Annotated in this window: 49 protein-coding genes, 1 other RNA gene and 1 pseudogene (1 of these 51 running past the window's edge); 30 read left to right on the top strand and 21 right to left on the bottom strand. The window is 49.1% G+C overall.

Features of this window, described 5'->3' with window-relative positions; all coding sequences use genetic code 11:
• From HLG76_RS09140 to HLG76_RS09115, 6 genes are all read left to right on the top strand, one after another.
• The coding region annotated (locus HLG76_RS09140) for an Ig-like domain-containing protein (protein ID WP_175993516.1) crosses the window boundary (this coding region is incomplete at its 5' end): on the top strand, positions 1-6 show 6 of its 4,336 nt. 4,330 nt of the annotated region lie to the left of the window's left edge.
• Between the two features lie 63 nt (positions 7-69).
• Positions 70-2,235 (top strand): type I secretion system permease/ATPase, encoded by a 2,166-nt coding sequence (locus HLG76_RS09135; RefSeq protein WP_175993515.1) that lies wholly within the window; start codon positions 70-72, stop codon positions 2,233-2,235.
• Positions 2,232-3,626, top strand: coding sequence for an HlyD family type I secretion periplasmic adaptor subunit (locus tag HLG76_RS09130; protein WP_175993514.1), 1,395 nt, complete (start codon positions 2,232-2,234; stop codon positions 3,624-3,626). The genes HLG76_RS09135 and HLG76_RS09130 overlap by 4 nt, the downstream gene beginning before the upstream one ends.
• Before the next feature lie 24 nt (positions 3,627-3,650).
• Positions 3,651-5,039 carry a TolC family outer membrane protein gene (locus tag HLG76_RS09125; RefSeq protein WP_175993513.1) on the top strand — a complete coding sequence of 463 codons (1,389 nt, stop codon included), beginning with the start codon at positions 3,651-3,653 and terminating at the stop codon, positions 5,037-5,039.
• Positions 5,039-5,641 (top strand): OmpA family protein, encoded by a 603-nt coding sequence (locus HLG76_RS09120; RefSeq protein ID WP_077577126.1) that lies wholly within the window; start codon positions 5,039-5,041, stop codon positions 5,639-5,641. The genes HLG76_RS09125 and HLG76_RS09120 overlap by 1 nt, the downstream gene beginning before the upstream one ends.
• A 58-nt stretch (positions 5,642-5,699) precedes the next feature.
• Positions 5,700-7,628 carry an EAL domain-containing protein gene (locus tag HLG76_RS09115; protein ID WP_175993512.1) on the top strand — a complete coding sequence of 643 codons (1,929 nt, stop codon included), beginning with the start codon at positions 5,700-5,702 and terminating at the stop codon, positions 7,626-7,628.
• 2 nt (positions 7,629-7,630) lie between these two features.
• Here the strand turns inward: HLG76_RS09115 and rimI are convergent, their stop codons facing one another.
• The 3 genes from rimI to HLG76_RS09100 are packed head-to-tail and all read right to left on the bottom strand — an operon-like array spanning position 7,631 to position 8,895.
• Entirely contained in the window at positions 7,631-8,092 is a 462-nt protein-coding gene (gene rimI / locus HLG76_RS09110) for a ribosomal protein S18-alanine N-acetyltransferase (protein ID WP_175993511.1), read from the bottom strand.
• Positions 8,085-8,477 carry a DNA polymerase III subunit psi gene (locus HLG76_RS09105; RefSeq protein ID WP_021023633.1) on the bottom strand — a complete coding sequence of 131 codons (393 nt, stop codon included), beginning with the start codon at positions 8,475-8,477 and terminating at the stop codon, positions 8,085-8,087. Before HLG76_RS09105 ends, rimI begins: the two co-directional genes overlap by 8 nt.
• A 16-nt stretch (positions 8,478-8,493) precedes the next feature.
• Positions 8,494-8,895: a hypothetical protein gene (locus HLG76_RS09100; RefSeq protein WP_021023634.1), complete on the bottom strand. Its 402-nt coding sequence runs from the start codon at positions 8,893-8,895 to the stop codon at positions 8,494-8,496.
• Between the two features lie 333 nt (positions 8,896-9,228).
• Between HLG76_RS09100 and HLG76_RS09095 the strand changes: the two genes are divergently transcribed.
• Positions 9,229-11,325: an EAL domain-containing protein gene (locus HLG76_RS09095; protein ID WP_021023635.1), complete on the top strand. Its 2,097-nt coding sequence runs from the start codon at positions 9,229-9,231 to the stop codon at positions 11,323-11,325.
• Between the two features lie 79 nt (positions 11,326-11,404).
• On the opposite strand, the gene nlpI is transcribed toward HLG76_RS09095, so the two are convergent.
• Entirely contained in the window at positions 11,405-12,283 is an 879-nt protein-coding gene (gene nlpI / locus HLG76_RS09090; protein ID WP_175993510.1) for a lipoprotein NlpI, read from the bottom strand.
• Between the two features lie 68 nt (positions 12,284-12,351).
• On the bottom strand, positions 12,352-14,499 hold the full coding sequence (gene pnp / locus HLG76_RS09085; protein WP_077461819.1) for a polyribonucleotide nucleotidyltransferase: 2,148 nt from the start codon (positions 14,497-14,499) through the stop codon (positions 12,352-12,354).
• 416 nt (positions 14,500-14,915) lie between these two features.
• Between pnp and prfC the strand changes: the two genes are divergently transcribed.
• From prfC to deoB, 7 genes are all read left to right on the top strand, one after another.
• The gene (gene prfC, locus HLG76_RS09080) at positions 14,916-16,505 is read left to right on the top strand and encodes a peptide chain release factor 3 (protein WP_175993509.1); all 1,590 of its coding nucleotides are present in this window, start codon (positions 14,916-14,918) and stop codon (positions 16,503-16,505) included.
• Positions 16,506-16,660: 155 nt separating this feature from the next.
• Positions 16,661-17,431: a TatD family hydrolase gene (locus tag HLG76_RS09075; RefSeq protein ID WP_077661402.1), complete on the top strand. Its 771-nt coding sequence runs from the start codon at positions 16,661-16,663 to the stop codon at positions 17,429-17,431.
• Between the two features lie 210 nt (positions 17,432-17,641).
• Positions 17,642-18,928 (top strand): NupC/NupG family nucleoside CNT transporter, encoded by a 1,287-nt coding sequence (locus HLG76_RS09070; RefSeq protein WP_025744411.1) that lies wholly within the window; start codon positions 17,642-17,644, stop codon positions 18,926-18,928.
• Between the two features lie 167 nt (positions 18,929-19,095).
• Positions 19,096-19,266: a XapX domain-containing protein gene (locus HLG76_RS09065; protein ID WP_021023640.1), complete on the top strand. Its 171-nt coding sequence runs from the start codon at positions 19,096-19,098 to the stop codon at positions 19,264-19,266.
• Positions 19,267-19,635: 369 nt separating this feature from the next.
• Positions 19,636-20,412, top strand: a complete 777-nt coding sequence (gene deoC / locus HLG76_RS09060; protein ID WP_077669978.1) for a deoxyribose-phosphate aldolase — start codon at positions 19,636-19,638, stop codon at positions 20,410-20,412.
• An 83-nt stretch (positions 20,413-20,495) separates the two neighbouring features.
• Positions 20,496-21,827 carry a thymidine phosphorylase gene (gene deoA, locus HLG76_RS09055; RefSeq protein ID WP_175993508.1) on the top strand — a complete coding sequence of 444 codons (1,332 nt, stop codon included), beginning with the start codon at positions 20,496-20,498 and terminating at the stop codon, positions 21,825-21,827.
• Between the two features lie 11 nt (positions 21,828-21,838).
• A complete protein-coding gene (gene deoB, locus HLG76_RS09050) occupies positions 21,839-23,059 on the top strand; it encodes a phosphopentomutase (protein ID WP_021023643.1) in 1,221 nt (406 codons plus the stop codon).
• A gap of 98 nt (positions 23,060-23,157) precedes the next feature.
• Here the strand turns inward: deoB and HLG76_RS09045 are convergent, their stop codons facing one another.
• Positions 23,158-23,751, bottom strand: a complete 594-nt coding sequence (locus HLG76_RS09045) for an AhpA/YtjB family protein (RefSeq protein WP_077461824.1) — start codon at positions 23,749-23,751, stop codon at positions 23,158-23,160.
• A 131-nt stretch (positions 23,752-23,882) separates the two neighbouring features.
• On the opposite strand from HLG76_RS09045, the gene serB reads away from it, so the two are divergent.
• A complete protein-coding gene (gene serB / locus HLG76_RS09040) occupies positions 23,883-24,857 on the top strand; it encodes a phosphoserine phosphatase (protein WP_175993507.1) in 975 nt (324 codons plus the stop codon).
• Here the strand turns inward: serB and HLG76_RS09035 are convergent.
• Positions 24,854-27,211, bottom strand: a complete 2,358-nt coding sequence (locus HLG76_RS09035; RefSeq protein WP_175993506.1) for a PilZ domain-containing protein — start codon at positions 27,209-27,211, stop codon at positions 24,854-24,856. The two genes, serB and HLG76_RS09035, sit on opposite strands and share 4 nt — an antisense overlap.
• Positions 27,212-27,334: 123 nt before the next feature.
• Between HLG76_RS09035 and radA the strand changes: the two genes are divergently transcribed.
• Positions 27,335-28,711 carry a DNA repair protein RadA gene (gene radA / locus HLG76_RS09030; protein ID WP_175993505.1) on the top strand — a complete coding sequence of 459 codons (1,377 nt, stop codon included), beginning with the start codon at positions 27,335-27,337 and terminating at the stop codon, positions 28,709-28,711.
• Between the two features lie 15 nt (positions 28,712-28,726).
• On the opposite strand, the gene HLG76_RS09025 is transcribed toward radA, so the two are convergent.
• From HLG76_RS09025 to ettA, 3 genes are all read right to left on the bottom strand, one after another.
• Positions 28,727-29,731 (bottom strand): peptidoglycan DD-metalloendopeptidase family protein, encoded by a 1,005-nt coding sequence (locus tag HLG76_RS09025; protein WP_175993504.1) that lies wholly within the window; start codon positions 29,729-29,731, stop codon positions 28,727-28,729.
• A 48-nt stretch (positions 29,732-29,779) separates the two neighbouring features.
• Entirely contained in the window at positions 29,780-30,160 is a 381-nt protein-coding gene (locus HLG76_RS09020) for a PilZ domain-containing protein (protein ID WP_175993503.1), read from the bottom strand.
• A 209-nt stretch (positions 30,161-30,369) separates the two neighbouring features.
• Complete coding sequence (gene ettA, locus HLG76_RS09015; protein WP_021023650.1) at positions 30,370-32,037, bottom strand: energy-dependent translational throttle protein EttA; 1,668 nt, start codon at positions 32,035-32,037, stop codon at positions 30,370-30,372.
• Between the two features lie 207 nt (positions 32,038-32,244).
• Between ettA and sltY the strand changes: the two genes are divergently transcribed.
• Both sltY and trpR read left to right on the top strand, forming a co-directional pair.
• Entirely contained in the window at positions 32,245-34,251 is a 2,007-nt protein-coding gene (gene sltY, locus HLG76_RS09010) for a murein transglycosylase (protein ID WP_254877664.1), read from the top strand.
• 41 nt (positions 34,252-34,292) lie between these two features.
• Positions 34,293-34,607, top strand: a complete 315-nt coding sequence (gene trpR / locus HLG76_RS09005) for a trp operon repressor (RefSeq protein WP_175993533.1) — start codon at positions 34,293-34,295, stop codon at positions 34,605-34,607.
• 71 nt (positions 34,608-34,678) lie between these two features.
• Here trpR and yjjX read toward each other — a convergent pair whose 3' ends face one another.
• Both yjjX and HLG76_RS08995 read right to left on the bottom strand, forming a co-directional pair.
• A complete protein-coding gene (yjjX, locus tag HLG76_RS09000) occupies positions 34,679-35,194 on the bottom strand; it encodes an inosine/xanthosine triphosphatase (protein WP_077461829.1) in 516 nt (171 codons plus the stop codon).
• A gap of 5 nt (positions 35,195-35,199) precedes the next feature.
• Entirely contained in the window at positions 35,200-36,039 is an 840-nt protein-coding gene (locus tag HLG76_RS08995; protein WP_217706534.1) for a sterol desaturase family protein, read from the bottom strand.
• 343 nt (positions 36,040-36,382) lie between these two features.
• Here HLG76_RS08995 and HLG76_RS08990 point away from each other — a divergent pair, with 343 nt between their 5' ends.
• The 3 genes and pseudogenes from HLG76_RS08990 to HLG76_RS08980 all read left to right on the top strand — a co-directional run bounded on the left by HLG76_RS08990 (position 36,383) and on the right by HLG76_RS08980 (position 40,150).
• A complete protein-coding gene (locus HLG76_RS08990; RefSeq protein ID WP_217706533.1) occupies positions 36,383-38,290 on the top strand; it encodes a S8 family serine peptidase in 1,908 nt (635 codons plus the stop codon).
• 12 nt (positions 38,291-38,302) lie between these two features.
• Positions 38,303-38,707, top strand: coding sequence for a hypothetical protein (locus tag HLG76_RS08985; RefSeq protein ID WP_077577098.1), 405 nt, complete (start codon positions 38,303-38,305; stop codon positions 38,705-38,707).
• 199 nt (positions 38,708-38,906) lie between these two features.
• A pseudogene (locus tag HLG76_RS08980) lies at positions 38,907-40,150 on the top strand (dicarboxylate/amino acid:cation symporter).
• A gap of 61 nt (positions 40,151-40,211) precedes the next feature.
• Here the strand turns inward: HLG76_RS08980 and HLG76_RS08975 are convergent.
• The 5 genes from HLG76_RS08975 to smpB form a co-directional block, all read right to left on the bottom strand.
• Entirely contained in the window at positions 40,212-41,174 is a 963-nt protein-coding gene (locus HLG76_RS08975; protein WP_175993502.1) for a hypothetical protein, read from the bottom strand.
• 508 nt (positions 41,175-41,682) lie between these two features.
• The gene (locus HLG76_RS08970) at positions 41,683-42,741 is read right to left on the bottom strand and encodes an alanine/ornithine racemase family PLP-dependent enzyme (RefSeq protein WP_077577407.1); all 1,059 of its coding nucleotides are present in this window, start codon (positions 42,739-42,741) and stop codon (positions 41,683-41,685) included.
• A complete protein-coding gene (locus HLG76_RS08965) occupies positions 42,738-43,976 on the bottom strand; it encodes a DUF1611 domain-containing protein (RefSeq protein WP_175993501.1) in 1,239 nt (412 codons plus the stop codon). The genes HLG76_RS08970 and HLG76_RS08965 overlap by 4 nt, the downstream gene beginning before the upstream one ends.
• Before the next feature lie 195 nt (positions 43,977-44,171).
• Positions 44,172-44,538: a transfer-messenger RNA gene (ssrA, locus tag HLG76_RS08960) on the bottom strand.
• Positions 44,539-44,584: 46 nt separating this feature from the next.
• On the bottom strand, positions 44,585-45,070 hold the full coding sequence (gene smpB, locus HLG76_RS08955; protein ID WP_077461835.1) for an SsrA-binding protein SmpB: 486 nt from the start codon (positions 45,068-45,070) through the stop codon (positions 44,585-44,587).
• A 154-nt stretch (positions 45,071-45,224) separates the two neighbouring features.
• On the opposite strand from smpB, the gene HLG76_RS08950 reads away from it, so the two are divergent.
• Together HLG76_RS08950 and HLG76_RS08945 are read left to right on the top strand one after the other, a co-directional pair.
• Positions 45,225-45,656, top strand: a complete 432-nt coding sequence (locus HLG76_RS08950) for an SRPBCC family protein (protein ID WP_021024346.1) — start codon at positions 45,225-45,227, stop codon at positions 45,654-45,656.
• The gene (locus tag HLG76_RS08945) at positions 45,649-45,996 is read left to right on the top strand and encodes an RnfH family protein (RefSeq protein ID WP_021024345.1); all 348 of its coding nucleotides are present in this window, start codon (positions 45,649-45,651) and stop codon (positions 45,994-45,996) included. The genes HLG76_RS08950 and HLG76_RS08945 overlap by 8 nt, the downstream gene beginning before the upstream one ends.
• Before the next feature lie 98 nt (positions 45,997-46,094).
• Here HLG76_RS08945 and bamE read toward each other — a convergent pair whose 3' ends face one another.
• The 3 genes from bamE to nadK all read right to left on the bottom strand — a co-directional run bounded on the left by bamE (position 46,095) and on the right by nadK (position 49,435).
• A complete protein-coding gene (gene bamE / locus HLG76_RS08940; protein WP_021024344.1) occupies positions 46,095-46,451 on the bottom strand; it encodes an outer membrane protein assembly factor BamE in 357 nt (118 codons plus the stop codon).
• A 242-nt stretch (positions 46,452-46,693) separates the two neighbouring features.
• Positions 46,694-48,361: a DNA repair protein RecN gene (gene recN, locus HLG76_RS08935; RefSeq protein ID WP_077661602.1), complete on the bottom strand. Its 1,668-nt coding sequence runs from the start codon at positions 48,359-48,361 to the stop codon at positions 46,694-46,696.
• A 192-nt stretch (positions 48,362-48,553) separates the two neighbouring features.
• Positions 48,554-49,435: an NAD(+) kinase gene (nadK, locus tag HLG76_RS08930; protein WP_077646955.1), complete on the bottom strand. Its 882-nt coding sequence runs from the start codon at positions 49,433-49,435 to the stop codon at positions 48,554-48,556.
• Between the two features lie 171 nt (positions 49,436-49,606).
• Here nadK and grpE point away from each other — a divergent pair, with 171 nt between their 5' ends.
• From grpE to dnaJ, 3 genes are all read left to right on the top strand, one after another.
• Positions 49,607-50,251: a nucleotide exchange factor GrpE gene (grpE, locus tag HLG76_RS08925; protein ID WP_021024341.1), complete on the top strand. Its 645-nt coding sequence runs from the start codon at positions 49,607-49,609 to the stop codon at positions 50,249-50,251.
• Between the two features lie 226 nt (positions 50,252-50,477).
• Entirely contained in the window at positions 50,478-52,400 is a 1,923-nt protein-coding gene (dnaK, locus tag HLG76_RS08920; protein ID WP_021024340.1) for a molecular chaperone DnaK, read from the top strand.
• 119 nt (positions 52,401-52,519) lie between these two features.
• Positions 52,520-53,671: a molecular chaperone DnaJ gene (gene dnaJ, locus HLG76_RS08915; RefSeq protein ID WP_021024339.1), complete on the top strand. Its 1,152-nt coding sequence runs from the start codon at positions 52,520-52,522 to the stop codon at positions 53,669-53,671.
• A 49-nt stretch (positions 53,672-53,720) separates the two neighbouring features.
• Here the strand turns inward: dnaJ and HLG76_RS08910 are convergent, their stop codons facing one another.
• Positions 53,721-54,218: a type IV pilin protein gene (locus tag HLG76_RS08910; RefSeq protein WP_175993500.1), complete on the bottom strand. Its 498-nt coding sequence runs from the start codon at positions 54,216-54,218 to the stop codon at positions 53,721-53,723.
• Between the two features lie 99 nt (positions 54,219-54,317).
• Between HLG76_RS08910 and HLG76_RS08905 the strand changes: the two genes are divergently transcribed.
• From HLG76_RS08905 to HLG76_RS08890, 4 genes are read left to right on the top strand one after another with little or no spacing between them, the layout of a single operon-like run.
• Positions 54,318-54,902 (top strand): Tfp pilus assembly protein FimT/FimU, encoded by a 585-nt coding sequence (locus HLG76_RS08905; RefSeq protein ID WP_175993499.1) that lies wholly within the window; start codon positions 54,318-54,320, stop codon positions 54,900-54,902.
• Positions 54,889-55,539, top strand: a complete 651-nt coding sequence (locus HLG76_RS08900; RefSeq protein ID WP_175993498.1) for a type II secretion system protein J — start codon at positions 54,889-54,891, stop codon at positions 55,537-55,539. Before HLG76_RS08905 ends, HLG76_RS08900 begins: the two co-directional genes overlap by 14 nt.
• Entirely contained in the window at positions 55,536-56,954 is a 1,419-nt protein-coding gene (locus HLG76_RS08895; RefSeq protein WP_175993497.1) for a hypothetical protein, read from the top strand. Before HLG76_RS08900 ends, HLG76_RS08895 begins: the two co-directional genes overlap by 4 nt.
• 1 nt (position 56,955) lies before the next feature.
• Positions 56,956-57,387, top strand: a complete 432-nt coding sequence (locus tag HLG76_RS08890) for a type II secretion system protein (protein ID WP_158011809.1) — start codon at positions 56,956-56,958, stop codon at positions 57,385-57,387.
• The last annotated feature ends 284 nt before the right edge of the window (positions 57,388-57,671 follow it).

Below are 57,671 nucleotides of genomic sequence, written 5' to 3'. Positions count from 1 at the left end.
TGGTAATCACCCTCAGGCAGCGGCTATGATGTCGCTGCCTGCTATTTTTCGGTCAAAAGAGAGACGTAAGTGACTGACCCTTCAAATAATAATCAATCGGTGCAGTGGCGAATCGCAGCGGGCGAACAGCCCACCGACGATCCCTTGCTAGATTGTTTGGTATTGCTGACCGAACACTATGGCACCCCCTGCTCGGGGGATGCGTTAGTTGCGGGCTTGCCGATGACCAATGCGCTACTCACGCCCGATATGTTTCCACAAGCGGCAGGGCGCGCCGGTTTGGCCGCACGCTTGTCACGTCGCAACCTGGATAACTTAGGGCCGTTATTGCTCCCTTGCGTGTTACTGTTAGCAGATCAAAAAGCCTGTGTGCTGCGTGAAATTGATAATGAGGCAGGCACTGCCCTGATTCAGTTGCCCGAAAATGGCGGCGAGCAAACCATGCAGCTTGAAGCCCTTGAGGCGATGTATGTCGGGTATTGCTTTTTTATTAAGCGCCAGTACCGCGGTGATCAGTCGGTCGATTTACACCTGCACGACAATAAAATCCACTGGTTTTGGCAAACGGTCAAAGACGCTGCGCCTATTTATCGCGATGCGTTGCTCGCCTCGGTGTTGGTGAACCTCTTTGCTTTAGTGTCGCCGCTGTTCGTAATGAACGTCTATGACAAGATCGTTCCTAATTTGGCGTTTGAATCCTTGTGGGTGTTAGCTAGCGGCGCCACCTTGGCCTACTGCTTTGACTTTATCATGCGCAAGTTGCGCTCCTACATGATTGATATGGCCGGGAAGAAAGTCGATATTATTGTTTCGTCTCGACTGTTTGCACGGCTGATGGGTACGCCGCTGGCCAATCGTGGCGGCAGTGTGGGGGCCACGGCCAAACAGTTGGGTGAATTCGACTCTGTGCGAGACATGCTCACCTCGGCGACTATCACCACCTTGGTTGATTTGCCGTTTGCGGTTTTCTTTATCACGATTATTTATCTAGTCGCGGGCGATCTGGCCATGGTGCCGGTCGTGGCTGGGTTACTGATCTTGGGCTACACCATCTCGGTCCAGCCCAAATTGCGCTCAGCGATTGAAGAGAGTAATAAATACGCGTCTGAGCGCCATGGCCATCTCATTGAAAGTTTATCGGCGTTGGAAGGCATCAAAGCCAATGGCGCCGAAGGCATCGTGCAGCGCAGTTGGCAGCAAATGACCGCGCACACGGCGAATTGGAACTTTAAAGTCAAACAAATCACCAACAACGTTTCTTACATTGCCACTTTCATCACCCAGATGATGGCGATCGCCGTGGTGATCCTGGGGGTGTATCGGGTGGCGGACGGCGATATCTCCATGGGGGGGATCATCGCCGCAGTGATGCTTTCCAGCCGAGCGGTGTCACCCATGGCGCAAATGGCGAGTTTGCTCAACCGTTGGAATCAAACCAGCACCTCGCTGCGCCAACTGAATGCGATGATGGAGCAAGAGGATGAGTTTGCTGATAAAGGGCACCTTGTCAGTCGTAAACGCCTTAAAGGTGAACTCAGTGCCGATAACTTGGCCTTTAATTATCCAGAGACGGAAAAACCGGCGCTTTATCCATTGAATTTTCGCGTTCAGCCGGGTGAAGTGATCGCTATCTTAGGTAAAAATGGCTCGGGTAAAACCACGTTACTCAAACTATTAGCCGGCCTTTTTCAGCCCAACCAAGGCAGTTTACGGTTTGATGGCGTCGATAGCCGTCAAATCCATCCTTCAGATTTGCGTCGCAACGTGGGCTATTTGGCACAAGATGTGACGCTGTTTCATGGCACTATTCGCGAAAACATTATGTTTGGTACGCGCCAAGTCACTGAGCACCAGCTGATGCGCGCCGTGCAGCTGTCAGGCGTGAGTTTGTTTACCGCGCAAGACCACGAAGGCCTAGATAAACAGGTGGGAGAGCGTGGCGAACGCCTTTCTCGCGGTCAGAGGCAGGCGGTGTCTTTAGCACGGGCGTTGCTTAATGAGCCGCCTGTGCTGGTGATGGATGAACCGACGGCCAGTTTAGACGCACACGCTGAAAACCAATTTATTAAAGCGATGGAAGTCGCAGCCAAATCACGAACACTGGTGATGGTGACCCATAACATGTCACTGCTCAACCTCGCGCAGCGGGTGATTGTGATGGACAAAGGACGCATTGTGATGGATGGCCCGCGCGACAAAGTCCTCAGTAAGCTCAACAAAGGAAATGCGTCATGAGCAAGGTCGTTAAAAAGGCCAGCCAACCCGCTGATCTCGACATGATTGACGATGTTTATGGCGCGATGATGACAGATACCCCGCTCAAGTACCGTGCGGTGGTTTGGGTTGCCTTGCTGCTGATTGCAAGCTTTATTCTATGGGCCGCGGTGGCGGAGCTGGACCGGGTCACTCGGGGCAGTGGTAAAGTCATTCCTCCTTCTCATGTCCAGCTGATCCAAAGCCTAGATGGTGGCATTTTGCAGGCGATGTATGTTGATGAAGGGCAATTGGTTGAAAAAGGAATGCCTCTCGCGCGTATTGATGCCACCCGCTTTCGTTCCGATCTGGCTCAGCAAGAGCAAGAAATTGACAGTTTGCGGGCTTCGGTCACGCGCATGTACAGTGAACTTGATAGTGTCATTCTGCAGCCACCTAGCCAGCCATGGCAGCAACAGATTGAGATTGTGCCGCGTCCCATCAGTTTTCCTGATTCACTCACCAGCCGTAAACCCCAGTTAATTGCACGGCAAAAGTCAGAATATCGGAGCCGACTGGACAGTCTGCGCAATCAACTGGATATTCAGGGACAACAAATCGTTCAGAAACGCCAAGCGTTGGAAGAAGTGGCGTCCAAGATAAAAACGCTAACTAACTCGTTATCGATTATGGATCGTGAGATCAATATCACACGTCCTTTGGTAAAAAAGAAGATTGTCTCAGAAGTGGAGCTTCTCAAACTGGAAAGACAGATCAATGATATGCAGGGTGAGCTGACCAACTTAAGACTGTCGCGGCCTAAAATTAAAGCAGCGTTAGATGAATCTATCTTAAAACGCCGTGAGGCTGCTTTGCAGTTTATTGGTGAGACACGGGCCAAGCTGAGTGAAAAAGAGGCACGGCTGTCTCGACTCACAGAGGCGACCGTCGGGGCACAAGATAAAGTGAACAAAGCCGTCATTACTTCGCCTGTCGATGGCACGGTGAAAACGGTGCACATCAACACATTGGGTGGTGTCGTGGGCCCCGGGGAAGATGTGATAGAAATTGTACCCACTGAAGATCAGCTGCTCGTACAAGTGAAAATTTTGCCCAAAGACATTGCATTTTTACATCCTGGGTTACCGGCCGTTGTAAAAGTCACCGCGTATGACTTTACCCGCTATGGCGGGCTAGACGGTAAAGTGGAGCACATTAGTGCCGATACCACACAGGATGAAGAAGGGAATAGCTTTTACCTCGTGCGAATCAGGACCGAGGCATCGCACTTAACGCGGGATGATGGCACGCCGATGCCGATTATTCCTGGCATGCTGACCTCGGTTGATATTATTACCGGCAAGCGCACGGTGTTGGATTATCTTCTCAATCCTATTTTACGGGCAAAAGAAAACGCACTACGCGAGCGCTAAATAATTACAACAAGGAGAAACAAGATGCCGACCCTTTCGCATCTGTGTCATAAAACGTGCATAACGGCTATCGCGCTAGCCATGAGCTTGATTTCACCCGTTGCAATATCGCAAACATTGGAGCAAGCGGTGGCTCGCTCACTCGAGTCTCATCCACAAATACGTGAAGCCTTTGCGCGCTATAAAGCGCGTGAGCAATCTATAGACCAAGCTAAAGCCGGTTATTATCCCACACTGGATGCGACCGCTGGTGTGGGGCAGGAATGGACGGACTCACCAGGCACTCGCCGTGATACCAGCACGGATGATGAAGTAGACCTAACTCGTCGTGAGCTTGGGTTATCATTACGCCAAATGCTTTTTGATGGCTTTCGTACCCAACATGAAGTGGCGCGGACACAAAACGAGGCCACGGCTGAGCAGTGGGGCTTGATTGCCACCGCAGAAGATAAAGCGTTGGAAGTGTCACGCATTTATCTGGATGTGCTCGTAGCTGAAGAAATTGTGATCCTGGCAGAAAAAAACCTAGATAACCACCAGGAAATCTACGATGCGATTGAAGAAAGCAATCAAGGTGGATTTGCCAAAGCCAGCGACTTGTCTCAGGTGACAGGACGCTTAGCCCGTGCGAACGCAAACTTAATGTCGGCGCGCAATAACCTCGCCGATGCACGTAGTGCTTTTATGAAGGTCGTCGGTATCGCACCTGAGGATTTACACTTACCCAGCCCCGATGCCGCGATGCTGCCTCAGTCGCTGGATACTACCTTGGATATGGCGTTAGACAACCATCCGCGTTTGCAATCTGCACAAGCAGATATTGCGGCGGCAAATGCAGCCCGTGATGGCTCTCGTGCTGCGTATTTACCGACCATCAACGTAGAAGTCGATGCTAATTGGAACGAAAACATTGGTGGCGAAGACGGTGCGGGTCCGCCAGATGTCGGTGGCGAGAATAATAATATCCAAGCCATGGTACGCATGCGCTACAACTTATTTAATGGTGGTGCCGATCGCGCCCGAGAGCGACAAACGGCTTATCAAACCATCGAGGCGCGAGAAGTTAATGAGATGACCCATCGCCAAGTGATTGAAGGGGCCACTTTAGCCTGGAACGCGCGAACCTATCTTGAACAGCAGCGTGACTTTATGCGCCAACATGTCGAAGCCGCTACCGATACCCGAGATGCCTATCGCGAAGAGTTTCGCCTTAATGCGCGGACGCTTTTGGATGTATTGGACTCGCAAAATGAGTTGTTTGAAACACGCCGTGAATACCTAAGTAAAGAAGCCGATGAGCGGTATGCACAATATCGAATATTAAACGCTACTGGGCAATTACTGGCCTCACTAAGAATCGATACGCCTGCAAGCTGGGACACGGCATCGCTGTACAGTGAGGGGAGTGAATAATGAAGCAGTTGAGTTTACTTCTTTTTACCGGGCTCATGATCAGTGGCTGTGCGCCACAGTCGGTTGATCCCATGGAAACGAAGATCATACAAAGCCGTGACCTCACCGATCAAGACAAAGATGGTGTAATTGCCGCGCGCGATCAGTGTAACGCGACGCTTGAACAAGCTCGGGTCAATAATGAAGGATGCCCGCAAGAGCGAATAGAAACCGCATCGTTCGAGCTGAATGTCCAATTTGCTACGGATTCGGCCCAGGTTCGTGAGAGTCAGTATGGTGATATCCGTGATCTTGCCGAATTTATGCGCCGTTATCCTAAGGCGTCGGTACTCATTGAAGGTCATGCCAGTAAAGTGGGTGCGGCGAGCTACAATTTAGCGTTGTCACAGCGACGCGCAGAGGCGATTGCGGACGTGCTCGTTAATCAGTTTTACCTTGACCGCAGTCGTGTTAGCGCGCAAGGCTTCGGTGAGACACGCCCATTAATCGATGCTGAGACAGACCGAGCCAATGAAACAAATCGCCGAGTGGTCGCGACTGTTTCTGGCGAACACGGCATAACGGAGAAACGATGGACTATTTATTCATCGGAATCAGATTAGCGGCTACGCCAATGGTCACTTCGATAGTCATTTCACGTATCGGCTGGCGAGGCGCGCAATGACACTGCATCAACGTGTGCTTTCGTTTGTTGTCGCCGCCACTGTGGTCACTGTATTGGTGACCACGGCAGTGGTATTTCAGTTGGGCGCGGAGCAACGCAAACAACAGCAGCAACAACAATCAAACTTACTCAGCAAGACGCTGGCTGAAGCGCTGCCCGCGGTACTTGAACAAAGTGATGGACAACGACTCACGCAGTTAGCTTCCCAGTTTATCAGTATGCCCCAAGTGAGTCAGATCACGATAGAGCCCATGCTATCTGGGGAACGTCAAGTATGGGAATCTGACCGTCCGGCAATGCATGTGCCGAATTGGTTCGCGACAGCGACGGGCTTAACGGTGAACACAACCTCCGTCTCGGTGAGCAACGGCTGGACACAGTTAGCGAAGCTAACCATGACGTTCGATCCTCATCAAGATATTGCTGAGTTATGGCAACGACTGATGCGATTAGTCGGTTGGTTATTGGCTGCGGGTGTGGCCGTTATTGTCGCCGCGTCTTTTATGTTCCGTCGTGTTACCGTCCCTCTGGGGGAGCTCAGTCAGCGACTGACGTCGTTAGGACATGGTGATTTTCATCCGACACAAGTGTCAACCAGTGTGAGTGATTTATCGGCACTGCAAAACGCCTTTAATCTTGCCGGGCAACAAGTCGCACGGATGCAGCAATCACAACAAGACGAATTGGCACGCTTGCGCGATAAACTCATGGTTGATCCGGTATCACGCTTACCGAACCGTGGCTATTTTCAGCACCAGCTGCAAAGCTTTAGCAACGATGAAGTCGGTTGCAGCTTAATTCTGTTAGAGGCGGATTGGTTATCACGTTTACGCGCTCGCTATGGATATCAATACCGGGATCAATGTTGGCGATTACTAGGAGAAGCGTTAACGCAGGAGAGCTTAGCCAGCACGCATCAAGTCGTGGCAAGGTTGAGTCATAATGAAATCGCGATCTTACTGGTTACCGATGAAGAGAAAGCATTACGGCGTTACTTACGCCAGTTATTACGGGTGATCAATCAAGAGCTAGAGAATATCTCGCTACCGGTCAATCAAGGCTTTCACTTAGGTATTGCGCAAACGCGTACCGACGAGACGGTGAGCCTGATGGCGAAAGCGGATAATGCATTACAACACGCGAAGCGCCAAAACGAGGTTTACTTTTGGCCAACGGATGAACAAGTTGATAGCCGGACCCGAGAGCAATGGCGGCATGTTTTGCTTGATGCGTTGCACAAAAATCCATTAGCGCTTTATGCCCAACCGGTTCGTCATCGTGATAATCAATATAATTGGCATCAAGAGGTGTACGCACACCTTTGGGTGGACGATAGCTGGCTATCTGCGGGTCAGTTGCTCAACCGTATTGAGATGTATGCATTAGGCGAAGAGTTTGATATTCACGTGCTAAATAGGGTGAGTGATTACCTTAATAAAAATCCTCACAGTGACAAGCTCGCGATCAATATCACCATCGAAAGTGTCCAAAGCCAAACATTCTATGATTGGTTAAGTCACTTTTTACTCAAAACCTATCTCGCCGATAAACTGGCGTTTGAAGTGTCAGAAAAAGCGGTGCATGCTGATCCTGAAGCTTGCAAGGCATTGTTTCGTTTAATCCGTGGTCAAGGCTTTGCCGTTGGGGTTGATCACTTTGGCCGTAATATGAATAACGTCGACTACATCAAAAATATCGAGCCTGATTATGTCAAATTGGATCTCGGGTTTGGTCAGCAGTCGAGCGATGTGGATGATGTATTCATTCGCATGCTAGTCAATATTGCGCTGGGACGAGAGATCACTGTCATTGCCACTGGGATTGAACAATCAGAGCAGCATCAGTATTTTCATCAGTTAGGTTGTCAGGGCTATCAAGGCTATATTCTGCCACCGATCAGGTTAGATAGTGGTGAGCAGCCTTAGTTTCAACCGGCTATTTTTTGCATCACCCACGCATCTTCTCGTCGACCGTCGGCACACGCATAATAGTGTTTTCGGCGGCTGACGGGCTTAAAGCCATATTTTTGATACAAGACTTGCGCCGCGATGTTGCTTTCGCGTACCTCGAGCCAGATACTCTCCGCACCGGCTTCATTTAGGCGTTTGATCATCGCCTCAAGTAAAATACTTCCCCATCCTTGCCCTTGATAGGTGGGCTCAATCGCAATGTTCAATAATTCTCCCTCCCCGGCGACACAGCGCGCGTAAAAATACCCAATCAGTAATGCGTGTGGCTGCATTATATGAAGCCCATACGCGTGGTCAAAACGGCCAGTTGGTGCCGCCAGTTGGGTGTCTGACCAGGGTGAACCGTGGGCGCGCCGCTCGATGGTGCTGATGGCTGTGATGTCATCGAGCGCCAGCGGACAAAGATAATAATCAGTCATATTGGCAAATCTGCCGCCACAGATCGCGTTTGGCGGTTGGGTTATCGTGCATCTGCGCTAAGGGAATCGAATCTAAACGTCGTACGCCATCAATAATCACATCCGGTGTGTCAATATACCAGCACCAGGTTAAGCGATGTTCACCCAGTGCCGACAACGCTGCATGCGGTAATTGACGCGCCTGCTCGGGACGCAATTTCATGCTCTTGAGTATATTGCCGAACAACCACGCATCTTTTTCACTGAGCGGCGTATCACAGACCAGCAATAATTGGCAGGCGTCTGGTAACTGAATAACTTCGTGCGTTTGGTCATAAATGGCTGGATGACGTAACTGCCAGACGTCTAGGCCCATCGCTTGTAAACGTTGAATGTCGGTTAACATCGTTTTGGCATCCGTATTAAGCGGTCGCGGCGGCTAATTGCTTATACCACCAGGTATCGTTGGTCTGTATCGGGGCAAACTCAGCGCGCGCCGCCTCAGCACTGGGCATTATTTTAAGCCGGGTATAGCCAAACTCAAAGAGGGTGGATTCCGCTTCGTCCAAGAGTGGCATTAAAAGGTCGGGATCTGGACTGTGCCATAACGCGATTTCTTGGCTGTTGTTATCCATTTGCGCATCAATCACCACAATATGGCCCTGTACCTCTCCCATATCGCTGGTCGCGAGCAACGACAGAGAAATAAGCCCGGCTTCACGCCATTGCTTGAGTTGGTCGGCTTGATAAGGACGCGTGATATCGTCGCGCCACCAACGATCCAGTTTAACCAAGTCGGCGGGCGCTTCTGAGCGAATAAGCATAAGACATACAGCGGTGAGTAAATGTTGTGGTCAGGATAACCGATTCCCGATCCGGTGCAATAGTGACAGTGAGTCTCGCACAGATTGTTACGCAGCTAAATGCATAAATAGCCGCCAAATTGTGCGATTTGGCAACATACTCTCGCTTTTTTACTGATTTTGAGTGCCTTTTCTCTTTTTACCGATAAATGTGCGGTATATAGTGAGAAAAGCTTGAACCTATGACGTGTGCCTCATAAAGTGCTACTGACAATGAAGTTAAAAGTGTCTAATATATGAGACGCTTGTCTCGATGATGATATAATCGAGCGTGATTACCCAATGTGAGCCCCCATGCCAATATCGTCGTTAAATGATTGGTTTTACTGCTTAACCGATAACAGTCCGTTCCTTTTTGCCATTCTAGATAGTACCGATCGCTACGTGTACGCTAACCCGCGCTATTGTGAGTTGGCGGGTCTTTCCTCTGTCTCGTTGAAGGGGCTTTGTGACAAAGACACGCTAGGCGAGGCGTTTTATCAAGCGGTAAAACCGCATTATGAGAAAGCAAGACGCGGGGATGGCGCGGAAGGAGAAGTGGTGATTGCGGATGAGTATCATAGCTCAAGCTTTCATTTCAGTGTGGCACCGCTTAAAAACTATAAGGATGAGCAAGGACAGCCTTGTGTTATTTTCCATGCAGTTGACACCTCGGAGCGTCAAATCTTAGCCAGTGCGCTGGAAGAAGCGGATGAAAAATATCATCGTTTAAGTTCGTTGATCGACGATGGCTGTTGCCTGGTGGAGGACGGTTGTATTCTCTCCGCGAACCCTGCTGCAGCGACCTTGCTAGGGGTGGCATCCGCAGACGACTTGCTCGGTGAGCCGGTGGCGAATTATTTAGCGCTTGCCGATCAAAACCATTCGGTGATAGAGCGCTTAGCGAGTGCCAATGATCGCGAGTGCATTGACGCATTGAGTAGTAAAAAAGGTGCGTCTGTGCGCCTTTCTCAGTCGCCGATTCAGGTATTAGGTAAACAAGCCACTATGTTGCGCTTACACGCGCCTTATACAGAGGTGAAGCGGCTGCAACCCGCACAGCACGATGAAATAAGCAAAGTGGGCGAGCCGCAATGGGCCAATATTGATGCCTTGACAGGATTGTATAATCGCTATGGCTTTAGCAGTGAACTGGATAAACTGATCCGTGCGCAGACGCCTTTAGCCATGTTATATCTTGACGTGGATAATTTTAAAAACATCAATGACTCGCTAGGCCACCACGTGGGTGATCGGGTGTTGCAAGATATCGCACAACGTTTACGCGCACTGCTTTCCGCCGACACCATTATTGGTCATTTGGGGGGCGATGAATTTGCGGTGATCCTACCCAAACCTGCCACTGAAGACATGGTCGAGCAGTTAGCTGACAAGGTTGTTGGCGCGATTAGCCAGCCTTTTGAACTGCACTACTTTAGCAAATATTTGGCCTGTTCCCTGGGGATGGTGCGCTACCCTGAAGACGGCAAAGATGCCAGACAATTACTGCAAAATGCCGACACGGCAATGTATGAGGCGAAAGAGCAAGGCCGAAACCGTGTGGTTGAGTATAACGACAGTATGAGCAAAGAAGCGCGGATGCGTCTGTGGCTGGAAATTGAGCTGCAAAAAGCATTGCAAAGCAAAAGCCTAGAAGTCTGGTATCAGCCCAAAGTGAATGCGGGTGATTTTCGTATCAATGGCGCAGAGGCTTTGGTGCGCTGGAAGCATCCAGTGGAAGGTTACATCAGTCCAGGGCGTTTTATCCCTGTGGCTGAGCGCTGCGGCTTGATAGAGGCGCTTGGGCGCCATGTGATGCGGGAAGTGTTTCAAAATGTTCATCGTTGGCGGCAACAAGGATTATTACCGGGCCGGGTCGCGATCAATTTATCGCCAGAGCAATTTAGTAGCCCTAAGTTAATTGAACATATGGAAAAGCTATTAAAAGCAACCGGCGCCAATCCTGAAGATATTACCTTTGAACTTACCGAAAGCGCGGTAATGAGAAATGATGAGCACGCGCTGACCATGCTGAATGCGATTAAATCATTAGGGTTTGCGTTATCGATTGATGATTTCGGGACAGGGTACTCGTCGTTGTCCTATCTCGCGCGCTTTCCGCTTGATGAGCTCAAAATCGATCGCGCCTTTATCCATGAGATGGATGCGCTCAGTAAGCAGGTGACGCTGGTGGAAAGTATTATCCACCTTGGGCGAGCGATGGAGATGACGGTGGTGGCTGAGGGCGTCGAAACTCGCCAGCAAGCATCGGTGTTAACCAACTTACATTGCGACACCATTCAAGGCTATTACTTTCACTCTCCGATGCCGAAGCGAGAGTTTGAACAATTGCTACATAAAAATAAGCCGCAAAATCAACCGCCACAGCTATTAGCGCCCACCCACCCGTGATGATTATGTGTCAGTGAAAATAAAAAAGAGCAGGAAAACCTTGCTCTTTTTAGTGTGGCATATGGGTCGCAAGCATGGGCTATGGCTGACGGTAAGCCAGGCGGTTGAGTTCAAGTAGCGCGTAACGATGCTCAACAAATTGATAGACATTGCCTGACATGGCGAGCTTATAAAGCGCGACAGCGCGATCGTTATCGCCTTGATATTGGTAGCGTTTGGCGAGATAAAAATACGCTTCACACAGGCGCTCTGCTAATTGTTGGTTATCTTTGCCCTGAGCGGCTAATTGTTCAAGCAACTCGCGCTCGCTGATCACCCCCAGATACATGTCTATCAGTTGCCAGCCCCAGCCGGTTGTCTCGGCGTTTGCTTTGCGGGTTAACAATGCTTGTTGAGCTTGGGATTCACCTTGCCAATCGCGCTCCACTAAATAAAGCCAAATCAGGCGATAAGGATCGTCGCGATCTTCTTGGTAGTGATTAAGTAAGTCTTGATAGGCCAGACGATAGCGCCCGCCATAATACAGGGCAATACCGCGGTTACGTTCGGCATAACTATGGCTATCATCAAGCTCTAACGTTGAGTCAAACGCTTCGTAAGCCGCATCGTAATGGCCATTTTGAGTAAAATAGACACCGAGAATATTGAATACATCGGGTTGGTCAGGCTTTAAAGATAAAGATTGGTTGAAATCTAATCGTGCTAAGTCGCGCATGCCAAGATTGTCGTGCATTAATCCACGTTCATAATGCAGTTGCGCACGTGCCTCGTTGCTTAAATCCTTTCGTGCGAGTAATTGATCGATGCGTGCCAAGTGGACTTCCTGTTGCAGTGTTGGCTGCAAGGGAACGGCCATCGGTGGGAAGGTCCACTGACTGCTACATCCTGTCAGCAACAATGACGCCATCATCAGCAATAACAGCGCCACATTGGTCAGTGGTTTATAAAAAACGGTCATGAAGGCGCATCTCCGTGTAAAAAAAAGGGGGCCTCAGCCCCCTTTATATCATGAATAACTCGATGACTCTAAGCGTCAGTACTTGGCGCTTGCTCCGCAGGTGCAGCGTCTTCTGAAGGCTTGTCTGAGCCTTTTTCAGATGCGGCCTCTTTCATGCTTAGGCGGATGCGTCCTTGGCGATCAACCTCGAGCACTTTGACGTCCACTTCTTGGCCAACTTCAAGATAATCGGTCACTTTCTCAACACGCTCATCGGCGATTTGAGAAATGTGAACCAGGCCATCTTTACCGCCAATCACAGAGACGAACGCACCGAAATCAACAATGCGCTGGACCTTACCGGTATAGATGCGGCCCACTTCCACTTCGGCAGTAAGCGCTTCGATACGAGAGATCGCATCTTTTGCCGCGTCGCCATCAGTAGCAGCAATTTTTACCGTACCATTGTCGTCGATTTCGATCGTAGTGCCTGTCTCTTCGGTCAGCTGACGGATCACCGCGCCGCCTTTACCAATCACATCACGGATCTTATCAGGATTGATGCTCATGGTATGGATACGAGGGGCAAACTCAGAGATATCATCACGGGCTGAACCAATCGCTTGATCCATGACATCCAAGATGTGCAGACGTGCGCCTTTTGCTTGGTTCAGGGCGATTTGCATGATCTCTTTGGTGATCCCTTCGATTTTAATGTCCATTTGTAGCGCAGTTACACCGTCGTCGGTACCGGCCACTTTAAAGTCCATATCACCGAGGTGATCTTCGTCACCCAAGATGTCCGAAAGAACAACAAACTCGTCGCCTTCTTTCACCAGACCCATGGCAATACCTGCAACGGATTTTTTCACCGGTACACCGGCATCCATCAGCGCAAGCGATGTACCACAGACAGATGCCATGGATGACGAACCGTTAGATTCGGTGATCTCAGATACCACACGCAATGTGTACGGGAAATCGTCCTGGCTTGGCATCACCGCAGCGATACCGCGTTTAGCGAGACGGCCATGGCCAATTTCACGGCGCTTTGGTGAGCCAACAAATCCAGTTTCACCCACACAGTATGGAGGGAAGTTGTAATGCAGCATGAAGCCTTCTTGGCGCTCACCCATGATCGAGTCAATAGTTTGCGCATCACGCTGGGTACCCAAGGTCGCCGTTACTAGCGCTTGCGTTTCACCACGGGTAAACAAGGCACTGCCGTGTGTACGTGGCAATACGCCGGTACGGACATCAAGGGCGCGAACCATGTCTTTTTCACGGCCATCAATGCGCGGTTCGCCGGCGATAATACGACCACGAACCACGGTTTTTTCTAGGTCGCCAAGCATGCCGAGGATTTCACGTTCATTGAGGCTTTCGTCTTCACTTAGCAAAGCGGCAACCACGTCTTGCTTCACCTGGCCAACTTGCTCGTAACGGGCCATTTTTTCAGTGATCTGGTATGCCTGAGCCAATGGACCTTGTGCCATTTCTGCCACACGGGTTTGTAGGGCAGCGTTAACTTCAGGTGCTTTCCAATCCCACTGAGGCGTGCCGACTTCAGCCGCGAACTCTTTAATGGCATTGATAGCGGTTTGCTGTTGCTCGTGACCAAACATCACGGCTTGCAGCATTTGCTCTTCGCTCAAGCGATCAGCTTCTGATTCAACCATCAGTACTGCGCCTTCTGTCCCTGCAACAACCAGGTCCAGCTTACTTTCGTCGAGTTGCGCTGGGCTTGGGTTAAGAACCAACTCGTCGTTGATATAACCTACGCGTGCCGAGCCAATCGGGCCGTTGAATGGGATGCCTGAAATCGCTAGGGCGGCAGAGGTACCCAGCATGGCGACAATGTCAGGGCTAACGGCTGGGTTAACAGACACAACCGTCGCAATGACTTGTACTTCGTTTTTGAACGAATCAGGGAAAAGCGGACGGATTGGGCGGTCAATTAAGCGTGCGGTGAGGGTTTCTGACTCAGATGGACGGCCTTCACGTTTGAAGAAACCACCTGGGATTTTACCTGCAGCGTATGTACGCTCTTGGTAGTTGACGGTTAGAGGGAAAAAGCTTTGGCCTTCGGCGGCTTCTTTTTTACCTACAACAGAGACGAATACCGAGGTATCGTCCATGCTGACCATGACGGCACCATTGGCTTGGCGTGCCATGACGCCCGTTTCCAATGTCACAGTATGATTGCCGTATTGGAATGTTTTTACGATTGGATTCACAGATTATTTCCTTGTTGCTGAGGGATAAACCCTTTGATTTATCTCACTAATTGTCGGCTTTCAGCTGTTCACCATCGCGACTAATGAAAGCACGCTGCGCGGATGATTGATCTTGATGGGCAGTATGCTGTCAATAGTCGCGACCTAATGGTCGACGTTGTTGACTGTTTTACAGCTGAAAGTGGCGCTAATTATACACGTGCTTCACTAATAACGACACCACAGGGCCGTCAATTGACGACATTTGTGATGGATTTGGCAAGCAAACTTGACCCTAACGTGTGCAGATAACCGTGCCAAGTCAGATTTGTGAATTGAAGCTGGCTACAAGATCAGCGAAAATACGCCACCTTTGTGATTTACCTCCTCAGTTGGCGCTCGATTGCCGCCTGAATCAAACAAGAAGATAACCTGCTATGTCAAATACACCGCTGCAACAGGAAGTTGATAAACGACGCACCTTTGCGATTATCTCGCACCCGGATGCGGGTAAAACTACCATTACTGAAAAAGTGCTGTTGTTCGGACGTGCGATTCAAACAGCCGGCACGGTCAAAGGGCGCGGCTCTAACCAGCATGCCAAGTCAGATTGGATGGACATGGAAAAAGAGCGTGGGATCTCGGTGACCACCTCGGTGATGCAATTTCCTTACAACGACTGCTTGGTAAACCTGCTTGATACCCCAGGGCACGAGGATTTCTCGGAGGATACCTATCGAACATTGACGGCGGTTGACTCTTGTTTGATGGTGATTGATGCCGCGAAAGGGGTTGAGGACCGGACCCGTAAGCTGATGGAAGTGACTCGCCTTCGTGACACGCCGATCATCACCTTTATGAACAAATTGGATCGAGATATTCGCGATCCGATGGAGCTGCTTGATGAAGTCGAGAGTGAGCTCAATATTGCCTGTGCGCCAGTATCATGGCCAATTGGCTGCGGCAAAGGGTTCCAAGGTGTTTATCACATTCACCGTGATGAAAGCATTCTCTATCAGTCTGGTCAGGGGCATAAAATCCAGGATGCCCGTATCATCAAGGGCTTGGACAACCCTGAGCTGGATGAGGCAATTGGTGCCGACATTGCGCAAGATTTGCGTGACGAGCTGGAGTTGGTGATGGGGGCCTCGCATGAATTTGATCGTGAGCTGTTCTTAAGCGGTGAGCTGACGCCGGTATTCTTTGGTACCGCACTGGGTAACTTCGGTGTGGATCATATGCTGGACGGCTTGACCGAGTGGGCGCCTAAGCCGATGGCGCGGTCAACTCATGATCGTGAAGTGAGTGCCGATGAAGATAAATTCTCAGGCTTTGTGTTTAAAATCCAAGCCAATATGGATCCACGTCACCGTGACCGTATTGCCTTTATGCGTATTGTCTCCGGTAAGTATCAGCAGGGAATGAAGCTGCGCCATGTACGTTTAGGCAAACAAATCAATATTTCTGATGCGGTGACCTTTATGGCAGGGGATCGGTCACGGGCTGAAGATGCGTTTGCCGGCGATATTATTGGCCTGCATAACCATGGCACCATTCAGATTGGCGATACCTTTACCCAAGGAGAAGATCTTAAATTTGCCGGGATCCCGAACTTTGCGCCTGAGCTATTCCGTCGCATTCGTCTCAAAGATCCATTGCGTCAAAAGCAACTATTGAAAGGCCTCATTCAGTTATCTGAAGAGGGTGCGGTACAGGTATTCCGCCCGATGCAGTCGAACGATCTAATTGTTGGCGCGGTCGGTGTCCTGCAGTTTGATATGGTGGTGGCGCGCTTGAAAGCCGAGTATAACGTTGACGCACTCTACGAGCCGATCAATGTCGCCACTGCGCGTTGGGTTGAGTGCAAGGATGAGAAGAAGCTGGATGAATTCCAGCGCAAAAATCAAGCTAATCTCGCGCTGGATGGCGGCGATAACCTGACCTATATCGCGCCGACGATGGTCAATCTCAACCTGACGCAAGAGCGTTTCCCAGACATTGATCTCAGAGCCACCCGTGAGCACTAAGTGATCTTGGCTTATGTCAAAGACATCGCAGTGAGGTAGGCAAAGTGTCTTGTCCCACTGTGAATGAGGGGTAAACCTTTATAATGCCGTCTATATAGACGGCATTCTACTCTCGAGAGGACAGCGATGATGAAGGTGGTTTTGGCGGTTAAAGCATGATTGATACCCATTGTCACTTCGATTTCTCCCCTTTTAATCAGGCGCCGGATCAGTACTGGCAAGCGGCGCGTGAGGTGGGCGTCACGCGCATGGTGGTACCGAGTGTCAATGAACAAAACTGGCCGGCGGTATTAGCGCTGACGGAACGTTTTGCTGAGATGTATGCTGGTTTGGGGTTACATCCATGTTTTCTCGATACGCACACAGACAACAGCCTCGCTGCATTAGAAGACGCGCTGGTATCACGGCCATTGTCCTGCGTGGCGGTCGGCGAAGCCGGTCTGGATTATTTTGTCGCGCACACTCCAGAGATGAAGCAGCGTCAGCACGCCTTACTTGATAGTCAGTTATGGCTTGCCCGCCGCTATGACTTACCCATTATTTTGCATAGCCGTCAATCTCATAACGACCTGCTGCGTCTGGTGAAAGCGTATCCTGGCGTGCGCGGTGTGCTGCATGCGTTTAGCGGCAGTGAGCAACAAGGCAAACAATTTATTGATGCTGGCCTAATGCTCGGTGTGGGGGGCACCGTCACTTATGAGCGGGCGAATAAAACGCGTCAAGCTATCGCGCGCTTACCGCTCAACCATTTGCTCTTGGAAACCGATGCCCCTGACATGCCGCTTGCGGGATATCAAGGAAAACCCAACACACCCGCCCAGGTGTCTCGGGTGGTCGATGTGGTCGCAGCGTTAAAAAGCTGTGATAGAGATCACCTGGTGGCCGAAACATCAGGCAATGCTGAAAGAATGTTTGGCTTGCACTAAGCGCGAACGTGCGTGAGACAAACGTTTGCGGTTGCATAAGCTCACAAAACTAGATCAAAGTCATACTTATTGATGCATTGCAAAATAGTTTTACAGCGAACTGTGATTGGAATATTACTTTAATGTGACTGCTCTGCGTATAATCCCTCCCCGGAAGCCAAATTCCACTCTGTCGAGACGCCAACTTTTTACTTTGAGGATGCCAATACTATGAGCCTGCTGATGAGCGTAATCGGGATGGTTGTACTGCTAGGAATAGCTGTTCTCCTTTCTGATAATCGCAAAGCCATTAACCTCCGTACCGTGGGTGGCGCATTTGCTATCCAACTCTTTTTCGGTGCTTTCGTACTGTATGTCGACGTGGGTCGTGACATTCTTTACGGGGCATCACAATACGTTGCCAACGTCATCGCATATGGTGACGAAGGGATCAGCTTCATCTTTGGTGGACTGGTTTCTGACAAAATGTTTGAACTGTTCGGCGGTGGCGGTTTCGTCTTCGCACTGAAAGTTCTGCCTGTTATCGTATTCTTCTCATCACTGATCAGTGTGCTTTACTACCTGGGTATTATGCAGGTTGTGATTAACGTACTCGGTGGTGGTTTGCAAAAAGCCTTGGGGACCTCGCGTGCCGAATCCATGTCTGCGACTGCGAACATCTTCGTGGGTCAAACAGAAGCGCCACTCGTGATTCGTCCCTTTGTCCCGCGCATGACCCAATCAGAGCTGTTTGCCGTGATGTGTGGTGGTCTTGCCTCTGTCGCCGGTGGTGTATTGGCCGGTTATGCGTCAATGGGTGTACCGCTTGAGTACTTGATTGCCGCTTCATTTATGGCGGCGCCTGGTGGTCTGTTGTTTGCTAAAATCATCAAGCCAGAAACTGAAGAGCCAGTTGAACAAATGGCCGATGCCACCGCAGAAGGCGTTGAAAAGCCAGCTAACGTCATCGATGCAGCTGCTGGTGGTGCCTCTTCAGGTATGCAACTGGCCCTGAACGTAGGTGCAATGCTACTTGCCTTTATCGGTTTGATTGCTCTTATCAACGGTATGCTGGGTGGTATCGGCGGTTGGTTTGGTTATCCAGACATTACGCTTGAGCTGATCTTGGGTTACTTGTTTGCCCCATTTGCGTTCCTTATCGGTGTGCCATGGGAAGAAGCAGTGGTTGCCGGCTCTTTCATCGGTCAGAAGATCGTCGTCAACGAATTTGTCGCTTACCTCAACTTCACCCAATATCTTGGTGACAACGCACAAGTTGTTGCGGCAACGGGTGTTGAGATGACGGAGAAAACCAAAGCGATTATCTCATTCGCACTGTGTGGTTTTGCTAACTTGTCATCGGTGGCCATTTTGCTTGGCGGCCTCGGTGGTCTGGCGCCTAGCCGTCGTCCAGAGATTGCACGCTTTGGTGTCAAAGCGGTGGTTGCTGGTACCTTGTCTAACTTGATGGCGGCAACGATTGCGGGTCTATTTGTGACCTTAACCCTCGCAGGTTAATCAGCTAATTACTGACTCAGCTAATTACTGACTCAGCTAATTACGGACTAAGTATAAACCGATTAAAACGCCACACAGTGAATCTGTGTGGCGTTTTTTTATAGGGTGTATACTCAGGGAGTATCCGATAAATAAAGTGAAGCTGGTTAACAAAATAAGGAAAAACGATGCAGGAAGTGCTCCTTGCGGTAGTCGCCGGGTTTTTAGTCGGTGTTTTGTTTAGTGCGATCAAGTTACCTATCCCCGCGCCACCGGTTTTGTCGGGCGTGATGGGGATTGTTGGTGTCTACTTAGGTGGGATCGGCTACCAGTGGATTATCGAACGGTTTTTCAGCTAACCCGTATTGATTCTGCCAAGCAACACTGTATTTTCCAACAGAAACGGTAAAAACTAGTTTTGCCGAAACGGCGTTGGTAAAATAAGTGAAGGCCGTCAAAGTTTGGTGGCGCCACAATCTTTATTTTCCTCTTATGGTTAGCAACAAAGGTGTGGCTAGCCCCAATCGAAAACGTCCAATGGTAGAACTGCGAACACAAATGTGTTTGCACGCGGCAACAAGGATGGTTGGTTGAAGGCGGCGCAAGGTCCAGCCTCAAACTTCATGGAGCCAAGTCCGCTGAGCAGCAACCGGCTACAAGTGACGGTTGCCAACACAGTGGCCAACCCAATACCTGTTTGGCAAAAGAATGAGGACTGGAGATATCCAATGAACGAATTACATACCGCGGCCCTACGCGCACTCAAATTAATGGATCTGACCACGCTGAATGATGATGACACCGATGAAAAAGTGATCACCCTGTGTCAGAACGCGAAAACGGCTGTTGGTAATACGGCTGCTGTCTGCATTTATCCGCGCTTTATTCCGATTGCGAAAAAAACATTACGTGAACAAGGCACGCCAGATGTCCGTATCGCGACCGTGACTAATTTCCCCCATGGCAATGATGACGTTGATATTGCGGTAGCAGAAACCCAAGCTGCCGTTGCCTATGGCGCCGATGAAGTGGACGTTGTTTTTCCATACCGTGCGCTGATTGCTGGTGACGAAAGTACTGGCGCTGAGCTGGTGAAACAGTGTAAAGCGGCATGTGGTGACAAGGTGTTGCTTAAAGTGATCATCGAAACCGGTGAACTTAAAACTGAGGCGTTGATCAAGCGCGCCTCGGAGATTGCCATTGAGGCGGGGGCAGATTTTATCAAAACCTCTACCGGTAAAGTAGCTGTCAATGCCACGCCTGAAGCGGCTGAGATCATGCTGAATGTAATCAAAGACAAAGGCGTTGCAGCACGTGTTGGCTTTAAGCCAGCCGGTGGCGTGCGCACCGCAGAAGATGCGCAGCAATACCTGGCTATGGCCGATCGCATTCTCGGCGACCAATGGGCCGATAACCGCCACTATCGTTTTGGCGCATCTAGCTTGTTGGCGAACTTACTCCACACCTTGGGTGAAGGCGAAAAAGCGGCTGAAGGTGGCTATTAAGTAAGTTGCCACTCACCCAAACGGTAGGGCGATCGAGGATCGTGTACTCGGTCGCTCACGTATTGTGCTGGTAAGGAGGATGCATGATCTTACCTCAGGAAATTATTCGTAAGAAGCGCGACAACATCGCGTTAAGCAAAGAAGAAATTTATTCGTTCATCCAGGGTGTTGCGAATGACTCAGTGTCGGAAGGCCAAATTGCTGCATTTGCGATGGCGATTTACTTCAATGATATGACCATGGATGAGCGTGTGGCTCTGACCTGTGCGATGCGCGATTCCGGTATGACCATCGATTGGTCACACATGCATTTTGATGGCCCAATCGTGGATAAGCACTCGACAGGGGGCGTTGGTGATGTGACCTCGTTAATGCTGGGCCCAATGGTGGCGGCATGCGGCGGTTATGTGCCGATGATTTCAGGCCGTGGCTTAGGCCATACCGGCGGCACACTTGATAAACTGGAGTCTATTCCGGGTTATAACATCATGCCAAGCAACCAGGTGTTTGGTGATGTCACACGTGATGCTGGCGTATCGATCATTGGCCAAACTGGCTCTTTGGCACCGGCCGATAAACGTGTGTATGCCACCCGAGATGTCACCGCCACCGTCGATAATATCTCATTGATCACGGCGTCAATCTTGTCGAAAAAGCTCGCGGCAGGTCTCGATGCTTTGGTTATGGATGTCAAAGTAGGATCGGGGGCGTTTATGCCCACGTATCAAGATTCAGAGGCGCTGGCGAAATCGATTGTGGGCGTGGCCAATGGCGCCGGCACCAAAACCAGTGCGTTGCTCACTGATATGAACCAAGTGTTGGCATCGTCGGCGGGAAATGCATTGGAAGTGAAAGAAGCGGTCGACTTTTTGACCGGTCGTTACCGCAACCCTCGCCTGTACAATGTGACCATGGCACTGTGTGCGGATATGCTGGTGGTGAGCGGACTAGCGTCAGATGTGACGCAAGCGAAACAAAAATTGGATCACGCATTGGATAGCGGTCGTGCTGCCGAGTGTTTTGCCAAAATGGTCGCAGGCCTAGGGGGTCCCTCTGACTTTGTCGAGTCGCCGGATCAATACCTGGCCAAAGCGTCAGTCATTAAGCCTGTCTATGCCGACCGTGCTGGAACGGTCAACGCGATGGATACGCGGGGATTGGGCATGGCTATTATAGAAATAGGTGGCGGCCGTCGGGTTGCCAGCGATAAAATTGATTATGCCGTTGGGTTGAACGAAATGATTCGTCTGGGGCAAAACGTGGATGAGCAAACACCGCTCGCCATGCTCCACGCTCAAACTGAAGAGCAATGGCAACAAGCGGCCAATGCGGTGCGAACCGCAGTAAAAGTAGCTGATGAGGCACCCAATTCTACGCCGGACGTATATCGTCGTATCAGCTTACAAGACGTCTAATGGAGGCGATCATGAAACGCGCAATTGTATTAGTTTTAGACTCATTTGGTATTGGCGCCACTGAAGACGCCGTAAAATTTGGTGACCAAGGCGCTAACACCCTTGGCCACATCGCACAAGCGTGCGCAAAAGGTGAAGCCGACAACGCCGATCGCAAAGGTCCACTGTCTTTGCCTAACATGACCAAACTTGGACTCGGCAAAGCCTGTGAAGAATCATCAGATTATTTCCCTGAAGGACTGGATCCTCACGCCGAGATCATTGGTGCTTATGCGCATGCCAAAGAGCTGTCGTCAGGGAAAGATACCCCATCTGGCCACTGGGAAATTGCCGGTGTGCCTGTCTTGTTTGAGTGGGGGTATTTTTCTGATTTGACCAATAGCTTCCCAGAAGTACTGCTTGACCGCATTGTTGAGCGTGCAGGGCTACCGGGTTATATCGGTAACTGCCATGCATCGGGAACGCAGGTGCTCGACGATCTTGGTGAAGAGCACATGAAAACCGGGAAACCGATCTTCTATACCTCGGCAGACTCTGTGTTCCAGATTGCCTGCCACGAAGACACCTTTGGGCTAGACAATCTGTATGATCTTTGCCAGATCGTGCGTGAAGAGCTGGAAGACTACAACATTGGCCGTGTGATTGCGCGCCCGTTTGTTGGTCCAGGTAAAGGCCAGTTCGAGCGTACCGGTAACCGCCGTGATTTATCGGTTGAGCCACCGTCAGCCACCGTACTGCAAAAAATTGTCGATGAGAAAGGCGGTGATGTCATTTCTATTGGTAAGATTGCTGATATTTATGCTCACTGCGGGATCACCAAGAAAATCAAAGCAACTGGCCTTGAAGCGCTGTTTGATGCCACTAAAGATGCGATCAAAGAAGCGGGCGACAATAGCTTAGTCTTCACTAACTTTGTCGACTTTGATTCCGCGTATGGTCACCGTCGTAATGTTGCCGGCTATGCAGCTGCACTCGAGTATTTCGACCGCCGCTTGCCTGAAATTATGGCGATGTTGGAAGACGATGATGTGCTGCTACTGACTGCAGACCACGGCTGTGATCCAACCTGGCCAGGTACGGATCATACTCGTGAGCACATCCCGGCATTGGTCTATGGTAAAAAAGTGCCAGCTGGCTCGCTAGGTCGCCGCGAAACATTTGCGGATATTGGCCAATCGTTGGCACAGTATTTTGATACCTCACCAATGGATTACGGCAAGTCATTCTTGTAATCGTCTCCGAGTGATCGCAATAAAAAGAGATGGCAGCATGCCATCTCTTTTTTTGTTGCCTATCTCTAACTGATTAGATGGCCGACACTATGATGGCGTTACCAAGGCAGTATGCGTGATCGGTTGTCGCGCCGTAGTAGCATGGCCATCAATAGCGCGCCGAGAAACAGCGCCAGTCCCAGTAGGGCACGAAGCTCAGTAATGGTCGATTGGATCTGTTGTTTGGCATGATCAATAACCGATTGGTGTTCAAGCGTGAGGCGTAAAAAGCCGATAATATCGCCATCACGGCTAATGGGCGTCATTAATTGCTGTCGTCCTTGGCTTTCGAGTCCAAGCGGCGTGGTGAGGCCCACGGCTGTTTCAAGCGGCAACGCATGGGTAGAGCGGACAACGGGGCGCCCGTTAAGTTGATAAAAGCTGGCATCGCGAATCAAAGGCTCGGTCGCTAGCTGGTCGGCGAGGGTTTGCAGTGGCTGGTAATTTTTGTCGACCAATGCATCATAGGCTTGCGCGCCGATTTGACGTGTCATTAACTGGGCGAGCTGATCGGTTTGCTGATAAAGCGCTTGATACTGGCGTTGGCTTAAGGTCGTACTATAGAGCATTAACGCCGCAATGGCACTGAATGCACTGATCAGAATTCCCCACCGAGTGGTTCGCCGTAGCGCTTTGCGCGAAATTGAAAACATACCTACCTCAAAGCCGTGTTGACGGCGTAATTAGCACTGGAGCTGAGTACACTTTTTATGGTATCACAGCCTCATCTCGATTGTTTTATTGACGAGGCTCTGCTTGAGAGCTGAAAAGGAAAATACTGACCATGGATAAGGCTAAGCCCTTGGCAATTTACCGCGCATCCGGACTGTATCGTCGCTTTCCCACTGTTACCCGCACGCTTCCCTATCGTCGCCGAAACGGTGGCTGGATTCTCTTCGCTGAGACCATTAGCGTTGATCATTTAGACAATATTGCTTTTTTTACCGGTCACGTAGTCGACGTCATGGATGCGTGGTGTGTCGGCCCGTATCAGGTTTTATTAATGAGTGGTGAGCTCACGCCCGATCACCGAGCCGTGATTGATGCTCTCGGATTAGATTGTGCAGATCTACACGCATTGCCAGATTTAAGTAAACCTGGATTGGCTGTGTTTGATATGGACTCAACAGCCATTGAGGTTGAATGTATTGATCAAATTGCCGAGCTTGCAGGTGTAGGTGAGGCGGTCTCGGCGGTGACAGAGCGGGCAATGCTCGGAGAGCTTGATTTTGAGGCGAGCCTGCGCCAACGTGTGGCTGCGCTTAAAGGTACAGATATTGCTGTTCTTGATGAGGTGAAAGCGCATTTACCGTTAATGCCAGAAATGGCGGCGTTAGTCGCAAGCTTAAAAGCACACGGCTGGTACGTGGCAATCGCGTCTGGCGGCTTCACTCACTTTTCTGATCACCTTCAGCATCAGTTAGGGCTAGATTATGCCGAATCAAACCAGCTTGGCGTTGACGAGGGGAAATTGACTGGCGACGTGGTAGGGGCTGTTGTTGATGCCCAGCGCAAAGCGGATATTTTAACCACACTGGCGCAGCAGTACGATATTGATCCTGAGAATACTTTAGCGGTCGGGGATGGCGCCAATGATCTGGCGATGATGGAGGCGGCTGGACTCGGCATTGCCTATCACGCCAAGCCAACCGTGAATGCTCGAGCACAAACCGCAGTGAAACATTGTTGGCTTGGGGGCGTGCTCTGCGTGCTCTCTGCGAGCTTGCGAGCGGGGAAAATTAGCTGGCAACCGCGTTAACGGCCCAAGCGCATCAATACTTCGTCGGTGACATCCACTAACTCACCGTACGCACACAGCGAGATAAATTCGTCTTCGAGTTGGCGTGCTTTATGGGTGTCACGCTTGAGTAGCGCCGATAATTGTGATGGCTCAATGTCTTGCTCTGCGTGAGTCAGAGGCGTCATGCGATTGCGTATCACGGCAAACGTGCCGCCTTTTTGTGCCAACTGAACGAATTTACGGCGTGCATCGTCCGATTCAAACTCGCTATCGGCAAAGGTATGTACCGCTCGCACTTTGTCGGCTTGGATATCTATCCACACAAAGTACTCACGGACTAATTCATTGAGCGGTTGCGATGGACGAGTCACTTCATGGGTTCGCGTTAAAATTTTATCGCCGAAAACCGGATAAAAAGATAATTGACGTCCGCCACCCGCCCGTTCGAGAAAACGGTGTAAGCGGCTCGGTGGTAAGTTGATCCCAACAGCAGACACCGACAAAGCGCCATTATCTCGTTGGACAAAATAGGGCTGTACGGTCAAACGCGTCAGCAACAGCTGGTGCATGGCCCAAACCAGAGGCGGATCGGGTAAGCGTTCATCGAGTACCGTTAACTTATCCTGATTATGTTCAATCAATCGGCGTAAGTATTGTCGGCGCCGGGTATTTGGCGACTCGGTGGTCAGTTTTAGCTGAATATTGTCTCTTTTCGGACTCACTCGAATCACTTGATACGGCATATCGACCAAGGGAGCGCGCGGATCAATATTGACAAATGCATCGAGCGATACCGAGACAATATCATCTCTTGCCCCTTGGAACGGTTGCTTCAGCGTCACATTGAGTCCCCCAGAGGAAAAGTCAATCAGCTGACCTTTAAGAGGCCCTTGTTCAGCGTGAACCATTGATACTTCCGATCGATAAGCGTATCGGGGCTCCCGTCGTTGTGGCTGGCGATCGGATGAGATGAGCTGTGCACGGCAAACGGGGTTGCGCTGGTGTAAAAAACGTCGCAGGACCTGGCTAGAGCATTGAGGTTTTGGGTGTTCAAGGTAACTGCGTCTTCCGTCGGCATGAGTGACATCTTGTACCAGCGCAACATGGGTCAGCGTTTTGAGGGTGTTAAGCCAATCGGGTGACACATCTTGGAGGCGTTCAATATCTGTCGCATTAATGGCAGACATCGTCACTTTAAACACGCGCCACGAGGCGCGCTTGGCTCCCAGGTGCCAAAAAAGCTGGCGCTCTTCTTCGCTCATTTCACTGGGAGAGGCGGAGTAGAAAAAACGCTGTTTGTTTTTTTCAACAGAAAAGCAGTACAGCAACAGCTGGCTGGTGGAGGCTCCGTCGAGTTGGAGCAGTGATAACCGTTCAGTGTTAAACAGATGATTGATCACGGGTTGATTACGGTTATCGTGCCAGTAGGCCCATAGCTCCTGATTCTGTCGCGTTTGTAGCACATATTCCATTTTATCTTGTGCGAAATAGAGCGGTAACACACTGGTATGATGCAAAAAAGATTGCTCGTAACTTTGCAGTTTTAACGTGAGCAGTTTGTCTTCGCCATCTTGCTTGCCGCGAAAATCTGGCGCGGTCATTTCTGCTTCTAATGCTTGTTTTATCGCGTCACTGCTCGTGTCTAGCCGCAACCGTAGCCAGACATTGCTGGTCGAGTCTTTGTTGTCATCGACGCCGATAATCCGATAACTCAACCCCTGTTCAAGATCGGGGTCCGGGTATGTTTGTGCGAGAGTGGTAAAGCGAACCACCACTTCTGAGCTCGGTGGATAATCGAACGCAGCAGGCACACGAACCCGACAGCCCGAGTTTGATAAATCACTGGTCACTCCATGCACTTCATGGCCAGTGTTGAGCGTAATTAAGACTTGTGTAGCAAAATGAATGCGGCTTTCACTGCGTGATAAGTAATGACCAAATGTCAGCTTTTCGGGTAAGAGTGCCGACTGTGACGCATCGCTGACCGGCCCTTTTCCTTGCTGTTGGCGCTGTTTCTCTTTTTCGTGCTTCACCCGAAAGTTATTCGGTGTGTTATGCAAATCTTCCCATAATCCTTGGGTGAGTTGGCCGTTATACATAGGGAGGCGATCGTAGTAGCGGTTAATCGCCACATCATCGAGCCAGTGCTTTTGACCGTGCAGGCTGTATTCGTGGCAGTCGCCATCCACTTTCCCGCGTAAGTCGATGGCGCGATTGCATGGGGTCATCAGCCGTCTGATCTCCATTTTGATCAGCAGCTTTGCGGAGCTGGGCTCGTTAGCCGTGAGCTTATCGAGCAACACCTCAAATTTTGGGGTTTGGGACAGAGGAAGCAGTTGCTCAATCAGTCCCTGGTAATCATCCTGCTTCATGGCAAAGTCTGGTAAAGTAATCGCTTACTTTGTTAACGGCATCTTCTCTGAAAAGTGTCGGGATAATGAATAAGATAGCAATCATTTTGTGAATTAGCTGACATCATACGTATTGGAGAGCGAATGGCAAAAACAAAACGAGCCTACGTGTGTAATGACTGTGGGGCAGATTTTCCGCGTTGGCAAGGGCAGTGTTCTGCATGCGGGGCGTGGAACACGATTACCGAAGTGAGGTTAGCGGCTTCACCTCAAGTCGCACGCAATGAAAAATACGCCGGTTATACTGGCAGTGCCGAGGGTGTCGTACAAACCTTACAAGATATTAACTTGCAAGAAGTACCGCGTCTGAGCAGCGGTTTTAAAGAGCTTGATCGGGTACTCGGTGGTGGCATTGTGCCGGGGGCGGCAATTCTTATCGGTGGTAACCCTGGCGCGGGTAAAAGTACCTTACTATTGCAAACCATGGTGGGCTTAGCACACCATTTTCCGACACTGTATATCACCGGGGAAGAATCGCTCCAACAAGTCGCGATGCGGGCTGACCGACTCGGGTTACCCAAAGATAAGCTTAAGTTATTGTCTGAAACGGGCGTTGAAACCATTTGTCAGGTTGCGAAAAAAGAGCAGCCTAAGATCATGGTGATCGACTCCATCCAGGTGATGCATGTCGCCGATGTGCAATCGGCGCCTGGGAGCGTGGCACAAGTCCGTGAATCTGCCGCCGCCTTAACCCGTTACGCCAAACAAAACAATGTGGCCATTTTTATGGTCGGACATGTGACCAAAGATGGTTCACTGGCAGGCCCGAAAGTGCTTGAGCATTGTATCGACTGCTCGGTGTTATTGGATGGATCGAGCGATAGTCGCTTTCGCACTTTACGCAGCCACAAAAACCGCTTTGGGGCGGTGAATGAGCTGGGCGTGTTTGCCATGACAGGCCAGGGATTGAAGGAAGTGAGTAATCCGTCGGCGATTTTTCTCTCCCGTGGTGAGGAGCAAACTTCTGGCAGTTCGGTCATGGTCGTCTGGGAAGGCACGCGCCCATTATTGGTCGAAATACAGGCGTTAGTGGATTATTCGCAATTGGCTAATCCCCGTCGGGTGGCTGTGGGGTTAGAGCAAAATCGTCTAGCGCTGTTATTGGCGGTGTTACACAAGCACGGCGGGCTGCAAATGTCTGATCAAGATGTGTTTGTGAATGTGGTTGGTGGCGTCAAAGTGACTGAGACCAGCGCGGATCTGGCCTTGTTGCTTGCGTTGATCTCAAGCTTTAGAGACCTGCCTTTGCCAAGAGAATTAGTCGTGTTTGGCGAAGTCGGCTTGGCCGGTGAAATTCGCCCGGTACCCAGTGGGCAAGAGCGGTTAATGGAAGCGGCTAAACATGGCTTTAAAAAAGCGGTTGTCCCTAAAGCCAATATGCCCAAACAGACGCTTGAAGGCATGACCGTGTACGGTGTGAGCAAATTATCAGATGCGTTGGCAGTATTAGAAGACTTATAGCGGCGGTTGCTTGAGCTACATAGCAGCATTAGCCGGGGCGCGATCATCCTCTGCGTCACGTTGCTGTGCGGTGCTTAGCGGTGGGTTAGGGGCGGGCATGTTGGCGACTTGGACCTGGGTCTGGACCAAGTTTTCAACCACTGCGACCAAATGTCCCCAGCTCACGCGTTTTTCGTTTTCGAGTAAAGAATCGAACTCTTCAGTGCTCCATTTTATAAAGCGACGTGGGTCAAGGGCGCGGCCCAAAAAGCGCACTTCATAATGCAAATGCGGGCCAGTTGATAATCCGGTATTACCCGACCATGCAATTAAATCCCCTTTTTTCACAAATTGCCCGCTCCGGACATTGAATTTATCCAAATGGGCATAGAGTGTCATAAAGCCAAAGGCGTGGTCGATTTTGATGAAGTTACCATAGCCTTTGCGGCGGCTGGGACGGACATATTCGACGACGCCATCCGCGGGGGCATACACCGGCGTGCCGACGTCCGAGGTCAAATCTAAGCCCATATGGAATTTTTCTTTCCCTGTCACAGGGTGAGTTCGTGAGCCATATCCCGAGGAGCGTCGGTAGCTTTCAAGCGGTTTACCATTCGGGATTAGCTGGAGCATGGTGTAACGCACCGCTGAGTTAATCGCTGCGACATCGAGACGGTGAGTGAGCGAGGCGTCTTTGGCCACTGATTCTAGCCCGAGCATATCTTCAACCGTGACCACGCGTTGTGTCAGGGCGGTGAGTTCAACATCTTTGTTCTCGATGGTTTGTGACAGCGCATCACGTTTTTGTTGCAACATCGCCACCTCGTTATTTAAGGTCGCGCGCTCTTTTCGTAATCGTTCAACAGCCGCTTCGGCCTCGGTCGAACGCTCAGAAAGCAGGTACAGACTAGCAAAGGTGATGGTGAGGGCCGCGAGTATCACTAATGCAAGGGTTTGCACGACCTTTTTACGGGTCGGGCAGAGGGTATAGTGTTTCACCCCGTTCGGGTGCGTTACGGCAATATGGATATGGTCTGTCATGACTGGTTACTGCTGGCCTGCATTAAATACCGTCCATGACCGTGCGGATTAAGCGTTCGGTTCCGCCATGTGGTCAGTCAATTGCGCAAGCTCGCGATGAAGCAGTTCATCGTTACCCACGTTCAGTTCAACGAGCCTTTTTAAATGACTGGCGCTATCAATGTCAATGTGATCGATGTAAAGATGGAGATAATTTTCGCAGTTATTTACCAGAATGCAGTCCATGTCTAATTCTACATCCGAGTCATGGAGGTAAAACACCAGTAGAAACGTGTTATGTTCGGGATCAGCTTGCCAGTTCTCAGGACGGCTGAGCAACACGCCTTTGAGAGATAGATCCAGTACCTGTGCGTGCCATTGCTGCTCGTTTTGTTTGAGTATTGCCGGCACACGATACATGACGCGGGAAAATTTTCTACGCTCTGTCATGATGACATCTCCTCATTCACTGTCTCTAGTGTAGGTGATATGGGGCAATCACAATACTGATTTAGTGGCTTGTCTCACATTTAAAACGTTTTCGTGGTTCTGCTGAGCTAAGTACAGGCGGCAATACGGTTTATCGAGATGACGAGTGAGAAGATGAAGAGTGGGAAGGTAAAGGGCAGCCGTCGCTGCCCTTACCGTGGTATGCATCATTATTTGACTGCACGCTTGTACTTGATCCGGTGCGGCTCCGCCGCTTGTGCACCCAGTGTTTTTTTCAACCAATCGGTGTATTCAGCAAAGTTACCTTCAAAGAAGTTCACTTGTCCTTCATCTCGATAGTCAAGAATATGGGTCGCGACACGGTCAAGGAACCAGCGGTCGTGCGAGATCACCATGGCACAGCCTGGGAACTCTAAGAGTGCCTCTTCAAGTGCACGGAGCGTTTCCACGTCCAAGTCGTTAGTCGGTTCGTCAAGGAGCAACACGTTACCGCCAGCTTTTAGCAATTTGGCGAGGTGGACGCGGTTACGCTCACCGCCTGACAAATCACCAATGCGTTTTTGTTGGTCACTGCCTTTAAAGTTAAACCGTGACACATAAGCGCGTGCCGGTAACTCAAAGTTATTGATGCGAATGATGTCCGCCCCTTCGGAGATCTCATCATAGACGGTGTTATTATCGTCCATACTGTCTCGGAACTGATCGACCGAGGCCAGTTGTACGGTATCGCCTACTTCAACGGTGCCGCTATCTGGGGTTTCTGTGCCACTGAGCATCTTAAATAGGGTTGATTTACCCGCGCCGTTCGGACCAACAATACCGACAATTGCCCCTTTGGGCACGCTAAAGGATAAGTCATCGATCAAGATGCGATCACCAAACGACTTGGTCAGATTATTGACCTCAATGACTTTTTCACCCAGACGTGGACCTGGTGGGATAAACAGCTCGTTGGTCTCGTTACGGCGTTGATAGTCCGTGGTGTTGAGCTCTTCAAAGCGGGCCATACGGGCTTTTGATTTCGCCTGACGGCCTTTTGGATTCTGGCGAACCCACTCAAGCTCCTTCTCAATGGTTTTCTGACGCGCTTTTTCTTGCGACGCTTCTTGCTTTAACCGTACATCTTTTTGTTCGAGCCAAGATGAGTAGTTGCCTTCCCACGGAATACCTTCACCACGGTCAAGCTCAAGAATCCAGCCCGCTGCATTGTCGAGGAAGTAACGGTCGTGCGTAATAGCAACGACGGTACCAGAGTAGTCGACTAAGAAACGCTCAAGCCATGCAACGGATTCAGCGTCTAGGTGGTTAGTTGGCTCATCAAGCAGCAGCATGTCGGGCTTTTCGAGTAGCAAACGGCAAATAGCAACACGACGACGCTCGCCCCCTGAAAGGTGCTTGATTTGCGCATCCCACTCGGGCAAACGCAGTGCATCTGCTGCACGCTCCAACGTATTATCGAGGTTATGCCCGTCTTTAGCTTGGATCAGTGCTTCGAGTTCACCTTGCTCTTGCGCTAAGGCATCGAAGTCGGCATCTGGATCAGCGTAAGCGGCATAGACACCATCGAGACGCGTTAATGCATCTTTGACGTCACCGACCGCTTCTTCAACGGTTTCCCGGACTGTCTTTTCTTCATCCAGCTTCGGCTCTTGCGGGAGATACCCGATCTTGATCCCGGGTTGCACACGGGCTTCGCCCTCAATCTCGGTATCGATACCGGCCATAATGCGCAATAGGCTCGATTTACCGGCCCCGTTGAGACCCAACACCCCAATTTTGGCGCCTGGGAAGAAACACAAAGAAATATCTTTAAGAATTTGACGCTTAGGTGGCACGATCTTGCTCACCTGCGACATGGTATATACGTACTCAGCCATTTCTGCTCACGTTAATCGTTGTGGTATAAAAAACGCTATTCTAACGTTAACTTTGCCAAGTTTAACAGTGATTGTCATATTCGGTCACTAATATGGCGAGACGTGCCGACAAACAACGCTTACCACCTACAGGGAATTTGCGGGCGGAGCTGTTGTCTACTCGGTGTTACACAGTCGGTGTTGCATACAATAGGAGCGATCTTTGACATGGAACGATTCATCGCATTATCCGGGCCAATCAAGTCAGCATATCGAGCGGCTTTTCGTCACGCCCGTGCCTTCTTTCCTGTATGGGTGTCAGGGTTCGTGTTGATTTCCAGCTTATCAGTCCCGATGGTTGAGGCTTCCGCCAGCCCTGATAGTCGTCAAATGACACCGCACCAGCGCCAGTATGAAGCGGCAATCGATGCGATTGAAAGCGGTGATTTGCATCAGTTTCAGCGCTTAAAAGCACAACTGCGTGATTATCCTTTGTATCCGTATCTCGATTATCGTGATTTCACTCGTAATCTTTCTAAAAAGCCTCACCACGCGGTCACTAACTTTATTCAGCGTTATAGCACTATGCCATTCGCGAATAGTTTGCGTGCGGATTATCTCACCCTGTTGGCGGACAGAGGAGATTGGAAGACCTTGATCGCGTTCCAGTCTGATGTGCCACGGAGTGATCGTTATCAGTGCCAATATTATTATGCGCACAGTCAAGCGGGGAATCAGGCTTTAGCGCGCAGTGGCGCCAAATCGCTCTATTTGTCGGGTCAATCCGTGGATAGCAGTTGCAATGACTTATTTGATTTTTTATCGGAACAAGGGCTGCTGACCGGTGACTTGATATTGCAGCGTATGCTTCTAACATTCGATGCGCGCAACCGCAGTTTGATGCGTTATTTGTTACGCCAGTTACCCGAGGCGGATCGTGCGGTTGGCAAGCAGGTGTTGGACTTATATGACCAACCTGAGAACGTGGCCGACTTTTCGAAGCGCAGTTATGTGACGCCGTTTAATCAAAAACTGACTCGCTTGGCGTTTGAGCGTTTGGCTCGCAAGGATGAAGCGCAAGCCATTCGCTATTTTCGTCGCACGGTCGAGGGCCAGCATTACGATAAACGAGAGCGACAAGACATTGCCGATTACTTGATTGGCCAATTAATGAATGATGACGAGCCTGCATTGGCTGGCTGGCGAGATCGTATGCTGCGTCAGAGTCATGATGATGGTTTATTGGAAAGACGGTTTCGCCTTGCTCTTATCGAGGGTGACTGGCACGCGCTGGATCAGTGGCGCGCATTGCTCAGCGAAGCGGCTCAGCAGTCTTTAAAGTGGCGGTATTGGCAGGCGAGAATCAAGCTAGAGCTTGGTGATAGTGCGTCAGCAAATCAAGCATTTGCTTCCATGCTTGGTGAGCGTAATTTCTATAGCGTGGCAGCGGCGCAGCATTTAGATAAACCGATTTCAATACCCTCACGCACAGCAGTCCTAAGAGAAGCAGGGTTAATGCTGATCAATGATGTATTGGCAAGAGTGAATGAGCTTATCGCGCTCGATAAAATCTATGCGGCTAAGCGTGAATGGTATTATGTATTACAACGTGCCAGTGATGAGCAGATTGCCTTACTGGCGGCCTATGCCAATAAAAAACATTGGTACCACTTCGCGGTTCAAGCCACGATTGCGGGAAAAATGTGGGACCATTTGTCACTCCGCTTCCCGTTAGCACACCAGTGGTGGTTTGAGTTTTTCAGCCGCGAGCGTGGCGTAGACAAAACCACACTGATGGCCTTATCGCGTCAAGAGAGCGCCTTTTTTACCCGCGCAGTGTCCCATGTGGGTGCAAGAGGCTTGATGCAATTAATGCCAGGCACGGCACGCGAAACCTCTCGTCAGTTGGGATTTGATTATCAAGGCCCTGCTAGCTTGAGTGATCCGGGCGTTAATATTCGTCTTGGAAGCGGTTACTTAAAAATGATGTTAGATCGTTTCGACAGTAATCGTATCTTGGCATTCGCGGCTTATAACGCCGGCCCGCATCGGGTGTCGCGTTGGTTGGAACGATCGCAAGGTCATATGGATGCGATTGCTTTTATTGAGTCGATTCCGTTTTACGAAACGCGCCATTATGTGCAGAACGTCTTGATGTTCGACATTTATTATCGTCAGCTGTTAGGTGAGCCGGTGCAATTTTTAAGTGCGCACGAGCTGGCTCAGCGCTATTGATGTTATCATTGCTGTCATCACGTAAAGAGCGAGAGGAAACCATGTCGCAATCGCCTGCATTCTCTGGTTGGCAAGATGTTATTTCTTTAGTGCGTTTAGCAGGAAAAGACGATAACGATGATGCATTACTGACAGCACTACTGACGCCTGATGAGCGAGATACTCTGGTCGCTCGGATCAATATCTTGCATGAATTATTAGAAGGCAGAATGAGTCAGCGCCAGCTCAGTCAGTTACTTGGGGTAGGGATCGCGACCGTGACCCGAGGCTCTAACGAATTAAAGCGGATGGATGAGGATACCAAAAATTGGCTCGCCGACTTGCTCAAGCGCGAGGCGGAGCAAACCCGCTCTTGATCCCCTGTCTATCAAACAAAAACGGAGCCCACGGGCTCCGTTTTTAGTGCTGGGTTTTTAGTGCCGGGTTTTTAGCGATAAAGGTGTGGATGCATAAACGGGATCAGTGCCATGATCAAAGCTTGATGATACACGCTTGATCGCGTTAATCGGTGTCCGGTAAGCATACCGATGGCGCCCCCTTTTTGTTTTACATTTTGTTGGCTAAACATTCGATCCATCACATCACCGAGCTCCTCGCCTTGATGCAATGCCTTGAGCGCGTCTGGTGGAAGGGGAAGTGACGCTGAGCGTGCTTCGCCGTGCGCGTCGTCTTTTGCTATGATCATCCAAGCAAAGGTATGTTGGCCATCCAAGCCTGCTTCTATCCCCACATAATAATCGCCTTGATAACGTCCTTGTGCATGCCGAACCCGATTGCATGCGCCTGAATAGGTTTCTTTCTCTGTCATGGGTTGGTCGGCGACATCACTGGGTACGGACACGCCGGTAAACGTGAAGTCGGTATTGGGAAAAACGTCATAAAATGCTGCTTTAACGGCAGAAATTTTGGCAGGGTTTTGTGAGGTGACGATTACGTGGGTCATACGCCCTAGCGCTCCTTATCATGTTGGTAGGCGCGCTGCAGTATACGCCAGCGTAAAGGTAAGCGCAGCATGCCTGTTATGCGACTCGCATCATTGGCTTGCGCCACTTCATTTAAGCCAATTCGCATTCCCTGATGCCCTTTGCGAGGCTGAGCAACATAGGTATTAAACCAGCGATCCCAGCAAGACAAATTAAAGCCATAGTTGGCATTGCACTCATGAAAACGAGTGGAATGATGAACGCGATGCATATCGGGCGTGACGACGATACGGCGCAGCCAGTCATCGAGACGCAGCGGTAAACGGACGTTGCTGTGGTTAAACATCGCCATGCTGCTTAATACGGTTTCAAACAGAATCACGCCTAAAACAGGGGCACCTAATAAGCCTACCAGTGCACATTTTATCGCCATTGAAAGCCAGATTTCGACGGTGTGAAAGCGCGCGCCAGTGGTGACATCAATATCCATGTCGGCATGATGAACCAAGTGTAATCGCCATAACCAAGGGAGCTCATGGAACAGCTTGTGTTGATACCAAATCGCCAAATCCATGACAATTAGCGTGAGGACTACCGTTGCCCAAAGCGGCAAAGAGAGCTGATTAAGCAGTCCCCTCCCTGATTCATCGACAAGGCTGGCAACACCAACGGCTGAAAGCGGTGCCAGTAGCCGAAGCGTTAGCGTGTTAAACGCGGTGAGCGCAATATTGCCCCGCCAGCGTTCACGTCGAGTACGGGTTAACTGACGTTTGGGCCATTGCCACTCGGCGACCAGCATGATCACGAGTACGAGCACGAATAGACCAAGTCGAAATCCCGCTTCATGTGCTTCAATCCAGTTCATTATCGCTCCTTATTCGCCTTTATATTACGCGAAAAGCAGATAATACGTTTAGTCAAACAGCAAAAATTGCCGAAGTGGTTACGATGGTGGATGGGGCAGCATCAATAGATTTATGGTTGGGCATAGGCTCAGGGATTCTCTTACATCACACGCCTTGAATATGAATGTAACGTAAACGTTAATTTTGCTGGCCGTGTTCAACGAATTAGATTACTTGCTCTAAAAATTAGGCACAAGATCACGTTTATACTAATAGGCTGTTTCTATTGAGTTTGTTTCTTTTTACTAATGATGAGTATCTCATGAATGAGACATCTCTCGTTAGTGTAAAAAGGAATGATAAATGCACAAACATAGCTCTCTTGCGCTCATTATCGGCGCGCTCTTTCATACCTCCGGGGCTTGGGCGATGGCAAAAGTGCCTGAACCCGTTGAACCACCGACGGAACCAGACTCACAAGCCTGTATTGTGTTAACAGGAAGTGAACCTATCGATATTGGGCGCACCAGCGCCGAGCGCTGTCTACCGGGCGACGATCCTTTTACCGCAGAGCAATGGCATTTGCTAAATAGGGGACAGAATGCATTTGCTCGCGAAGGAGGGCAGCCAGGTAATGACTTAAATCTTTGGTGGGCTCATCGACAAGAGATTTTAGGCCAAAACGTCAATGTCGCCGTGGTTGATGACGGGTTAGAGATCGCACACCCTGATCTAGTGGCGAATATGCGTGCAGGAAAATCTTACGATTTCGTTGATCGTGATGACGATCCGACGCCTGAAGGGTGGAGCAATCGAAATACAGCTCACGGCACTTCGGTGGCCGGTATTATCGCGGCGGCGCGTGATAACAGCTTGGGAGGGATGGGTGTTGCACCGCTTGCCAATCTACAAGGCTATAATTACCTGGCATATCAGAGCCAAAAAGCATGGGAGATCAGTCACGGGCGGGAAGGTTATTCAGATGATGTCCGAGTCTTTAATCAAAGCTATGGTGGCTCAGGGGTGCGCAGCTATCCTTATAGTGATGATCCTATGAGCTATGATGGTCGCCAAAATGCCCAATACAAGACAATGACCACGGAAGCTTTTGGTGGGCGTGGCGCAGTATTTGTTAAGTCAGCGGGAAATGGCTTCAGTCGCACCTCGTTTAACCGAGAGCGATTTGGTCCTGTGGGTAATAATAATGGATTGCCATGGCAAAACAGTAACCAGTCATCCAGCAACGCAAATTATTGGAATGTGACGGTCAGTGCCTTGAATGCAGATGGCAAACGATCGTCGTACTCTTCTGTCGGTAGCAACGTATTCTTGACGGCTCCAGGAGGCGAATACGGCACCAATAAACCCGCACATATCACCACAGATTTGACCGGTTGTACCATGGGCTATAACCGCAATGATCGTATTCCTTATGATTCGCATGACCTACACGGTGGCACTGAAATAGACAACACGTGTGACTTTAATAGCGTCATGAATGGCACATCATCGGCTGCACCAAACACCTCGGGTGCGTTCGCGCTACTAATGTCGGCCTATCCGAACCTTTCCCAGCGTGATATTCGCCATTTGTTAGCGACGACGGCTACACGTGTGGATACGAATAGTGATGATGTACGCTTAAGCTACCAAACGGCACAAGGGCAGACTCGCACTGTCACGGGACTAGAAGGTTGGCAACAAAACGCGGCAGATCGTTGGTATAGCCCAACCTATGGGTTTGGCTTAATTGATGTCAATGCGGCGCTTGAGGCGGCAAAGACGTATCAACCTTTGCCTGAGCAAGTGTTTACGGATTGGACTTGGTCTTATCACAACCAAAATGGTGACACAGGGCTACCGATTGCTGACGCAGGAGTAGCCGCCACCGCCGATAGCGTGCGAGTGACAGATGACCTCACTATTGAGGCAGTGCAAGTACGTAGCTCAATTGATCATAGCCGTATGTCCGATTTGTTGATCGAGCTCGAATCGCCATCTGGCACACGCAGCGTGCTTATGTCGCCGCGTAACAGCATGTTATCGAATGCGCTGGATAGCACTTATCCAGAGGGTTTTACCGATCACTTAATGCTCAGCCATAAATTCAATAGCGAAAGTTCAGCGGGTCAATGGACGTTACATGTTACTGACACCGATGGTGAAACACGTCAATACAGCTTGGGAGGGGAAGTGAAATCCCTACCCAATAACAGCGCTGATGGCAAACTAATGCAATGGTCACTGCGTGTTATTGGTCACCGCGGTTAATAGGAGAAAAGTATGAAAAAGTTAATTGCAGTAATCGCAGCGATGGGGCTGACAATGAGTGTCCATGCCGCTACGGTTGAATTAAATGGTGACCGCTATGTTGTGGTCGATACTGCCGATAATGCTCGCAATATGAATGGCGAGCAAATGGGGGTGATGGTCGGTGACAAGGTTGCCTTGTCTGCTCAGAGCACACCATTAACAGTCACTGGTTCTATTTTGGTGAAAGCGAGTCAAGCACGAGCGGATCAACTCGCTGACCAATATGGTCTGGATCTGGTGAGTTATATGGATGGTGTCGCGTTGCTCGAAGCCAGCCCAGGTGTGAATGTATCGGCGCTGGAAAAAGCACTCAATCAATCACTCGAGACGCCGGTCAACCTTGAACTCAATCCTCAAAACCAACAGCCTCAGTAATTCGTGTACTGCGAGCCCGCCAATCACTGGCGGGCTTTTAATCGCATCCAACCAACGATTTTGTTACTAGATATTCCAGAATGTTCATAACCTTTACATGAGCTAAACGCCTCATCTTGCTATGATTTGCCGCCATTAAACCCCAACAAACTAGACAAAACATCAGCATGTAGATCCGTCTGCAGCGAGGGAAAAGACGATGTGGAAAAAAGTTAAACATTCTTTACCATTGCAAATTGCATTGGCAGCAGCACTGGCTTGGCTGGTGGGGACTGTATTTGGTCCCATAGAAAATGCGGAGCAGACCACTTGGTATCCATTGCTCATGTTGGCCAAAGTCAGTTATATCGGTTTACTGAAAGCCGTCGTCGGCGTGATGGTGTTGCTCTCGCTGCTGGAAGGGATCAGTAATATTGGCAACGTTGTCCGCTTAAAACGTCTCGGTGGTGCCACCCTTTTGTTCTACGGTTTTACCACCACTATAGCGATTATTCTGGGACTTGGCGCAGCGTTACTGATGCCAGAGTGGCAAACGCTTAACAGTGCGCCACCGGTGGATGAGAGCATCAGCTTTATCAATCAAGATGCGGCAGGAGCTGGCGCGATTGCCACCAAGCTTTTTAACATGGCGTTAGTGAATCCCGTTGAGGCGCTAAGCAGTGGTAATCTACTTGCGATTGTCGTTTTCACCATTTTGTTTGGTATTTCACTGATTGTAGCTTTGCCGGAAAAACACCCGCTATTTGATACCATTCGTGGTTTAAACCAAGGTATTAACACGCTGGTGGCCGGAATCATCAAACTGGCGCCGTTCGCCGTTTTTGCGATTGTCTTTCAGTTTTCGCATCAAGGCGACAATGACTTATTTGGTCAGCTGTTTAGCTTCGCGGCTTTAGTGTTTGCTCTGACGATGGTACATGGCGTCATTGTATTGCCGCTGATCGCACGTGTCGCGGGAGGCGTTGGTTTTATCGCTTTATTTCGTGCAATCTCTGCGCCTCTGGCGATGGCATTTGCTACCTCATCAAGCGCGGCAACACTGCCGGTATCTATGCAGGCAGCCAAGGAAGAGCTCAAGGTCACCCCATCCACGGCGAGTATGGTATTGCCTTTGGGGGCGGTGATGAACATGGATGGCACCGCGCTGTTTGAAGGGATTGCTGCCGTGTTCCTTGCGCAATTGTTCGGGATTGATTTGTCTACGACCGGTGTTGTGATGATCTTCATTATGGCGATGGTGTCGTCGGTGGCGCGCCAGGGATGCCATCGGGCTCGATGTCTGGGATGCAGTTGGTGCTGCTGGCAGCGGGGATCCCACTTGAAGCCATCGCTATCTTGCTGATCATTGAGCGCCCGCTTGATACGTTCCGTACCGCAGTCAACGTGCAAGGTGATCTGATTGGCGCCACGGTTGTCGATAAATGGCAAAAGCGTGTGAGTTAATCTTGCTACCGTTTAAACACTGCAGGCAAAAGGCAGTGAATTTGCCTGCAGTGTAGTGCGATTATTGAATAGTAAAACCTAGGTATGCTTGGAACTCGTTATTGTCAAAGATGTCTTTATCATCTTTATTTCCTTTAGCATCTTTGAATTCCCAGTTAAATGCTTCGTAAGAAACACCTGCGTGCCAAGAGAAGTTTTCGTTAACTTCTTTTTTAAACTCAATTTCAGGCTGGATATGTGCATAGGCTATTGTGGTGTCTGAATCTGGTGTGTGGTAAGCCTCTACATAATTCTCAATATTAAATGAGAAACCTGAGACGAGCGGGAGTGAATAAGTTAAATAGTTCTCAGTACCAATTTGGTAATCGTATTCTTCTTCATCCGTATCATAGTAATCGAAGTTATACCAAGCCAGTTCTAGATTCCAGTTTTCAGATAGAGCACCTGACAGATAGAAGTTAGTTTCCACACCACTAATATTTTTTAGGCTCTCATCATTGTCGTTACCCAATTGTGCCCACAGCTCGATACCAAAGGAGAAATCTTTGCCACCAAGGGAGATGTCTTTACTCAAGTATGGGGCAATGATGTACTGCTTTGTATCCGAACTATCGGACTCATCGCTAGCTTTCCATGAGGCATCATAGCGGAATAAATAATACATGGTTGTATTAAAATCCCCTATAGTACCTATGCCTTGGGCTAAACCAAACTGGGTGTCCCACCCTTCTTTTCTCGCCGCTCCCTCACTATCAATAAAATCTTTATCGACATCAAAAAGAAAGTTGACATCATCGCTTAATTTGTAAGAACCCTTACCTATCGTGACTTCTGTTTTTGTCAGGCCTTTTTCATAGTCGTTGACTTTGACTTCACTGGTCAGTGAACCTAATTCACCGGCAAAGCTTGTTGTGCTAGCAAGAGCGATGGCAGCGGCGAGCGCTGTTTTTTGGCTTGTATTGCTCACTTTAAAGTATCCCTTCTTTAATATGTTACCGAGCACTGCCGCTTTATCATTATTCACCAAAAGTAAGTGCTAATTTTTTGGCTATTACTTTCTGGTGACGGTATCTGTCCATATTTTTCAATACCGGGCGACAGCCTATTCCTTGGCATTCACAACCTTTTAGCGCCACAAGAAATGCGGTGGTAGCTGAGGTGCGAATGTGGATTTATGCTAGCAATGCGTCAGTTCCATGACAATAGTGTTAGTATTGAGTTAACAATCAATTAGGCTTTTTGCTCTATTTTATATATGTTCATTCGAGTCAATGACCATTCAGCCTTTGTTCAGGTCGAATAAATGGCTAAATAAAGATGAAAAAAGAGTAGTATTCGCTATGTAATAAAATATTTAGTAATCGATTACTCGATAAATAGGAGGTTTAACAGTGATAGAGGGATATGGCGCGGTTTTTTATGCATATTTTTTAACTTTAAATTTGCTTATAACGATTAAATACACAATTATTGGCATAATTAATCATTTTTTTCTGAGGGTCTTATAAGTTGATAGACTGTCGTATGATTGGCTATCGATAAACTTTATCGACAAACTCGGACGTCATGGCTGAAAGAAAAGCACTATAGTCCAACCCAAATGTGACGGTTTCACCGACCGCTAGCATTTTTTCTGGTGTCTCAACCATTAAATGATCACTGCATGATGAAACGATTGTCATGCCGCTGGGAGGATGTAATCCGTCAATACATACATCCTGTCGGCCTAAGGCAAGAATGGCCTGGTTGACCTGACCTCTATTTTGTAGGCTGATGGTTTCACCAAAGGCATTAACGCCTCGTTTTCCCCATGGATATGAGGGTTTTTGGCTCGACTCTATGACCTCGGCTGTTAATGTGATCGCTGTGGATGATAAGCCCGATATTTGTGGCTGATTTTTTGGGACTAGGCCTAAAAATATTGCTTCGCCAAGCCGTAAATGGTTAATACGGGTTTGGCCTTGATGGGCGAGTACCCAATTGATCGAGCCCGAGTTACCGCCCGAAATGATGTCTAGCTTTATCGAAAACGTCGTCTCGATGTGTTCAGCAAGATCCGATAAAAGCTGCATATTGATATCGTCTGGCTCAACACCGTAGCGGCAGGTTAAATTCGTACCTATGCCTTTGAGTGTAATGTTGGGCAGTTTAATGACATCGTTGATCAGATTAATAAGGTTGTCGGGCATGACACCTTCTCTTAAATCTCCCAGCTCAACCATAATGATGATCTGGTGAATACGATTACATCGCCCAGCGGCGTCAGAGAGTTTTTGGATCACGGCAATTTCAGTATTCAGACTGATATCGCAGTCAATGACGACGCGCTCTATTTGGCTTAGCATCGGGGAACGTATTAATAGAGTGGGTACCGTGACACCTGCCTCTCTCATCCGTTTTATATTATCTACTCTTGAGTCAGCGAGCATCGTTGCGCCGGCATTAATGAGCGTATTGGCAATGATAGGGTGGCCCAAACAGCTTTTGGTCACGGGAGTGACAGTCACGCCTTTTAAAGTCAGTTGTTCAATCAGCCGTTGGGTGTTGAGGGATATTTTAGCGCAATCGAGTTCTATTTTTGGGTAGCTCACTGCTTTGCTTCAATTTTATCTTCTAGCAGTGGGAACGCTGAAAGTAGGATCTGTACTAATTGCTCTTTCGGTTGCGATAAGGGATCGGTGACCGGGAGTTTAAGTTCATGTGTATACGCATTGATATAAGATAAAGTCTCTCCCATCGACATCCCCTCGTGGTTGAGAGTGATCCCAATGACATGCGTATTGGCAAATGTTTCGATCAGGTTAATTTCGCTTGCGAGCGTCGGTATCGCCATGTTGGGAAAATCGACACGATACAGGCGTTTCGGTGCATGCTGTAAGATAACTGCGGTCGGGCAACTTCCTCGCAGTATGAATGAGCTCGTGGAAAAGGCTGGATGACTCAGAGCACCTTGGCCTTCCACTAAAATAATATCTGGGTTTTCTTGGGTGTAGGCATCGACGATCACGGCCTCTAATTCGCCAGCACAAAATTGAGAAGGAACAGCATCGAGTGCCACACAATAACGTTCACCCTGAATAATACCGGTTTGTCCGGTGGCGATCATGACGACGTTTAACCCTAGCTTTCTGAGCGCTTGAGCCAATATTGTCGTAGTGGTCCGTTTCCCGAGCGCACAATCTGTTCCCAAAATAGCGACAATGGGACAGGTCACACTATGGACTTGCCCAGTAAATGTTTTTAACGCCTCTTTTTTCTTTGGTTTGCGAATATCCAGTATGTGGACGTTGTTCTTCTTGCTCGCATCAACAAAAATGGCATCGTCATTGAGAAACTCATGTAAACCATTAACGATATTGAGCCGTTTTGACATGGCGTCGAGGATGACATTTTTATCTAAATCAGACAGTAAGCCTGTGGACGGCGCGACACCAAAAATAAAATAATCTGGTCGTGTAGACTCATGATGTAAAGCCTCTTCGAGGTCGGCGAAAATAGGGATGTTATTTTTGGTTTTGTCGAGAACGTCGCCCGCGTCTTTGTTTGCAAGGGAGCTGTCTATAACGGAGAGAATACGATATTTTTGAGAGTGTCGGACAAGACCATTGGCAGTTTTCCCATCAATTTTACCAAAATGACCTTCACAATAAACAATTGCCGTCGGGGTTAATGCCCCTTGGCTCTCGATTAACCTCTCTTGGCTCTCGAGTAATGTTTCTTGGTTATCGAATCGAGTCGTTGGTGATGCTAAATCGACGTCTTCGTGCGACGTTTTACCTGCTACTAATCGAGTTGGAGTGTGTGCTGATTTTGGTGATACGGACATTATTGAAGCCTGGTTAGGCTTAGAAGGGCCGCTAAGGATTGCCGAGTCTTTCGCCCAGTAAAGAAAAGAGCTCCTACTAAGCTGTAGGAGAGAACTAAACAGTAGCACAGTTTCTGAGAAGGCAAAGGGTTATTTGTTTAGGGACGAGTTTTTAGGCAATAAAAAAGACGCCCTAAGGCGTCTTTTCCAATCGATTGGTGGAGCTGGCGGGAGTTGAACCCGCGTCCAGAATCAGTCTAACCGATGGCGCTACATGCTTAGTTTGTCTTTAGTCTCGTCAGAGTGCTGCGGACAAACACGCCACACAAAGACATACCCAACTTATGTTTAACGCTTCAGCTCTTGGGTCAAAGCTTCCACGCGATCCTGTTTGGTTTTGACTATCCTGATTCCCCGTCCTACAGGCGAAGGCTAGAGAGGATAGGCACTCAGCAGGTTATTAAGCTGCTAGTGCGTAGTTTTCGTCGTTTGCGACTATTTTTTTGCGGCTTTTTACGAGGCCAACCGCCCCTCGGCATGCTCCACGGGCCTTCTCAATCCTGTCGAATCCTGAATCAGCCCCAGAGTGTTGCGGCAGAGTCTAACACATTGATCTGCCGCGTCAACGATTACCGCGCTGAGTGTTTCATGATCCTGGATTTTTGACGCTGCCAGTCTCTGTCTTTCGCGGTATCACGTTTATCGTGTAATTTTTTACCTTTCGCTAAGCCTATTTTGAGCTTAGCAAATGATTTTTTCCAGTATAAAGACAATGCCACCACGGTGAAACCGTCTCGATTAACCTTACCCAGTAAGGTATCAAGCTCCCGCCGTTTGAGCAAGAGCTTACGGGTGCGCTGTGGATCAGCGACCACATGCGTGGAGGCGACATTCAGCGGGGTGATCGTTGCCCCGAACAAAAAGGCTTCCCCGTCTTTGAGCAACACATAGCTTTCGCTGATATTGGCTTTGCCCGATCGAAGTGCTTTCACTTCCCAACCTTGCAGCTCTAGCCCCGCTTCGAAGTCATCTTCAATAAAGTACTCAAAGCGTGCTTTTTTATTCAGCGCAATGGTGTTGCTATTTGCTTTGTTCTTTGCGTTTTTCTTAGCCATAGTCCACGCATTATAAAGGCGATGTGTCGAAGAATGAAAGGATTATCGCATGCTGTTAGACAAACCGCATGACTTTCTTAGATATGCTAGCCGCTAACATTGGTGAAAGGCGACCTCAGTGGTATTATCTCGCGGTTAACTTTAAGGAGTCCCTATGCCGCAAATCATCCGCTCGGCTTTAGTGCCGTTCAGTGCTGAGCAAATGTTTGCCTTGGTGAACGATGTTGAAGCGTACCCCGAGTTTTTGCCCGGATGTGTGAGCACTCGATTGATAGAGCACACAGACTCAACCATGGTCGCTTCACTGGACGTGGCCAAAGCGGGCATAAAGAAGACGTTTACAACAAAAAATTACTTAACCGACAATGCGCGTATTGATATGACCTTAGTTGACGGTCCGTTTAAGCGTTTAAGTGGGGGGTGGCAATTTACGCCGTTGTCGAGTGATGCGTGTAAGATAGAGTTAAACCTTGAGTTTGAATTCACTAACCGTCTGGTGGAAGCAGCGTTTGGGCGCATTTTTAGTGAGTTAACCAGCAGTATGGTAAAAGCGTTTACAGAGCGAGCGAAAGCGATTTATGAGTGAAGAGACTCTGGTGCATGTGGAAGTGGTGTATCCGCTACCGAATGAGCAACGCATCTTTAATTGTGTCGTTAAGGCTGATACAAGTGTTGAAGAGATTATCCGCCAGTCGGGTATCTTGAGCGCGTACCCTGACATTGATTTGTCCACCAACAAAGTGGGTATTTTTAGCCGACCGGTGAAGCTTGACGCGCAAGTAAGAGAGGGTGATCGGATTGAGATCTATCGGCCACTCCAAGCTGATCCGAAGGAAATTCGCCGCCGTCGAGCTGAACGAGCGAAGCAAGAGGGCAAGGCCGATCCTGTGACAGGTGGACGGGTTGATACCAAGCGTAAGCGCTAACCGTCGAACACCGATGCTTGGCCTTGCTCAAGCGATAAATAATCACAGTAAAGGCGCCGATATCCGGCGCCTTTTAACGAGCCAATGGCTGTCACTGCTTATTGCACAGCCTCAAAAAACTGGTCGCCCGGCTCATAGTCACCACTCATGCTGACTAATTGATTATTATCATCAAACGAGAGCACTAAATCTTTTTGCGTTGGATCTTGGTGGCCCGGCTGTTGCCACTGTACGAAGTACCAAGTGTTTGGGTAGCCAGACTCAACCAACATCGGTGGGCCGAGAAGGAATTTGACCTGCTCTTTCGTCATGCCAAACTTCAATGAGTCTACGGCCTTTTCTTCAATATAGTTGCCTTGATTGATATCTACACGATAAACCAGTTTTTCGGCATAAGAGCAACCCATAATGGCAATCGCCATTAGAGAGGCAACGGCGGCTTTTTTCCAACCCATAGTTAATATCTTCACTGTCTCGTTGAGGGCAAATCACGTCACTCAGTACGTTTTGCAAGCGGTGCCTGCGGTGCATAGCGCGTCGAGTATAAACAAGCAGAGAATATATGTAAAAAACCTGCCAACGACTAGCGTTTGGAGGGTCATAACGTGAAAAAGTTCGCAATGGGAAAAGAAATAACCGAGGAAAGTGAACGTTGCACACTTCCCTCGAGCAAGCATGTGATCAATGCCGTGTTTTTTTAAGCGGCAATGAGCAGATCTTCGGCATTTGCTAAAGTACGCTCGGTAATTTCACTGCCACCAAGCAAACGGGCCAGCTCATTAATACGGGCCTGGTAATCGAGTGGGTACATGCGAGTGGTCGTCGTGCCTTGGTCAGTCTCTTTGGCGACAAACATTTGTTGATGACCACAGCCGGCAACTTGTGGCAAATGGGTGACACACATAACTTGGGTCGATTCGCCAAGCTGACGTAATAATTGACCCACAATGGCGGCGGTTGGCCCGCTAATACCGACATCAACCTCGTCAAAGATAAGGCTAGGTGTTTCCACTTTTTGTGCTGTAATCACTTGAATAGCGAGGGAGATCCGCGATAGCTCACCACCTGATGCGACCTTTGCGAGTGGTTGTAAAGGCTGGCCGGGGTTGGTTGAGACCAAAAATGCGACCGCATCGCCGCCTAGAGGACTTAGGTGGGTCTCTGCTTTATTTTCGACTTGGATTTCAAAACTGCCGTGTTCCATGCTGAGCTGATGCATGCTTTGGGTAATGAGTTTATTGAGCTCTTTGGCATAACGACGACGGCTTTTACTGAGCTTTTCTGCTGTGTCTAAACAGTCTGCGAATTGCTTGTCGACTTCGGCTTGAAGCTGCTCAATGGCCTCATCATTGTGCGCGAGTTTTTCTAGCTCCGTTATCAACTGTTGATGTGTGCTATACAGCACCTCTGGTTGAACATGGTGTTTGCGTGACAAACTCATAATGGTAGCCATGCGTTGATCTAAATATTGTAAACGCTGCGGATCCATGTCGAGTTGATCAAGATAACGGGCGATCTCCTGACTGGTTTCTTGAGTTTGAATTCTAGCTTCTTCGAGCATTTCAGCCAGCGGAGAGAAGTGGTTGTCTAGTGTCGCTAATTCATTCAAACGTTGTTGCGCAGCAGTTAGCAGGCCAAGTGTATTGCTTTCTTCGCCATCGCAGAGCAGATCAACCACTGCTTGGCTTGTCATCGCGATATCACCACTGTTGGATAAGCGTTTATGCTCTTCTTCAATTTGCTGGTATTCGTCTTCACCAAGCGCAAGTTCATTGAGTTCGCCCACTTGATACTCAAGCAGCTGTTGTTGCGCCTCAATATCGTCCTTTTTCTTTATCAGTGCTTTTAGCTCATTTTTTGTGCGACGCCAACGTTGATAGCGCGTTGCCATTTTATCGATCAACGATTGATGACCCGCATATTGGTCAAGCAACGTAATTTGGTGCTCAGGGCGTAACAGTTGTTGATGTGCATGTTGACCGTGAATGTTGATCAAAAGTTGCCCAAGTGCTTTTTGCTGAGAAGCAGGAACCGGATTGCCATTGATATAAGCGCGTGACCGCCCTTCTTTAGTGATTACGCGTCTTAAAATACAATCGTCACCGTCTTCTAATTCGTTATCTTGTAACCAGCGTCGCGCCGCACTGTTTTGTTCCAAGGTGAAGCTGGTCGATATTTCAGCGCGCTTTTCCCCTGGGCGCACCATATTGGCATCGGCGCGGTCACCTAAGCATAAGCCTAGCGCATCAATAGAAATAGATTTACCTGCCCCGGTCTCACCGGTTATCGCCGTCATGCCTTTACTAAACTCCAACTCCAAGGATTTAACGATGGCAAAGTTTTGAATGGTTATATCGGCTAACATAGGAAAACACCTGTATCTATCAACAACTGTGTATAGATACAGTATATACTGTTTTTTCATCCAGTGAATACTGTTCAGTGAGAATTATTGTGAATGGGATGAGGCGCACAAAAAATGGACAAAAAGTGGCTGGCCTGTTTTGCATACCAACAGGAAGAAGGAAAATAACGTTGATATGAAAAAACAGCCGCGTCAGAACAGCTTTGAAGACCAACCCAGCTTTTTACGTAACGTATTGTAATAATTATAGTCTTTGGGGTGAATGAGTTTGAGTGTGGCGGGGCTTTTGTAAATATGGACCTCATCGCCCGGATTCACTGGCAAAGAAACTTGCCCATCACAACTGACTTCCAGTGTGCCGCGGTTATCGGGAGACACTAATAATTTTATCCGGCGATTACCATCTACCACTAAAGGCCGGCTTGATAGGGTATGGGGGAACATAGGGACTAAAGAAATAGCGTTGAGGCTGGGGGATAAGATGGGGCCGCCACCTGATAAGCTATAGGCTGTTGATCCCGTCGGCGTTGAAATAATGATCCCATCTGAGCGCTGCGAAAAGGCGAAATGCTCGTTAATATAGACTTCAAACTCAATCATGTGAGCCACTTGTCCTGGGTGTAAAACGGCCTCGTTGAGCGAAGCATTATGACTTTTAACCTGATCGTGACGATGGATCTCTGTCTCAAGCAAAAAGCGGTCTTCTTCCATGTAGTCGCCACTTAAAACGGCGTCTAGGGCATTTTCAAAGGCATCGGGATCCAGGTCAGTCAAAAAGCCTAAATTACCGCGGTTTACACCAATCACTTTTATATCGCTTCGTGACAGTACGCGGGCGGCGCCGAGCATATTACCGTCGCCACCGATAACAATCGCGAGATCAGCGTGCTGACCAATATTAACCAAATCCAGATAGTGCGCGTCGGGTAGCCCTAAATTGGTACTCAAGCGTGTATCAATGCACACCTCGTAACCGCGCTCGATGAGCCAATGATAAAGGCCGATGTGTGTATTCACTGCGTCTGGGTTGCGAGGTTTACCAATTAAGGCAATGCGCTGGAATGGTGTCGACATAATCAGGATCCCATCGTTATTTGTGCCCAGTATAACGCGGTAAAAAAAGGATTGTCGTGATTTGCGTTATGTGGGCGGTTGAATCATAAAGATTCATCCCCATAATACTTCCACAATCAAGTTAAACAGTCCCAGTGCGCGCTGGGCAATGCCATTTGTGTCGGAGTGATCATGAGCGAAGAACAGAAAGTTAAGCAAGAGCAAGAAGCGATGAAAGATGCGCAAGCTGCTGAAGGCAAAGATGCAGAGCAGACGGTTGAGCAACAGGCAAGCGGTAGTGCAGACATTGAGCAAGAGGAAACCGAAGCCATGATTGCACGCATTACAGAGTTAGAAGCAGCACTTGAAGCCAGTGAAGCCAAAGTGCAAGAGCAACAAGACAGTGTGCTTCGTGCCCGTGCTGACGTAGATAATATGCGTCGTCGCTCAGAGCAAGAAGTAGAGAAAGCGCGAAAGTTTGCACTGGAGAAGTTTGCCAGTGAGTTGCTGCCCGTTATCGACAACCTTGAGCGTGCTGTCGAGATGGCGGATAAGGAAGATGAATCGATCAAGCCCATGGTTGAAGGGGTAGAGCTGACGCTAAAAACCATGATGGATACCATTGATAAGTTTGGTTTGAAAGCGATTGACCCACAAGGACAACCTTTTAACCCTGAGCTTCACCAAGCGATGACGATCCAGGAAAGTACTGAACATGAGCCAAACACCGTGATGATGGTGATGCAAAAAGGCTATGAGTTAAATGGTCGCGTGGTACGTCCAGCGATGGTGATGGTATCGAAAGCCGCACAAGGCAACGTCGACGAAAAAGCGTGATTTTAATAAGGGCATAGCATCAATAGTTAATTTGTTACTCCGCTTGTGATACGTGAGTGACGAACACGGATTTTTTTGCTGCTAGCCCTTGAAAAGTGTCGTGCTGCCCTTATTTAAACGGCAGCAACAAATAAAAATTTGCGGTGAGGGGGTTGAACCTCTCACAGTTACCCCCACATAAAGGGTAACGAACTACAGCCACAGAACGAATTTCGGAGAGCACCAGATGGGTAAAATCATTGGTATTGACTTGGGTACAACCAACTCATGTGTCGCCGTGCTAGACGGTGAAAAAACGCGCGTAATTGAAAACGCTGAAGGTGATCGTACAACGCCATCCGTTATCGCTTACACACAAGATGGTGAAACACTTGTCGGCCAGCCTGCGAAGCGCCAGGCAGTGACAAACCCAGAAAACACCCTATACGCGATTAAGCGTCTGATCGGTCGCCGCTTCGAAGATGAAGAAGTACAGCGTGACATCAGTATCATGCCTTTCAAAATTGTGAAGGCAGATAACGGTGATGCTTGGGTTGAAGCGAAAGGCCAAAAAATGGCCGCGCCACAAGTGTCAGCTGAAGTGTTGAAGAAAATGAAGAAAACCGCTGAAGACTTCCTCGGCGAAGAAGTGACTGGCGCGGTAATCACTGTTCCTGCTTACTTTAATGACTCTCAGCGTCAAGCGACTAAGGATGCTGGTCGTATTGCGGGACTAGAAGTTAAACGTATTATCAACGAGCCTACAGCGGCAGCATTGGCTTATGGCCTTGATAAGAAAGGTGGCGATCGCACCATCGCGGTTTATGACCTGGGTGGTGGTACGTTCGATATCTCTATCATCGAAATTGATGAAGTCGATGGTGAGCAAACCTTCGAAGTACTGGCAACCAACGGTGACACCCACTTGGGTGGTGAAGACTTCGATAACCGTTTGATCACCTACTTGGTCGACGAATTTAAGAAAGAGCAAGGCATCGATCTGCGTCAAGACCCGCTCGCGATGCAGCGTGTCAAAGAAGCGGCTGAGAAAGCGAAGATTGAACTGTCTTCTGCGCAGCAAACAGACGTGAACTTGCCTTATGTGACTGCGGACGCAACCGGTCCTAAGCACATGAACATCAAGATTACTCGTGCCAAGCTGGAATCACTGGTTGAAGATCTGGTTCAGCGTTCACTCGAACCAATGAAAGTGGCCCTGGCTGACGCCGAGCTGTCTGTTGATGAAATCACGGATGTTATCTTGGTCGGTGGTCAAACCCGCATGCCGATGGTTCAGTCAAAAGTTGCAGAGTACTTCGGTAAGGATGCACGTAAGGACGTGAACCCGGATGAAGCCGTTGCAATGGGCGCGGCTGCACAGGGTGGTGTACTGTCTGGCGATGTTAAAGACGTACTACTGCTTGACGTTACGCCACTATCGCTAGGTATCGAAACCATGGGCGGTGTGATGACCAAGCTGATTGAGAAAAACACGACGATTCCAACTAAGGCGAATCAAGTGTTCTCAACCGCTGAAGACAACCAAAGCGCGGTAACGATTCATGTGATCCAAGGTGAGCGTAAGCAAGCCATGCACAACAAATCACTGGGTCAGTTTAACCTAGAAGGTATTCAGCCAGCGCCACGTGGCACGCCGCAAATTGAAGTGACTTTCGACTTGAACGCGGATGGTATTTTGAACGTGTCTGCGGCTGATAAGCAAACCGGTCAAGAGCAGAAGATCACCATCCAAGCCTCTGGTGGCCTAAGCGATGAAGACGTTGAGAAAATGGTACAAGAAGCAGAAGCTAACAAAGAAGCGGACAAAAAGTTCGAAGAGTTAGTCACTGCCCGTAACCAAGCTGATCAGCTCATTCATGGTACACGCAAGCAAATGGACGAAGCGGGTGACAAATTGCCTGCTGAAGACAAAGAGAAGATCGAAACAGCTATCTCTGAGCTGGAAACCGCACGCAACGGTGAAGATAAAGAAGACATCGATGCGAAGGTTCAAGCACTGGTTGCGGCTTCATCAAAACTGATGGAAATTGCCCAGCAGCAAGCTCAAAATGAGCAGGCGCAGCAAGACGCCGGTGCCGATTCAGCAAAACAAGACGACGACGTTGTTGATGCTGAGTTCGAAGAAGTTAAAGACGACGACAAGAAATAAGCGAAAGCACTGTCGTTAATAAGCACGGGCGTAGGGGAGCGATCTCCTTCGCCCGTCGTTTTATCAAACAGTGATTTGAACGTCTTTGTTTTGTTGACGTAAACAGGTGCAGTCAGACCATGTCTAAAAGAGATTTATATGAAGTGCTCGGCTTAAGCCGCGATGCAAGCGAGCGCGATATTAAAAAGGCCTATAAGCGGCTGGCGATGAAGTATCACCCAGACCGCAATAAAGGCGATGATGCCGACGAAAAATTTAAAGAAGTGAAGTTGGCATACGAAATACTGACCGATCCGCAAAAACGTGCAGCCTACGACCAATATGGTCATGCAGCCTTTGAACAAGGTGGCATGGGAGGCGGCGGCTTCGGCGGTGGCGGCTTTGGCGGCGGTGGTGCTGACTTTAGCGATATTTTTGGTGACGTATTCGGCGATATATTCGGCGGAGGTCGTCGCGGTGGTCAGCAACGCGCACAACGTGGTGCCGATTTACGCTACAACATGGAGCTAACGCTTGAAGAAGCGGTCCGTGGCGTCAGCAAAGAGATCGAAGTGCCCACCTATGTCGGCTGTTCGACGTGTGATGGTAGTGGTGCGAAACCGGGGACTAAGAAGCAAACCTGTGGGACCTGTAACGGTATTGGCCAAGTACAAATGCGCCAAGGTTTCTTTGCGGTTCAGCAGGCCTGCCCAACGTGTCACGGCAGCGGTACCATTATCAAAGACCCTTGTAATAGCTGCCACGGTCAAGGTCGCGTCAAAGAGACCAAGCACTTGAATGTGAAAATCCCAGCAGGGGTTGATACAGGCGATCGTATTCGCTTATCAAGTGAAGGTGAAGCGGGAGAAAATGGTGCGCCAGCGGGCGACTTATACGTTCAAGTACACGTTCGTGAACACCACATTTTCACCCGAGATGGCAACAATCTATATTGTGAAGTACCGGTGAGTTTCACCATGGCCGCGCTAGGTGGCGAGGTTGAAGTGCCTACCCTTGATGGCCGTGTAAGCTTAAAAGTGCCAGCAGAAACGCAAACAGGACGCATGTTCCGTATGCGCGGTAAAGGGGTGCAGTCTGTTCGTGGCGGCGGTATGGGTGACCTGATCTGTAAGATGGTTGTCGAAACGCCAGTGAACTTAAGCAGCCGTCAAAAAGAGCTTCTACAAGAGCTAGAAGAGTCTTTTAGTGGCACTGAAGCGAAAAAACACAAGCCAAAATCAGAGGGCTTCTTTGACGGTGTCAAAAAGTTTTTTGATGATTTAACCGGATAAGCAACTGGGCCTCGTGCATACGGGGTAGCCAGTATTGAATCCTCAGTCATCATAGAAAGGCCAGCTTTGTGCTGGCTTTTTTTATACCTGACGAAAACGTATTTGTTGATCGAACATGCGGTAAAGGACAAGATGCATTTGATGAGGTCGACGTTATCAGTCCGTTCGCATGGAGCACCAAGGTAGCACATGCGTCATCGATTTGGGGGGAACTTGTTCGAGGGTGAGCAAGGATCTTATAGGCTGCCTTCCCACCTTGGATTTCGAACCGGTAATCCGGTGAGAGCTGACAATCCGCACATAGCACCTCTTCTAACTTAGCGACATCTGATACCGACGGATATTGCTCAGCCATCGTAAATTGCTGCTCTACCCACGCTTGTAACTGAATTAAATGTCGAGTCGCCGCTTGCCGCGTCTGTCGTTGTTGGTGCTCGGCATAGCTGGGGATGGCAATCCCTACAAGTGTTGCGATGATGGCCAGTACAAGCATCATTTCGATCAGTGTCACGCCATGTTGTAAATAGCGACAAAAATATAAACGCATTTCTACGTGCCCCTCGAAGACTCAATCACCAAACGCATACAGAGCTTATGAGAGTGGTAGTCTGCGCTCAATCGGCAGGCGGCGATCTTGGGAGGCAGTATGCGTTTTCACCGTGCCCAATTCACGCCAAGTAGGCTACAGCAACATGGCGTAACATTGATTGAATTATTGATTGTATTGAGTGTGTTAGCGGTTATTTGTGCCATCGCATTTCCTAGCTTTACCTATTCACGCCAAGTGGCCGTGATGGCCAGTCGCAGTGCAGAGCTGGCAAGCTTATTCCAACTGACTCAAAGTCGTGCGATCAATCAGAGCCAAGCATATCGTCTTATTTTGCATCAAGACGAAAATACGCAATGCATTATTGCTCAACCGGTCAACGAAAAAGCGAACAGTGTGAGTAGAACGGGCGCGATGGCTAAAATATCGTGTCAACAAACCGCATCAGCTATGGTCAGGCTACCTAAAACAATTCAATTAAAAAAGAAAGTGAGTGAGGAGTGGGTGTTATTGCCTGACGGGGATCTATTTACTATCGATTTTCGCACACAGCGACCCAGTCATAATCTCACGCTTGGTCTAAGCCGCGATCTTGCCAGCACACCGGATTACATTGTCACCGTCCGCCAGTACCTTGGCTTTGATGTTTGTCCGTGGCGGGAGGTAGCCAGTGCGTGCAGCTAACTGTAAAGGCCATTCATTGGTTGAACTTTTAGTGGGGCTGACGGTGAGTATGATAGTTACCATCGCGGCACTGGCGGTGATGACAACAGCGACGGCGACACAAACGCGTCTGGATAATAAAACGTTTTTGTCTTTAGAAATGAGTCGCCTTCTTTCCTTTATGGAGGCGGATATTCGCCGTGCAGCCCTCTGTTATCAATGCGGCAGGACTTCCCCTTACGTGTTTAAAAGCGGAGATGAGGCGCACATTGTGTTAATTGATGACGTGCCTGAGCAACCTAGCGGGCAATGTTTGCGATTTGCGTACCAACAAGGGCGTACTCACTCCACGCAAACTATTGATAAAGACGATGCCAAAGGATTTCGTTTCGATGCAGAATCACAGGCGATAGAGGCTTATGAAAATCACCAAGACACCAAAAATTGGTCATGTGAGTCAGGGTACTGGCGAGATATTTCATCCCGAGCATTGAAGGTCACGCATTTAGCCTTTTCTCGTGATGAGACGCGGACGGAGACAGGGCGACGTATTACTGCGTTAACTATCGAACTTTCCGCCTCATTAAAACGCCAACCTAGTGAACGTGAGCAAGTGTCGAGAACCTTGGTTTTAGCTAATACGGTTGTTTCACCATGAAATACACCAGAAAACATAAGTACGACCAAGGCATAGCAACGCTTGCGGTGGTTGCGAGTGTTGCACTGATTGCACTTCTCATTGTGTTAGGAGTCAGTCGACGTGCGGTTAATGATATCCAACAGACGCAAGCGAGAGTTAAAACCGAACAATCACTTTCCAAAGCTTGGGCCGCTCTCGACTGTGCGGTGGCTAAAATTCAACATGATGGCATTGAGTTATCCAACAATGATATCGCCAAAGCACTAGAACAACTTTCTCCCTGTCAAAACGTCGCGCAAAGTCAATTATGGTTGGCACCATGGCAAAACAGTGAGCGCGGAATGTGGCATCTTTACGCGACTCATGCACAGCAACAAGTCGGGGTGACTCTGGCAAAAGCCACCGGCGCGCGAAGGAGTTCGTTTGTCACTTCTGGATCCGCCGCGTTTTACGGTGGCAATACATGGCGACCGGTAAAAGGAAAAAAGCGAGAGGATGGTTTATATGAATGCCATTCAATTATGGCGGGGGGCGATGTCATGATTCGTCCGCGCACGCTCGGTGAGAATCAGTCAAAGAGTTCAGAGAGCTCAAAGAATGAAGAGGAAAAAAGTCAAAACAGATTTACCGTTCTCTTAGATGATGGCGATGAGTGCGCCCCCGAATATAAAACGGAGGTTAGCGACTACACAGTGGCAGATAGTCGCGATGAAACCGGCGCGCGACTAAAAAAAGATGTGCAAACCAACGTTGAGAATATGGACTTGTTCAACGATTACTTTGGTGTCCCTCGCGCGCAGTGGGAAACAGTCAGAGAGCAATTTGAGCGACAAGGCGGCACAGTTTTTAGTACCTATGGCGATCCCTCTGAGTGCTATGAGCCATTGTTGAATGCGGTTTTAAGCAGTTCATCATCAGAGAGCGCGAATATTAAAGTATGGGTGGAGGGGCCTTGCGATTTGAGTCGGGAGGAAAATGTGGCGTTAAAAAGCGATGTACCTATTCTCCTGGTTGTTCAAGACGGCATTCTGGCATTACGAGGCGGCATGGATACATTTAACGGTGTGATTTATCAATTCAACCCAACACTTACCGTTTATGGGTTTGCTAATCAATGGGGAATGCACACCTCCGAATCTGGCGGGATGTCTTGCTCTCACGACGATAGTAATATCCAAGAACTTTGCGAAATGATCACATCAACAGTCACCAATCCTGATCAAGCAAGCCGTGTCCCTTTTTGGTTTCACGGTAGTTTCATCACCAAAGGCGCATTTATTACTGATGTGCCGGATGGCCATTCCGTGGTGTATGGTTCATTTCAACCAACCTACAGTGATGAAACGGTACAGCAGAGTTTTAAAGGTCTTAAGCAGTGGCGTCCAGTCGGTAATAGCTATCATGACATCAAACCGCCTTATGAGGAGGGGTAGCATGTTGCGAGCGCGAGGCTTTTCCTTTATCGAAATATTGATTGCGTTAGTGTTAGTAGCGGTTACGGGCGCAGGTATTTATACACTCACTGTCGATATTCAAGCTAAGCAACACAATGCGCGCTTGGCAGAAGGGGCTATGCATGTTGCTAGTAACCAACTTGCGCATTGGCGTTTAATGAACACGGATACGCCCTGCAGTGCAAGCCATACTGTAGTCATGAAGTTGAGCCGTTTAGCAAGATGCTTGATAGATACTGAAGATACTGGTTACCAACTGGCAGTGACTGAGATTAAAAATGTGCTCACCGATGATGGCGGTGTTTATGCGAAAACACTCGTATTAGAAGTTCGCTGGCAAGATAACCGAAATAAGGCACAGACGCTGAGATTTTACTTCACAGGGTCAACGCTTCGACACCAAGGTATGTAATAAGCGTCTATGAGCGCCGCAAACGAGTGAGTTATCACCCGTTTGGTTGGTTTTTAATCGCTTGTGCTGTTTTTATCAAAAACTCCTTGCGCCAAAAAATTACCTCTCTATAATGCGCTCTCGTTGGCACGGCAAGCCGAGCTAACAACGGCAATACAGACAAGCAAAACAAAATGCTTGACTCAATGCCAAAGTGGCGTATTATGCCACTCCCGCTCAACGATGAGCGACGCTCTTTAACAATTTGACCTATGCAATCTGTGTGGGCACTCGTTGAGAATAGA

The organism is Salinivibrio sp. EAGSL (assembly GCF_013366455.1).
GTDB lineage: Bacteria > Pseudomonadota > Gammaproteobacteria > Enterobacterales > Vibrionaceae > Salinivibrio > Salinivibrio costicola.
This window is presented reverse-complemented; position numbering and strand designations above follow the sequence as displayed.

Bases quoted from the DNA above. Each gene is read 5' to 3' on its own strand.
- HLG76_RS09100 (WP_021023634.1), bottom strand. From the start codon at position 8,895: ATGCTTATTCGCTCAGAAGCGCCCGCCGACTTGGTTAAACTGGATCGT.
- bamE (WP_021024344.1), bottom strand. From the start codon at position 46,451: ATGGGTTGGAAAAAAGCCGCCGTTGCCTCTCTAATGGCGATTGCCATT.
- serB (WP_175993507.1), top strand. From the start codon at position 23,883: ATGGATAAGGCTAAGCCCTTGGCAATTTACCGCGCATCCGGACTGTAT.
- grpE (WP_021024341.1), top strand. From the start codon at position 49,607: ATGAGCGAAGAACAGAAAGTTAAGCAAGAGCAAGAAGCGATGAAAGAT.
- HLG76_RS08895 (WP_175993497.1), top strand. From the start codon at position 55,536: ATGAAATACACCAGAAAACATAAGTACGACCAAGGCATAGCAACGCTT.
- HLG76_RS08965 (WP_175993501.1), bottom strand. From the start codon at position 43,976: ATGTCCGTATCACCAAAATCAGCACACACTCCAACTCGATTAGTAGCA.
- nadK (WP_077646955.1), bottom strand. From the start codon at position 49,435: ATGTCGACACCATTCCAGCGCATTGCCTTAATTGGTAAACCTCGCAAC.
- HLG76_RS09125 (WP_175993513.1), top strand. From the start codon at position 3,651: ATGCCGACCCTTTCGCATCTGTGTCATAAAACGTGCATAACGGCTATC.
- HLG76_RS09105 (WP_021023633.1), bottom strand. From the start codon at position 8,477: ATGTTAACCGACATTCAACGTTTACAAGCGATGGGCCTAGACGTCTGG.
- deoB (WP_021023643.1), top strand. From the start codon at position 21,839: ATGAAACGCGCAATTGTATTAGTTTTAGACTCATTTGGTATTGGCGCC.
- HLG76_RS08945 (WP_021024345.1), top strand. From the start codon at position 45,649: ATGAGTGAAGAGACTCTGGTGCATGTGGAAGTGGTGTATCCGCTACCG.
- recN (WP_077661602.1), bottom strand. From the start codon at position 48,361: ATGTTAGCCGATATAACCATTCAAAACTTTGCCATCGTTAAATCCTTG.
- HLG76_RS08910 (WP_175993500.1), bottom strand. From the start codon at position 54,218: ATGCGTTTATATTTTTGTCGCTATTTACAACATGGCGTGACACTGATC.
- HLG76_RS08950 (WP_021024346.1), top strand. From the start codon at position 45,225: ATGCCGCAAATCATCCGCTCGGCTTTAGTGCCGTTCAGTGCTGAGCAA.
- prfC (WP_175993509.1), top strand. From the start codon at position 14,916: ATGTCAAATACACCGCTGCAACAGGAAGTTGATAAACGACGCACCTTT.
- HLG76_RS09035 (WP_175993506.1), bottom strand. From the start codon at position 27,211: ATGAAGCAGGATGATTACCAGGGACTGATTGAGCAACTGCTTCCTCTG.
- ettA (WP_021023650.1), bottom strand. From the start codon at position 32,037: ATGGCTGAGTACGTATATACCATGTCGCAGGTGAGCAAGATCGTGCCA.
- HLG76_RS09120 (WP_077577126.1), top strand. From the start codon at position 5,039: ATGAAGCAGTTGAGTTTACTTCTTTTTACCGGGCTCATGATCAGTGGC.
- HLG76_RS09045 (WP_077461824.1), bottom strand. From the start codon at position 23,751: ATGTTTTCAATTTCGCGCAAAGCGCTACGGCGAACCACTCGGTGGGGA.
- HLG76_RS08995 (WP_217706534.1), bottom strand. From the start codon at position 36,039: ATGAACTGGATTGAAGCACATGAAGCGGGATTTCGACTTGGTCTATTC.
- HLG76_RS09075 (WP_077661402.1), top strand. From the start codon at position 16,661: ATGATTGATACCCATTGTCACTTCGATTTCTCCCCTTTTAATCAGGCG.
- yjjX (WP_077461829.1), bottom strand. From the start codon at position 35,194: ATGACCCACGTAATCGTCACCTCACAAAACCCTGCCAAAATTTCTGCC.
- deoC (WP_077669978.1), top strand. From the start codon at position 19,636: ATGAACGAATTACATACCGCGGCCCTACGCGCACTCAAATTAATGGAT.
- deoA (WP_175993508.1), top strand. From the start codon at position 20,496: ATGATCTTACCTCAGGAAATTATTCGTAAGAAGCGCGACAACATCGCG.
- HLG76_RS08990 (WP_217706533.1), top strand. From the start codon at position 36,383: ATGCACAAACATAGCTCTCTTGCGCTCATTATCGGCGCGCTCTTTCAT.
- rimI (WP_175993511.1), bottom strand. From the start codon at position 8,092: ATGACTGATTATTATCTTTGTCCGCTGGCGCTCGATGACATCACAGCC.
- HLG76_RS09070 (WP_025744411.1), top strand. From the start codon at position 17,642: ATGAGCCTGCTGATGAGCGTAATCGGGATGGTTGTACTGCTAGGAATA.
- nlpI (WP_175993510.1), bottom strand. From the start codon at position 12,283: ATGACCGTTTTTTATAAACCACTGACCAATGTGGCGCTGTTATTGCTG.
- trpR (WP_175993533.1), top strand. From the start codon at position 34,293: ATGTCGCAATCGCCTGCATTCTCTGGTTGGCAAGATGTTATTTCTTTA.
- smpB (WP_077461835.1), bottom strand. From the start codon at position 45,070: ATGGCTAAGAAAAACGCAAAGAACAAAGCAAATAGCAACACCATTGCG.
- HLG76_RS08905 (WP_175993499.1), top strand. From the start codon at position 54,318: ATGCGTTTTCACCGTGCCCAATTCACGCCAAGTAGGCTACAGCAACAT.
- HLG76_RS09065 (WP_021023640.1), top strand. From the start codon at position 19,096: ATGCAGGAAGTGCTCCTTGCGGTAGTCGCCGGGTTTTTAGTCGGTGTT.
- HLG76_RS09095 (WP_021023635.1), top strand. From the start codon at position 9,229: ATGCCAATATCGTCGTTAAATGATTGGTTTTACTGCTTAACCGATAAC.
- radA (WP_175993505.1), top strand. From the start codon at position 27,335: ATGGCAAAAACAAAACGAGCCTACGTGTGTAATGACTGTGGGGCAGAT.
- HLG76_RS09130 (WP_175993514.1), top strand. From the start codon at position 2,232: ATGAGCAAGGTCGTTAAAAAGGCCAGCCAACCCGCTGATCTCGACATG.
- sltY (WP_254877664.1), top strand. From the start codon at position 32,245: ATGGAACGATTCATCGCATTATCCGGGCCAATCAAGTCAGCATATCGA.
- HLG76_RS08890 (WP_158011809.1), top strand. From the start codon at position 56,956: ATGTTGCGAGCGCGAGGCTTTTCCTTTATCGAAATATTGATTGCGTTA.
- dnaJ (WP_021024339.1), top strand. From the start codon at position 52,520: ATGTCTAAAAGAGATTTATATGAAGTGCTCGGCTTAAGCCGCGATGCA.
- HLG76_RS09115 (WP_175993512.1), top strand. From the start codon at position 5,700: ATGACACTGCATCAACGTGTGCTTTCGTTTGTTGTCGCCGCCACTGTG.
- dnaK (WP_021024340.1), top strand. From the start codon at position 50,478: ATGGGTAAAATCATTGGTATTGACTTGGGTACAACCAACTCATGTGTC.
- HLG76_RS09020 (WP_175993503.1), bottom strand. From the start codon at position 30,160: ATGACAGAGCGTAGAAAATTTTCCCGCGTCATGTATCGTGTGCCGGCA.
- HLG76_RS08985 (WP_077577098.1), top strand. From the start codon at position 38,303: ATGAAAAAGTTAATTGCAGTAATCGCAGCGATGGGGCTGACAATGAGT.
- HLG76_RS09025 (WP_175993504.1), bottom strand. From the start codon at position 29,731: ATGACAGACCATATCCATATTGCCGTAACGCACCCGAACGGGGTGAAA.